Raw genomic sequence first — 55410 nt, forward strand, 5'->3', positions numbered from 1 at the left:
TGACGGTCACGGCGCCGATGCCGGGCGTCGACTACTACGCGGTCTTCGCGATCGACATGAAGCGATAAGGCCAGAACAATTGATGTCCCGGGCGCTGAGGCATCGCATCGTCAGGATACTTTAGTGGCCCTTGGCGATGCGGTCGAACGCCATCAGTCTTTCGAGCAAAGCCGGCATATCCTTCAGCGGCAGCATGTTGGGGCCATCGGAAGACGTCGAATTGTCGGGATCCTGGTGGGTCTCGATGAAGACACCGGCGACGCCGACGGCAACCGCCGCGCGGGCCAGTGTTTCGACAAAGCGGCGCTCGCCGCCGGAAGAACCGCCCTGCCCGCCCGGCTGCTGCACCGAATGAGTGGCATCGAAAATCACCGGCGCGCCGATCTCGGCCATCACGGGCAAAGCCCGCATGTCCGACACCAATGTGTTGTAGCCGAAGGAAGCGCCGCGCTCGGTGGTGAGCACATTGGCGTTGCCGGAGCCGGTGATCTTGGCGACGACGTTCTTCATGTCCCAGGGTGCGAGGAACTGGCCCTTCTTGACGTTGATCACCTTGCCGGTCCTGGCGGCGGCGACCAGCATGTCGGTCTGACGCGACAGGAAGGCAGGAATCTGCAGCACATCGACATGGGGTGCCACGATCGCACACTGCTCCTCGGTGTGGACGTCGGTCAGAATGGGAAGCGAAAATTCCTTGCGCAGTTCGTCGAAGACCGGAAGTGCTGCATCCATCCCGGCGCCGCGCGTCGCCGACAGCGAGGTGCGGTTGGCCTTGTCGTAGCTGGTCTTGTAGACGAGGCCGATGCCGAGCTTGCCAGTCAATTCCTTCAGCGCGCCGGCCATGTCGAAGGCATGCTGGCGCGATTCGAACTGGCATGGGCCGGCGATCAGCGCCAGGGCTGCATGGTTGTCGAAGACGACGTTGCCGACGGTTACCGACGAATTCGGTGACAGGGGCTTGTTCATTTGATCTCCCGGAAGATAAAAGCCGCGCCCTGCCCGGATGCCGGTTGCACGACAATTTCGTTGCCCGCTATATCGTGCTGGATGGCGTTGGCTGCAAGCAGCGTCGCCGTGGCATCGGCACTGCGGACCGAAAAGACGATTGCTGTGAAACGAAGTTCCGTCGGTGCGCCGGCGGAAATGCCAAAGCGCGCGACAAAGGCTGCAGGATCGAGAACGGTCAGACACGCATTCGGCAGGTCGAAGACCGCGCCGCTCTCCTGCTTCATGCCTGCCACAGTCGAGATCAGGCTGATTTGCGTGGAAGGCGCATCGCTGACCGCCACGATTTCGGCAATGCCGGACACGCCATTGGCATGGGCCTGCAGCGCCGAGCGGTCGATCTTTGGCGCATTGATCCGCTCGCAGGCAAACAGAAAAGCGTCCGTTGAGCCGGCGCTGGAAGCGAAAGCCAGCTTGAACGACGCCACATCGCTCTTTCCGGCCGTATCCGAGAAGGCTCGCGAAAAGCTCAAGCTATTTCCCGCCGACAGGCCGGCCGAGACATAGCGCGCATGATCGTCATCGGCATTGCCGGTGCCTACCACCACAGCGGAAAAGCCCTCATCGCCCAGGCTGACGCGATAGAGCTGGTCGCGCGCGACAAAGACATTGCCATCGGCAATCGCCCTTGCCGCTGCTTGCTCGTCGCCGACCGCGAGCGGTTCGAGATAGGTGCCGTCGGCGAAAAACACGCAGCAATTTTCGGTGCCGAAAGGGTGAATGCCGGTCGGCGCGACGATGAAGCCAAGCGATGCCAGTCGCGCCCGCGCCACGGCGAGGTTAGCCGTCGGCAGCACCAGATGGTCAAGCGGATGGGTTGCGCTGGTCATTCCGGCGCGGTGTGCATCATTCCGGAAATTGGTTCAAGCGTTTCTGCCGGCAGCGTTCGGATCGCGGCCGCGTCCGCTCATGATGAATCATGTGATTCCTGGACGGTTTCCTGGAGTTTTGCGCAAACCGGAAGCCAAGCTGGCGCCACGGCATCCCCCGCGCGGGAGATGTCAGCAGTCTCGCTTTGGGTGAAAAGGCGCTGAAGTGCGATTCGGTTTTCGAATGGCAACCGTTGCCCCGTTTGAATTTCTGGCCCGTTTGGACTTGTGGATTGAGCGATAGATGACGGGCAGCACGTTCAGGATCTTGCGGATCACGCCGCATTTCTATCGCCCCGGCAAATGGCCGGCGGCTTTCGACCCGGTCGGCGGGCTGCAGAACCAGACCTGGACCATCGCGCAAGGCATGGACCGGGCGGGCGTCTCCCAGACCGTTCTTACCACCTACATTCCGGGCAGCCCGAGGCAAGTGCAGCTGTCGCCAAGGATGCGCGTCACATGCGCCGGCTGCTGGCTGCCTGAGATGATGGCCGGCCCCTTGCTCTGCTTCACCTGGTTTATGGCGGCGCTGCCGGAGCTTTTTCGCGCCCGTAGCCGCTATGACGTCGTCCACATCCACTTCAACCATTCCATCTGGTGCAGAGCGATCGCTCTCCTCGTCAGCTGGTTGGACATCCCGCTTGTCGTGTCGATGAACACGCCGCTGTGGTCGGGTCTTCAGGAAGCGCTGCGGCTTAAGGGCAAGCCTTATGACGTGACACGCTGGGTGGAGCAAAAGGCCTTGCACGCCGCCGACCGAGTTATTGCCTTGACCGAACGATATGGCCGGGAGATCGCAGCCGAGATGGGGCTCGATCGCAGGAAGGTGCCGGTCATTGCCGACGCGGTCGACGCTGCAGCCTTTCAAAGCCCGATCGCTCACGAGGCGCTACAGGCGTTGCGCACCGAACATGCTATTCCCGCTGACCGGCCGGTCGTCAGCTTCATCGGCCGCATTAGTGCCGAAAAAGGCTGGCAGGATTTGCCGGCCTTTGTCGAGCCACTGTCCGAACAAGGCTTGTTCCTGCTGATCTGCGGCGACGGTCCCGACCGGCGCAAGCTTGAAACGGCGCTTACGGCGATCGCCCGGCCCGACGCCTGGGCCATCACCGGTTTCCTGGAGCCGGCGGAGGTAAAGAAGGCGCTCAGGATTTCCGACGTCATGATCCTGCCGTCGCGGCGCGAGGTGCTGGGCAGCGTCCTGCTCGAGGCGATGGCCGCCGGTGTCCCTGCCGTCGCTTATGCCGTGGGCGGCGTCGCCGATGTCGCCGGCTCGCCGCCGGCTTTGGCACTGGTGCCGGAAGGCCGATGCGCGGAGCTTGTCGAGCGAACGCTGGAACTCGTCGCCGACGAGGCGGCGCGGCAGATCTTAATCGAACGTGGTCTCCAGCGGGTCGGAGATTTCTCGATCGGTTCGGCGGTTGCACTCAACCTCGACCTGTACGCCTCGATATTCAGTGACGCCCCCCATGGATCGCACCGTCTGGCAACGAGGCTGGCTTTGCAGGAGGACGGCGGTTCGCCGGATGCGACTTGATCAACATCGTCACCACGCGCAGTCATGCCTATACCGTTCGGCATCTGGTGCGCCAGTTGGGCAATGCGCGCCACTGGAGCTACGAGCGCCTGTTCCGGCAGAAGGAACTGCGCTCCGGCACCTGGATATTCACCGACCACGAACGTCTCTCCAACTTCGAGATCGCGCTGGCCGCGAAGCTTGCCAACAAGCTCGAACAAGGCGGCGCCCAAGTGCTCAATCATCCGGCTCGCGTGCACAGCCGCTATGAGTTGCTGACGACCCTCAACAGGGCCGGGATCAACGGCTTTTCGGCCTGGCGCTGCGAAAGCCTGCCGCGGCCGAATTCGTTCCCCGTGTTTATCCGCAACGAATTCGATCACCTCTCGGGCGATCTCGAACTGATCGCCGATCAGGAGGCGCTCGATGCAACCCTCGACCGGATGAAACTGAACGGGATTCCGCTGACCGGCAAGTTGGTCATAGAGTACGCCGGCCAGGAGGTCAGCCCCGGTGTCTGGCAGCGTTTTGCCACTTATCGCGTCGGATACCGTATGATTGCCCATCACAATGTCGTCGACTTCAGCTGGGTGGCCAAAGATGTGGAGGACGAGCAGCGTGTGCTCGACCATCCGATGTTCGACAATTTCGTCGAAAATGAGCGCCGTTTCGTTGCCGACAACCTGTACGACGATGTCTTGCGGCAGGCTTTCGATCTCGCCGGCATCGACTATGGCCGCGCCGATTTCTCGCTGGTGGACGGGCGCCCGCAGATTTTCGAAATCAACACCAATCCGTACCATGCCTCCCATCGCACGCTCTATCGCGAGACGTATGCGGCCAGGATAGAGACGCAGCGGCTTGCCGAGGACAGGCTCTACGGGGCGCTGCGCGCCATCAACATGCCGAGCTACGACCGCATTGTGCTCGATGACCCTGCCCTTCAGCGGCAGCAGATGTTCAAGCGGCTTTTCACGGGGCTGAAGCGTGCTTGATCTTGCACGGCGCACCGGTCTGACAGCCTGCCGGTCACTCAAATTCGAGGTCACCGACCATTTCGATTTCGGTTCGGTGGAATATCACCGGCTGTTCAGCCAGGCGCGAATGTCAGCCTTCCAGCACCCGGACTGGCTTGCCGCCTTCTACCGTCACCTGGCGCCAGCGCATGGCGCAAAACCGCTCGTGGTGACAGGCCGCAATGCCCAAGGCGGCCTTCGCCTTGTCGTGCCGCTGGTCCGGCTCGCTGATCTGGATGGGTTGAGCCGCATCGAATACGCTTTTCTCGGCGTGACCGACTATGCCTGCCCGGTTATGGCCGACGGCACTTTGCCGGGGCCGGAAACGGCGCAGTGCTTTCGCGATGTCCTTGGCCCACATCACGGGCTGACGATCGGGCCGGTGCATCGCGACCATGTGCATCAATGGCGGTTGCTCCTGGGAGCCGAACCCTTGACGCTCGACTTCGGTGCGCACGCTGTGGATTACAGCTTTCCCTACGCCAAATGGCGGCGCTCCAATCTCGGCACGCTTCATGCTGCGACCCTCGACCGCAAGGCGCGCCGGCTGGCAGATAGAGGCGGGCTTCGGCTGGAGTTTGTGCAAGCGCAGGATGTTCGCTCGGCCATGGTTGCGGCACGCGACTTCCGCGCAGGGCGCTTTCGCGGTGACCCGTTGCAGACGACACACGGCCTGGAATTCTACATCGACGTCGCCACCAGGGGAGCACGCTCAGGACTGGCGCGAACCTACCGCCTCGCCAGTGAAGACGGCTGCATCGCGCTTGTCTTCGGGTTGGTCGACGGCGGATGCTTCCGCTACATTCTGCTCGCCTGCAACTACCCCCTCTACAGCCGACGTTCTCCCGGCCGTGTCGCACTCGACCGTGTCATGGCGGCGTGGGCGGTGGATGGCGGCACATCTTTCGATTTCACCATCGGCGACGAGCCGTTCAAGGCAGGCTTCGGCTGTTCGCGCAGCCCGATGTATGAATTCCGCTTGTGAAAAACGGACGAGGTTTCCTGCCTGCCCGATCAGACCACCGCCACGACATCGGCCGAATAGCGCAATTCGCGCAATGGTTTGACCCGGCTGGTCGTCTCGGCATAGAGCGGGTGCGCCTTGTAGGCGGCCAAGGCCGCATCGTCTTCGAACTCGGCATAGACGACCACATCGATCGCGTCCGACAGCGGATCGACCTTGGTGTTGAGCGTCACCTCGAAGAGGTTTGAATGCGGGATCTTGCCCAGGTTGAGCAAGCCCGTGCGCACGGCTTCGACATCGTCCTTGCGCCGCGCGCTGAAGAAAACGATATGCCGGATCACGCCTGCCTCCACATTCGATTTGCCGGCATGTTTTGTGTGAGCGGGACCGCTGCGTCAACCGCCACGATGTCGCGCCCGGCGGTACCGGAAGGACTTTGCAGAGGCGCAAAAAGCTACCCCCCGCCGGTGACGTAGCGAACGATGCGCGACATCTCTCTGACCGAAGTGTCGAGATAGCGGCCACTGTTGTAGAGGCCGTCCCAGATCAGGAAAAAGGCGATGGCCATGATGACGATGACGTAACGCATGGCTGAAACTAACGTATGTGGCGGTTCGTAACCATAGTGATTTCGCCGAGGGTCGCGCTCTCCCGCGAATTCTGGCCTCGAGCCGGCTGGTTTTGGCCCAGCCGCGTGCACAGCTTGCCTCTTGAAGTTCCGCTCGATGCGGTGGAAGATTGTGGCGAAAATTCACGCAGGGTGCGGCGTTCGCGCCTGGCGAATGAAATGTGGAGGATGTGGAGGCCGGCAGATGTTGCGCCGTCACCGCGAAAGTGCAGGGGGATGTGAGATGGCTGTCAAGGAATACAAAGGCATAGGCGACGCCATCAGGCTGGACGAACTCAACTTCGCCGAGATCGTCAAGGGCTTGCCGGCCAAGGCGCGCATGGTGCTGTCGGCAGCGATGAAACTGCCGCGCGGCTCGCTGAAGGTGAGGATGCCGGATGGCCGCGCCGTTCTTGTCGGCGGCAATGCGCCCGGTCCCGACGCCGAACTGGTGCTGAAGAACTGGCGCCTGCCCGGCCGTGCCTTTTCCGGCGGCACCATCGGCGTTGCCGAATCCTACATGGACGGCGACTGGGAAAGCCCTGATGTAACCAGCTTCCTCGAACTGTTTGTCGTCAACTCGGCCGTTGGCGAACGCATTGCCGGCGGCGCCAGCTGGCTCATCAACACCGTCCAGCGCATCCGCCACTGGTTCAACGAAAACACCCGCACCGGCTCGAAGCGCAACATTTCGGCGCACTACGACCTCGGCAACGCCTTCTACAGGCAATGGCTCGATCCGAGCATGACCTATTCGTCGGCGCTCTATGCCACCGGCGCCAACGACCTTGAAAGCGCGCAGGCCGCCAAATACCGCGCCTTGGCCAAGGACACCGGCATCGGCAAGAAGGACCATGTGCTGGAGATCGGTTGCGGCTGGGGCGGTTTTGCCGAATTTGCCGCGCGCGAGATCGGCTGCCGCGTCACTGGGCTGACCATCAGCCGCGAACAGCACGACTTCGCCAAGGAACGCATCCAGAAGGCCGGGCTTTCTGACAAAGTCGACATAAAGCTGCAGGATTATCGCGACGAAACAGGCACTTACGATCGCATTGCCTCGATTGAGATGTTCGAGGCGGTCGGCGAAAAATACTGGCCTGTGTTCTTCGGCAAGATGAAGGCCTGCCTGAGGCCCGGCGGCACCGCCGGCCTGCAGATCATCACCATCAACGAGGCCGCCTACGATACCTATCGGGCGCGGCCGGACTTCATCCAGCGCTATGTCTTTCCGGGCGGCATGCTGCCGACGCCGTCGATCCTGAAATCTCTGGGCAGCGACCACGGCCTTGCCCATCTGCGCGAGCGCGTCTTCCCGGACGACTATGCCCGCACGCTGGCCGAATGGCGTAACCGCTTCTGGCAGTCGTGGGAAAAGATCGTCCCGCTCGGCTTCGACGATCGCTTCAAGAAGCTCTGGGAGTTTTACCTCCACTATTGCGAAGCCGGCTTCAGAGCCAGCTACATCGACGTACGCCAGGTGGTCTACAAGGCGTAGAGTGTTTCACCGTTTCACGGAAACGGCGAAACACTCTATCGCTTTGTTTTGACGCAATTCCGGACAGAAAACCGCTCACACTTTTCCTGGAATTGCTCCAGTGTGAGCGGGCATTGCCCGCCCCTCAAAGCAGGATGCGGTACTTCGCAAATCCCGCTTCGCCCTCGCCCATCGGCTCGATCTTCAGCGATTTCACCGAGGCGATAAAATCCTTCGCCTTGGGACCGGTCTCGAACACCACGCTGGTTCCAGGCAGCGGCGTGAACGACCAATTGTCGTCGGCCGACGGATTGATCGTGCCCTCGCTGACGACGTAGCGCACGATCACGTCGCGGTTGGTGTCCGGCGCCTCGTAGATGATCTTCGAGGCATTGATATCAGGGAAATTGCCACCGCCGCCGGCGCGATAATTGTTGGTGGCGACGACGAATTTCGCTGAGGGATCAATAGGCTTGCCATCGAAGCTGAGGTCGATGATGCGGCTGGAGCCGGCATTGGCGACGCCACCCTTGGCATCGTATTTCGGCGGCTGCGACAGGTCTATCTTGTAGCTGACGCCGTCGATCACATCGAAATTGTAGGACGGGAATTCAGTGTCGATCAGCGCCTGGTCGGCTTTCCCGGCCTCGATCTTCCTGAAAATGCCGGCCGACATTTCCAGCCATTCCTTGACCTGCGCTCCGGTGATCTCAACCGCCCGTACTGTGTTCGGATAGAGATAGAGGTCGGCAACGTTCTTGATGGCGATGTCGCCCACCGGCACGTCGGTGTAGTAGTCGGCACCGTTGCGCCCGCCGGCCTTGAAGGGTGCGGCCGCCGAAAGCAGCGGCACATCCTTCCACTGCGTGCTCTTCAAAATGTCCTTGAGGTACCAGCTCTGCGCCTGGTTGACGATCTGCACTGAGGGATCGTCGGCCACCAGCGCGAAATAGGAATAAAGCGGCGCCGACGTCTTGCCGACCGGGCGGCGCACATAGGCAAGCGTCGCCTCGTGGTCCGCCTTCAGCGCATCGACGATGCGCGGGTCGTCCGCCACCGTCGGCTTGTTCGCCTTGTCGACGCGCTCGTAGATCGGCCGTGCCTCCGAAGTCGCCGAGACCACGCGCCATTTCGATCCATCGCGTTCCAGCAAAAGGTCGATCAGGCCCATATGCGAACCCCAAAAGCCGCCCATCACCGCCGGCTTGCCTTGCAGCGTGCCCTTCTCGGCGTCGACGCCGTCAAGCGCCTGAAAGTCCTTCTTGCCGGGGAAAACCAGATGCTGATGGCCGGTGAACACCGCATCGATGCCCTCGACGCCGGCGACGAAGAACGAGGCGTTCTCCATGCCATCGCCCTGTTTGATATCGATGCCGGAATGCGAGAGCGCAATGACGATGTCGGCGCCCGCCTCCTTGATCTCAGGCACCCAGGCCTTGGCCGCCTCGACGATGTCGCGCGTCCGGACATTGCCTTCGAGGTTCTTCAGGTCCCAGACCATGATCTGCGGCGGCACGAAGCCGATAATACCGATCTTGATCGGCTGCTCAGCGCCCGACCCGTCCTTGATCTTCTTGTCCAGGATGACGTAGGGCTTGAGATAGAGCTTGTCGTCGCGCGGGTTGGCGGCAAGCTCGGTGCCGCGGATCAGATTGGCGCAGACGAACGGAAAATTGGCCCCGGCCAGCACCTTGTCGAGAAACGACAGGCCGTAATTGAACTCGTGATTGCCGAGCGTCGAGCATTCATAGCCGAGCAGGTTCATGCCCTTCATGATCGGATGCAGGTCGCCATCCTTAAGGCCCCTTTCGTAAGCGATGTAGTCGCCCATCGGGTTGCCCTGCAGGAGATCGCCATTGTCGATCAGCATGGCATTGGTGGCTTCCTTGCGCACCGCCGCGATCAGTGACGCCGTACGCGACAGGCCCATCGTGTCGTTCGCTTTGTCGGCGTAGTAATCGTAAGGCAGCACATTCACGTGGATGTCGGTGGTCTCCATGATCCTGAGGTGCGCCTGGTTGGCCTCAGCGCGGGCGGAAAACGGATGCAGCATGATCAGCGCGCCTGTAGCGGCCGCACCGGCAAGAAAACCGCGACGGGAGACGGGGTGGAACAAAGGCGACATTGGTTTTCCTTCCCAGCGACGTGAACAGCCCAGCCCCGGCCGAAACCTTCGCGCCGAAAACTGGCCATGTCCATCGGGAGGTCAATCGATCAGCAAAAGGTGACGGCTGGATGAATATCCGTGGCCGACAGGAAGACCTCAGCCCTTGTCGTCATCGCCCTGGGTGATCAACCGGGCGCTGCGCTGGCCGGTGAGATAAATCCATAGCCAGCTAAGCGATACCGACAGCCGGTTGCGGAAGCCGATCAGGAAGTAGATGTGGGCCACGCCCCACAGCCACCAGGCGAGCCAGCCGGTGAGCTTGATCCAGCCGAAATCGATCGCGGCCGCCCACTTGCCGATCGTCGCGAGGTCGCCGGCATGTTTGTAGCGGAAGGGACGCGCAGCACTGTCCCCGGCCAGCCGCGCCCTGATCGTCGCGGCAACATGCTTGCCCTCCTGCTTGGCGGAAGGCGCCACGCCCGGCACCGGCTTGCCATCCGGCCGCAACACATGCGCCGTGTCGCCGATGACGAAGATTTCTGGACTGTTCAGCACGGTAAGATCGGGCTCGACCATCACCCTGCCCGCCCGGTCGACCGGTGCGCCCAGCCACTCGCCTGCGGGCGAGGCGGCAACGCCGGCGGCCCACAGGATAGTCCGCGCGGGAAGATGGGTATCGCCAAAGACGACGCCTTCGGCGTCCAGGCGCGTGACGGCGCGGCCAAGCTCCACCGTGACGCCCAGCCGTTCCAGCGCCGTGCGGGCATAGTCGGACAGTTGCGGCGCGAAATTGGCCAGGATTCGGTCACCGGCCTCGACCAGCACCACGCGCGCCTCACGCGTGTCGATGTTGCGGAATTCGCCGCGCAGCGTCTCATGCGCGAGCTCGACGATGGTGCCGGCAAGCTCGACGCCGGTCGGGCCGCCGCCGACAATGACCAGCGTCAGCAGCGCCTGGCGCTTGGCCGGATCGGTCTCGCGCTCGGCCTGCTCGAAGGCAAGCAGGATGCGGCGGCGGATGGTGGTGGCGTCCTCCAGCGTCTTCAGCCCGGGCGCAAAAGGCTCCCATTCGTCATGGCCGAAATAAGCGTGGCGCGCGCCGGTGGCGAGCACCAGCGTGTCGTAGGGAACTGAACTGCCGTCCTCGAGCAGTACGCGGTTGGCCTGGCGATCGACGCCGGTGACGTTGCCCAAAAGGGTCGTCACATCCTTGCGCTTGCGCAAGAGATGGCGGATCGGCCAGGCGACCTCCGAGGTTGCCAGCGACGTCGTCGCCACCTGGTAGAGCAGCGGCTGGAAAAGGTGGTGGTTGCGCTTGTCGATCATGGTGATGCGCACCGGTGCACCGGAGAGCGCCCGGGTCAGTTCAAGACCACCGAATCCCGCACCCACGACAACGACATGATGGCTGGTTTCGCTCATCGCACTCACCTCGTTTTCACTGTTCTTATCTAGTGATTTTTGTGCACCGCAACAATCTCGTAGAGCGCAAGACTGCCATGCATCAAGGCTGCCCAAGACTCGCCTTCCAATGTCGCGAATGCCTATGTCGGCAGGCTCGGACGGGTATAGCCTCGCCGGACAGGATTACGGGAGTGAGGCATGGCCAACGATCAACAGGACGCCAAAGATGGCGAAGGCCCGGCACAATATTCCTCGCCGCCTTGCTTCATGCACGAACTCGATCCGGAATTCCGCGCGCCTTTGTCCGACTGGACCGATGTGCGCCGTTGGCGCAAGGCCGAGCGCGAACGGCTGATCGCGGCGCGTCTTGCTGTTTCAGCCGATGCGCGCGCAGCCATGTCGCAGCGTATTGCCGACGGTCTCGACGCGGTGATCGGCGACATTGCCGGCCGCATGGTCAGTCTCTATTGGCCGTTTCGCGGCGAGCCGGACCTGCGGCCCTGGATGGCGTCGGTCAACGAGCGCGGCGGTCGTACCGCGCTCCCCATCGTTATCGAGAAGGGACAGCCACTGATCTTCCGCGCTTACGTCCCGGGCGACCGGCTGGAAAAAGGCGTCTGGAACATCCCCATTCCTGCCGAAGGCGACCCGGTGTTGCCCGACATTGTCATTGCACCGATCGTCGGCATCGATCCGCAAAACTACCGCCTGGGCTACGGCGGCGGCTTCTTCGATCGAACGTTGGCGGCGATGCCGTTCAAGCCCTTGGTCATCGGCGTCGGCTACGAGTTGCAGCGCATTCCCACCATCTACCCGCAACCGCACGACATCCCGATGGACCGGCTGGTGACCGAGGCCTAAGCGCCCATTCGGCAAATGAAACCGGCTGGATTTCGCTAATGCCAAAAATCCGACTTGGTCGACGAATAGCATGATCTTCAAGGTGGCCACGCTGCGGAGCACCATTTCGACAGGCGCTCCGGGCGGATTCAACCGTGTCCAGCCGCTCTTGGACTGGCTGCTCACAACGGATGAGAAGATGATCGGACGAACCATAGCAACTGCCCTTGCAATCGCGTTTTCCTTTTCGCCTCTGCATGCGCAACCACGGCATCGTTTGCCGAGCGGCTATAAATGGGGCCGCTGCCTGCTTGTTGCTGACGGTCAGACCCGCATATCCGGACGATGCTCCTATCAAATCGAGCAAGGCGGCGATTTCAACATCCAGGGGCCCCGGCAAGTTTTTGCTGGGATCGACTATGCCGACACGCATAGTGGCGCCGGTGAAATGTCCGAAGATTACTGGGCGGATGTCTACAAGGACGGCGATATCTGGGCGGGCTATGGCAACTCCGACATTCGCGCAACGCACGGCGATGAACGCTGGGAAGACCTTCGCCGCGAAGGCGCGTGCTATATCGGGCAGGACGTCCGGATCTGCCTTTGGCGATAGAGCGGTTCACCGTTTCACGGAAACGGCGAACCGCTCTATCTCTTTTGTTTTTACGCAATTCCCAAGGGAAAGCGCTTCGCGCTTTTCCCGGGAAAACCGCTCACACTTTTCCTGGAATTGCTCTAGGCCAGTTCCGGCTTCATGCCCATGGCGGTCCGATCGACGATCTCGCGCAGGGCAAACGACGAATTGATCTTGGTCACATGCGGCATCGCCGACAGCCATTCCTTGTGGATGCGCTCGTAGTCGACCAGGTCCTTGGCGGCGATGCGCAGGATGTAGTCGTATTCGCCCGACATCAGGTGGCAGGACAGCACATTCGGGCAGCGCTTGATCGCCGCCTCGAAATCAGACAGCGTCTTTTCGAATTGCCCCGACAGCGAGATGTGCACGATCGCCGTCATCTGGTGGCCGAGCGCAGCATTCGAAAGCCGGGCGTGATAGCCGCGAATGGTGCCGGATTTCTCCAGATTGTCGAGGCGACGCGAGCAGGCAGACTGCGACAGGCCAACTCTTTCGGCCAGCGCCGCATTGGGTATGCGCCCATCCTTCTGCAATGTCTCGAGAATGGCGATATCGATCCTATCGAGCGGCATTTTTCGTGATTCCTGCGAAAATCATGCTATTTGGCGCAACGATTATCGAAACGCATGATCCCGCGCAAGCGCATTCGCAAACACCTGCGCAACGATTCGTGGTTCACTGGGTTCATACAGGGAACGAGCCCAAAAGGGCCGGATCAGGAGAAGACAATGCGCGTCGGCTGCCCCAAGGAAATCAAGAACCATGAATACCGCGTCGGTCTGACGCCGGGCTCGGTCCGCGAATATGTCGCGCACGGCCATGAAGTGCTGGTCGAAACCGGCGCCGGCGCCGGCATCGGCGCCGATGACAATGCCTACCGCGCCGCCGGCGCCACCATCGCCAAGACCGCCGCCGACGTGTTTGCCAAGTCAGACATGATCGTCAAGGTCAAGGAGCCGCAGCCCAATGAATGGGTACAGCTACGCGACGGCCAGATCCTCTACACCTATCTGCACCTGGCGCCCGATCCGGAGCAGACCAAGGGCCTGCTCGCCTCAGGCGTCACCGCGATTGCCTATGAGACCGTGACCGACGACCGTGGCGGCTTACCGCTTTTGGCGCCGATGTCGGAAGTCGCCGGCCGCCTGTCGATCCAGGCCGGCGCCACCGCGCTGCAGAAGGCCAATGGCGGCCGCGGCGTGCTGCTCGGCGGCGTGCCCGGCGTGCTGCCCGGCAAGGTCACCGTGCTTGGCGGCGGCGTCGTCGGCCTGCATGCGGCCCGCATGGCCGCCGGCCTCGGCGCCGATGTCACCATCATCGACCGCTCGATCCCGCGCCTGCGCCAGCTCGACGACCTCTTTGCCGGCCGCGTCCACACCCGCTACTCCACTGTCGAGGCGCTGGAAGAAGAATGCTTCTCGGCCGACATCGTCGTCGGCGCAGTGCTCATCCCGGGTGCTGCTGCCCCCAAGCTGGTGACCCGCGAAATGCTGTCGGGTATGAAGAAGGGCTCGGTGCTGGTCGACGTCGCCATCGACCAGGGCGGCTGCTTCGAGACCTCGCATGCCACCACCCATGCCGACCCGACCTATGAGGTCGACGGCGTCATCCATTACTGCGTCGCCAACATGCCAGGCGCCGTGCCGGTCACCTCTGCGCACGCACTCAACAACGCGACGCTGCACTATGGCCTGCAACTGGCCGACAAGGGTCTGAAGGCGCTGGTCGACGACCATCATTTGCGCAACGGTCTCAATGTCCACAGAGGCAAGATCACCAATCGCGCCGTCGCCGAAGCGCTCGGCTACGAGTTGGTCGAACCGAAGGCGGTTTTGGCCGCCTGACCTGACTTAAACCAGCCTTTGCCTCCCACCCGCCGGTTGTACCGGCGGGTTTTTCTTTGTCCAAGATCCTGACATCGGAATTAAACAAGCTGACGGGCAACAAAAAAGCGGAGCCAAAGCCCCGCTTCCTCAGTCGTCGAGATTCCCGCCGGTTCATCCGCGGTCGGCAAATCCATCGACATGTCCCTTTTAGCGTATGAATACGACGGCAGTGCGACAGTTTCTCAGCCAGCCGCGCGCCGCCATGTTCGCGCCGATTGCTGGCGCTGTGTGAAGTGCTTCACATCAGATATTCGAAAAACCTGCGCAGACAGATACCGCCAACTTGACGGCCCCAGCCACCTCCCGAACGCCTGATGTCTCCCATGCAGGCCTCTTCGGCGGCAGCTTCCGTCACACGGTTCCCAACTGCCCGCCAGACGATCGGCGGGCATCTTTTTGTCACGCGCGCTCGATGCGGCACTGATAGCAATTGTTGCGCGCCGAGCGGACATGGACATAAGCGATGTCGTCGCGCTCGAACAATGTCTCGGCACGCGCCGCTATGTCATGCGTGGGAATGACGCCGCCGCTGCCATAGACGATGCGGTCATCCGCTCCATAGCCGCGCACAATGTAGTCGCTGCTTTCCAGCATGTCCGGAAGCGCTTCCGCCTCGGCTGCACGTTCGCATTCCTGCGCATGCAGAAAGATCGGTCCGGTCTCGGCGTAAGGCTGCAGTTCGGGAAACGGCCGGTAGGCAAGGATCAGATAGCCATCGCCTTCGGCGACGTTTCTCAGGCAATGCCGGCACGGAACGCCGTCACCGTCGGAAACCTTGCGCTCGGGCGTTTGGCCATAGGCATCCGGCCCGCCACGCTGCAGGGCTCTGACGTCTTCTGTCGGCAAGGCTTTGAACTGAACGGTCATGGCTGGATCTCCGGTGTCGTTGACCGGAAAATATGCCGCCACGCTGATGCCTCCCACCCGATTCCTGCCAAGGCTGCAAGGCCGCCAGCAGCCCGGCCATTTCAAGCCGGACCGCTGAAAAATTGCTTCAGAAACCTGTCGTCGTCAGCGGATGAAATCATCGAAGCGGCGCAGCGTCACCCGGCGGTTGCGCCAGTTCTCGTCCTGGGTCTGCACCAGGAGGAATTCCTCGCCATAGCCGACGGTCTCCAGCGCATAGCCCGGCACGCCAAACTCGCGCACCAGCGTGCGCTTCAGCGAGGCGGCGCGCTGCTCCGACAGGATCTGGTTCGACTGGAAGGAACCGACCGCATCGGTGTGGCCCTCGATCAGCACGCGGGCGCCGGGATCGCGGCGCAGAATGCGCTCCAGCGCGTCGGCGATGTTTTCGATCTTGCCGTATTGCGAGCTGGAAATGGCGGCCGAGCCGAAGGCGAAATTGATCGACTGGATGTCGATCGAGCGCGCCTGACGCCGCAGATCCGGCCGCCGTTTGAATTCGCGGATGGTGACGCGCTGGTTGGGGCGCAGTTTCACCCGGGGCGCGGCGTCGAGCTGTCGCTCGATCGTTGCCGCCGACGGGGTGGTCGCCTGTGCGGCGGCCAAGGTCGGCATGGCAAGGGCTGCAATCAGCGCTGCGGCAAATGTACGTCGGCTCAGCATATCCTTCTCCTCGGCAATGGTCGCGTCAGTGTTGACGCCACCATGGCAGAGGCAGTCTGAAGCACCGATGAATGGCAGGTTCAGCCTTCAGGCAGAAATCACGGCCGCATGACGCTGGCCGAGCGCTCGGCAAAAGGCAGCGGATGCACGGTCTCCTTCTTTTGCGCCACCGGCGCAAAGCCGAGCTTCTGGTAGAGCGGCAGGGCGGCCGGATGATCGAGCGTGCAGGTCTGCACCGTCACCCGCTTCGGCCCGTATGACCAGGCGGCGGCGATCGCGGCGCCCAGGAACCAGCGGCCGATGCCTTGCCCGGTCGCGTGCTCCATCATGCCGAAATAAGCGAGCTCGACTTCCTCAGGCAGATGCGGCTTGAGGTCGAAGAACCCTGCCGGCGCGCCGTCGAGATAAAGCACGCGGATGTCGCGGTCCTCGCGGTGGATCCCGGCCGCAAGCTCGTCATCGTCCAGCCGCAGCACATTGACCCAATGCCATTTGCGCCCCACCCGATCCATCAGATAGCGGTAGAAATGCAGCGGAATGTCCTTGGTCTTCAACAGCGCGATCTGCTTGTTGTAGGGCACCGGCGGCGAATAGGCCGGCGGCACATGCATTTCCAGAAACGTCACCGTAACCTCGATGTCGTCCAGCACGCCGTTTTCCATCGCCATCATTCCTTGCCCGTTGCAACGGGCGTGTCTGATAGTCCGCCCCATTCCGTCCATGAGCCGTCATAGAGCCTGTTGTCGGTGTGGCCGAGCGACTCCAGCGCCAGCGTGATGACAGCCGCGGTGATGCCGGAGCCACACGAGGTGACGACGGGCTTCGACAGGTCGATGCCGGCATCTTCGACAGCCTTGCGCAACTGGTCCTTCGACAACAGCGCGCCATCTTGCGACAGCGCTGAATAAGGCAGGTTGCGTGCGCCGGGCATGTGACCGGAGCGGACACCGGCACGAGGCTCCGGCTCGGCTCCGGTGAAGCGGCCGGCGCCGCGGGCGTCGGCAATCTGGCTCTCTTTGGTTTCGACGATGCGGCGCATGTCGGCGAGGCTGGCGACCCGGGCGGCATCGAAATCGGTATGAAACACGTTTGGCGCGATCTTGGTCGGTTCCGCCGTCACCGGCCGACCCGCCGCCTTCCAGCTGTCGAAGCCGCCGTCCAGAACATAGACCTGGAACACGCCCATGACGCGGAACATCCACCATGCGCGCGGCGCCGAGAAGAAACCTGGGCCGTCATAGACGACGATGGTGTCGTCGGCCGAGATGCCCATCGTGCCGACATATTGCGCGAAATGCTGCGGCGACGGCAGCGTGTGCGGCAGCTTGGCATCCGGGTCCGAGGCCGCATCGTGATCGAAGAAGCGCGCGCCCGGAATATGCGCCGCCTCATACTCGGCGCGCGCATCGCGCTTTTGCGCCGGCAGATACCAGGACGCATCGACGATCGTCAGGCCGGGCTCGCCAAGCCGGGTCTGCAACCAGTCCGCATCGACAGTGAAAGGGCTGTCATCGGCCATTCTTTTTCTCCTGCTTCGTCTTCGGCAAAACTTGTTTGGCTTGACAATATGGATGCGTTCCGAGCGCGCAACATTCGGTTTGGATACGCGACATAGTCAGCCGCCGCAGTCCCTTGATTCCGATTGTTTTCATGTTTCGTGGCGAGTACGGATGATCGTTATGATCTGGGGTGGGCGGGGTCAATAATCTCGGCATGAGCAATCTTCTGTTTTCTCGTATTCCCAGCAATCCGCTTTCGCTCGGACTTGTCTGCAACTTCATTGCGCACTATCCGCCTTTCGACGGCTATGAGTTCGGCCTGATGGTGAAGACGCTTCGTTACCAGCTGGATCAGCAGACACACATGATCGGCTCGATCGACGATGCCATCGTCGCTTATGTCGGCTGGATCCAGACCAGTCGCGAGATAGCCGAGGCCTGGGCAATAAATGGCGGCCCGCTTAATCCCTTCCCCGATGGCGATGCCACAGCGGTGACGGTGCTGGCGACGCGATCCTCGTCCCATATCCTGCCGCTGATCAAAAAAGCCAAACTCATCAACCTCGACAAATCAGTATTCTGGAAACGCGACTTCATCGACAACCGCGGCTCGGTCAAGCGAGCCGTCCGCAAGCGCGACGTCTGATGCAATCAGTCGAATCCGCCGAGGCGCTGACGCAAGAGATACTCATCCGGCTGGATGACCGCTATGCCGCAATGTTTGTGCGCATCTGGCGGCCTGCCGGCACGCCGCGTGCGACAGTCTTCTGCCTGCACGGCTTCACCGGCAACGGCGCCGACTTTGACTACCTCGCCACTTTCCTGTGCCGCAACGGCTTCCTGGTGATCTGCCCGGACCTGTTGGGACGCGGACGCAGCGCCTATCTGGGTTCAGGATACGACATCAACCTCTACTCCAAATGCCTGCGTGCACTCGGTGAGTTCGCTGGTACGGAGAACCACTTCATCAGTACTTCGTGGGGCGGCACGATTTTGCTTCTGTTTCTGCACATGACACGCTCCAAGGCCGCGAAAATCGTTCTCAACGACGTGCCAATGCTCGGCGGGCCGAAGGTCGACGCGATGAGAAACGAAGTCATGAAGGAAAGTACGCTTGCGTTCGAGACCCGCGCAGCGGCGAAGAATTATCTGAGCGCCACCAGGGCCGTCATGGGCCCGGTCGAGGAAGCGGTATTTAACCGCTATGTCGAGAACAGGATCGCGGCCAGTCAGGATGGTTTCCGGTTGGCCTACGACCCGGCCACGACTGGGAATTTCGGAGCCATGATCGGACGCGAATATGATCTTTTTCCGATCGCGGCAAAGATCGACGCCCGCATTCTGCTGATGTACGGCCGTGACAGCCATTTCATCGACAGGCAGGCCATTGACCGCACGCGGGTGATCCGGCCAGATCTGGGACTTGTCGACAATATCGATGCGGGCAATCCGCCGTCGCTGATGACGTTGGACCAGGCCCTGCTCATCCTGGGTTTCCTGTCTGCCGTCTGAAACTGGATCTGTCGTGGCGGGGGTGATTCCGGAGATGCAATTCGACGATTTATACAGCAAGTTTATCGCCGAGACCTATGACCGGCAAAGCTTGGTCGAAGATCCCGCCAAAATCCTGGTTTGCACGACGCCGCGAACGGCCGGGCATTCCTATTGTCGGGTCCTGCAGCAACTCGGTCTGGGAATACCCACCGAGTATTTTCAGTGGCAGTATGCCTTGCCGTTGATGAGACGGTGGTCGATCGACGGCACAATGGACGTCGAAAAACTCAATCAGCAGGCGCCGGCCTACGGTCGCCATCTCTTGGAGAAACGGACCGAGAACGGCGTTTTCAGCGCCAAGATCTTCTATGAGAACCTGCCCTTCGCACGCAGTTCAATCGGCGATGACGACGACAACTCGTTCTACGTTTTCCTCTCGAGGCGAAACAAGGTAGATCAGACCATCAGCCTGCTTTCGATGCTCCACACGGGCCAGCCGTTCGACAGTCAGGAGAAGCTGCCTGGGATTCCCACGGTGACAATTTTGAGCGAGAAAGTTGTCCGAGACACCGCGCAGTATATTTTCGATAGAGAAATCAGGTGGAAAAATTACCTGAACACTGTTGATCGCCGCAGAGTGGCTCATGTGTTCTACGAGGACTTTATCGCGGACCAGCAGGAAAACGCATCCGCCACAATGAGCACCTGGTTCCCAGGCTTCGCGCTGAAGTCAAAAGCCATATCGACAAGCAAGCGCTATGCGCATGATGTCGAGTTCAAGACCATGATCGGAAGGCAATTCGGGAGTTATATCCGGCGGTTCTGGCAGGAACATGCCTGACCTTGAGTCATCTACGCGAAACACTGATCGAAGCCCCCTCCGCCGGCCGTAGCGCCAACCCATAGTCGAACCTGATCACATCGTCAGCACGGCTGAAGGCGAACTGGCGGATTACCGCGAGAACAGCCTCTTTGACTTCCAGCCGGCCGAGACGCGCGCCACCACACATGCGCGGTCCGGTTAGGAACGGAATAAAAGCCCGTCGGTCGAAGCTGTTCTCGATGAATTCCTTCCTGCTGGCGTCGAAGGTACGCGGGTTTTCCCAGAAGGCTGGATGCTGGTGCACGCCGATGATCGACACCATGATCAGCTGCCCGGCGCGTAAATCGCGGCCGTCGAGTGTCGTGTCAGCGCCCACTTCGCGGGTCAGAAACGGTATCGGAGGGAAATAGCGCATCGTCTCGTTGATCAAGCAATCGGTGTACGGCGTATGCGCGTCGCCTGAGAGGACCTCGGAATGGATGCGCTCCTGCACCTGCTGGTTGGCCCCCAGCCGATCGATCACCCAAAGTGCGGTCGTTACCGTTGTCTCGACGCCGGCGAAGAAATTCATGACGAACTCTTCCACCGGCGAAAAGCCTTCAACGTCGCGGGCCTCGCTTCTAAAGCGGTCCATCTCGGCCGCCGCCCGGGAATCCGCCATCAGCAGCGCTGCGAAATCGGCAATCACCGCGCGGGCATCCTGGATAGCATTCGCGCGTTCGGCGGTCGTCGGAGTCACCCAGGAATAGTATTGGAGACGCCTCAACACATCGCGCACCCTGTCGAGCAGCAAGAGTGTAGCCGCCATATCGGGAACAAGGCCGAAAGCCCGGTAAAATATCGTCATCGACGCAGCGAACAGGGCATGCTGAATCGCAGTTAGCGTAGCCTCGGTGCCGGAAAGACCTGTAGCATAGATTTCCGCCACTGGATGCTGCTGCGCCGGCCTGGCGGCCGCCAGGTAAATATCCTGGGTGATGGCGCGCCGGACAGACCAGTCCTCGTCATTGGTGTTGAAGCGGCTAAACCCGAGGGCCGAGATCAGGGAGAAGTTCTTTCGGAAGAGCTCCGGCGCCTTGACGATGACGTCGACGGCCTCGGGATCGTCGAAGACAGTCAGATTGCCGAGATCTCGGGCTCTTCCGTTCGGCCCCACCTGCCCGCTCTGGGCGAAAAGCGCATAGACAAGGTTGTTGAGCACGCTTTCGATTTGCGCTGGATTGTCCACCAAACCCCCTGTCAGCCGCGGCTCGGTCAGCCCCAGCGCGACGCTTACCACATCTGTCCACCGGCGCTACCAGGCACCGTGGCAAGACCGCAACACCGTCCTATAAAATTGCTGGCCGGACTTGCTGCAATATGCCGTTAGGTTATGTCTGTAATGCTGGGTTTTAGGGCAAGATTCTGGGCGGGGTTAAGTAAATGCGGGCTAGGGCACCGGGTAAACTATTGGCGACTGTTGCGGCATCCGCCGCTTCGATGACTTCGGTGGGCGTGATTGCCGCGCATGCAGAGGATGCGAAGGCCACAGACCAGTCGGTCATCGATTCACGCGTCAAAATCGCCTTCGAGGGCGCGTTCTTTCAAAACAACGTCCATGAGGACGACAAGACCGGCGGCACCGACAAGCTCGGAAATAGCAACGGTGACTTCTCAGGTTCGATCGCGCTGACCAAGCAGATTTCGTCGGACATGGACTGGCGCCTTGCAGGTGCGTTTCACTTGGGCAAGAAACGTTCCTGGGAAGAGAGTGGCCAGATACCACAAGGCTTTTTGACCATAGGCTACGGCGACGACTACAGTTTCCAGGCATTCGATTTCGACGTCGGTAAGCACGTCAAGGTTCAGGCCGCCGATATCCGCTTCTTTGGCGGTCTGCGCCTGGTGCATTCGGATGAAAGAGTTGTTGCCTCCGAAGGCTTCAACCCGGACGATCCAGCCGACAAGGGCGGCACCGTCGACAAGATAGGATCGTCGGAATATTGGGGCATTGGCCCGCGTGTCGGCGCCGAGGCATACTACCCGCTGAACGAAACCTGGGGGCTGACAGGCGCTGTTTCCGGCTCCGTCATGTGGGGCCGCCGTGAAAACCGGGCCGGAATCAACTACGACTTCACAACGGGTGTACAGGGCTCTGTCCCGTTGGGGAGCGAGTCCGAGAACCAGACAGTGACAAATCTCGACGCCTCGGCCGGCCTGAGCTGGATGCCCCTCGAAGGCGCGACCTTTACGGCCGGCTACAAGATCGAGCAGTGGCACAATCTGCTAGTCAATGCGGACAGCACCACCCAGACCTTCCACGGCCCGTTCCTTCGTCTCGAAGTCAAAATGTGACGGTATTAGCCGGCACGCGGTGGGCTTGGGCGCGATGTTCGAATCCAGGATCGCGGTCAACGGCAACGTCAAATTGCACTACACGGCGGCGGGCTCTGGCCCGCCGATCGTCTTCCTGCATGGCTTTCCCGATCACGGAATGGGTTGGCGCCGGCAGATGCAAGCGCTTTGCGGCCGCTATCGCGTGATCGCGCCGGACCTGCGGGGCTTCGGACAAAGCGATGCGCCACAGGGCTACGGCAACTATGTGCTGACGCATTTGGTCAACGACGTGCTGGCCGTTCTTGCGGCGGAAAAGCTGACCCAGGCCGCGATTGTCGGCCATGACTGGGGCGGCATCATCGCATGGTGGCTGGCTATACGCGTGCCGCAGGTCGTGCGCCATCTCGTCCTGCTGTCGACGCCGCACCCGCGTAATCATCTGCGCGCCATTGCTGATCCGGCCAATGCCGAGATCACCGGATACATACGCCGCTTCCAGGTCCCAGGCGCGGCCCAGATGCTGGTCATCGATGAACTCGCCACCTGGGTCACCGATCCGCAGGACAAGCAAGCGTTGATTGATTCGCTCAGGCAATCCGATCCGGAAGCGATGCTGGGCTACTACAGGGCCAACATACCGCTTGGCAGAGTGCCGGATCTGGGCCAACTGCCTTTGGTCAAGGCACCGACCCTGGTCCTATTCGGCACCGACGATCCCTATGTTCCGGCCAGTGCTTTTGACGGCACCTTCCGAGAAGTCGACAACGTCACCGCCGTGATTGCGTTGCCCGGGGCGGGCCACTTCATCCATCATCAGGCAGCCAGGTTCGTCACCGAGCAGATCGAAGCGTGGGTGGAGCGACCGCCTTCCAGTTTCCGATACCTTGGCTAAGCCAAGGTATCTTAGGACCGCCTGAGCAATATAGAGGCCAGGTGCTGTTTGACCCTAATTCGCCGGCATCGGTCCGAAGCGAATGCGAAAACGCCGGTTCTCGCGGCCCTTCTTTTCGATCTTGCCGATGTGGATCTCGCCGATCTCGCCGGTGCTTTTGACGTGGGTGCCACCGCAGGGCTGGCTGTCGACCGAAGCGTTGTCGCCGATGCAGACCAGGCGGATCTTGCCGGTGCCGACCGGCGGGCGGACATTCTTGGATTTCACCAGGCCCGGATTGGCCGCCAGTTCCTCGTCGGTGATCAGTCTGATGAAGATCGGGTGATCGGCGCGCACCAGCGCCATAAGCCCGGCGGTGACATCTTCCTTGGTGAAGCCGGCATCCGGAGCGTCGAAGTCGACACGGCTGTCATCCTCGGAAACCGCAGCACCGGTGATCGGAAACGGACAAACGACGGTGAGCAAATGACAGGCGGCGTGCATGCGCATCAGGAGATGCCGCCGCTCCCAGTCGATGGCGAGTTTCACCCGCTCGCCAATTTCGGGCACCGGCTGCTCGGGCGCCGGCACATGGATGATCTCGTCCTTGGTCTCGCCGGTGATGGTGGCGGCAATGGCGATGCGGCTGCCGTCGGCGCGCTCCAGCATGCCGGTGTCGCCGGGCTGGCCACCCGATGTCGCGTAGAAGATCGTCCGGTCGAGAATGATGCCGCCACGCTCATTGATCGCGACCACGGTGGCATCAGTCGTCTTCAAATAGGCGTCGTCGCGAAACAGCGCTTCGGTATTGTGCGCCATCAGGCAACCTTCTCGTATGGCACTGATATTGTGCTGCGCTCGTCCATCCAGCCCGGCACCGGCAAGTTCTTCTCGCGTAGGAAGTCCGGGTTGAACAGCTTCGACTGGTAGCGCGTGCCGTAGTCGGCAAGGATGGTCACAATGGTGTGGCCGGGGCCTAGCTCGCGCGCCAGCCGGATCGCGCCGGCAATGTTGATCCCGGTTGAGCCGCCGACGCACAGGCCCTCTTCCTGGATCAGGTCGAAGACGATCGGCAGCGCTTCCTCATCCGGCACCTGGAATGAGAAGTCGGGCGTAAACCCTTCGAGATTGGCCGTGATGCGCCCCTGCCCGATCCCCTCGGTGATCGAGCTGCCGTCGGACTTCAATTCGCCGCTGGTGTAGAAGGAATAGAGCGCCGCGCCCAAGGGATCGGCGAGCGCGATCTTGACGTTCTTGCTTTTGGCCTTCAGCCCGAAGGCGACGCCGGCCAGCGTGCCGCCCGAACCCACCGCCGAGACGAAGCCGTCGACCTTGCCGCCGGTCTGCGCCCAGATTTCTTCCGCCGTGGTGCGGATATGGCCGTCGCGGTTGGCGACATTGTCGAACTGGTTGGCCCAGATCGCGCCGTTCGGCTCGGAACGCGCCATCTGCTCGGCCAGCCGCCCCGACAGTTTCACATAATTGTTGGGGTTCTTGTAAGGCACCGCAGGCACCTCGATCAGCTCGGCGCCGAGCAGCTTGATCGTGTCTTTCTTTTCCTGGCTCTGTGTCTCGGGAATGACGATCACGGTGCGATAGCCCAGCGCCTTGGCGACCAGGGTCAGGCCAATGCCGGTATTGCCGGCCGTACCTTCGACGATGACGCCGCCCGGCTTCAACAGCCCGCGCTGTTCGGCGTCCCGGATGATGAACAGGCCGGCGCGATCCTTGACCGATTGCCCCGGATTCATGAACTCGGCCTTGCCCAGGATCTCACAGCCGGTTGCTTCCGAGGCCTTGTTGAGGCGGATCAGGGGCGTGTTGCCGATCGCTTCGATCACAGAACGGGGCATCCAGGATTCCTTATGTAGCTGCGCGAGACCCTAGAAACCCGAAGCTTGCGTTTCAAGGCAAGAATTCGCCTGGTCCAGTCGCATTTCGGGTACTGCAATCTCCTGTCGCCGGATGACTCGCGATGACGATCATTTCATCCTTGTTCGGAAAAGCGCTCTTTTCATTCGATTTTTTCACCGCTAGAGCACTATTGACAGATCGGCAGGGCGCAGAATGACACTTTACCGGGCCAACCCGAAGCACGGCGTCGCCTGGATCACCGGCGGCAGCAGCGGCATCGGCCGTGCTCTGGCCAAGGACCTTGCGGCAAAGGGCTTTGTCGTCGCAGTGAGCGCGCTTGACGAGCATCCGATCGACGCGCTCATCGTCGAAACGGCACAGATGCCGGGACGCGTGGTTGCCTACCCTTGCGACGTCACCGACGAGCCGCGCATGGCAAGCACTGTGGCGGCGATCGAAAAGGATCTCGGGCCTATCGTGCTCGCCGTCTTCAACGCCGGCAACTATATCGCCACCCCCGGCGAAGACCTCAAGGTCCGCGACTTTCGCCAGTCCTTCGAGGTCAACTATTTCGGCATCATCAATGGTCTCGTCCCGCTCATGGAGCGCATGCGCATCCGCGCGCGCGGCCATATCGTGCTTGTCGGCTCGGTGACCGCCTATTTCGGCTGGCCGACCACGGCCGCCTATGGCGGCTCGAAAGCGGCGATCAACATCCTGGCCGAGTCGCTCAAATACGATTTCGACAAGATGAATGTCCGCGTCCAGGTGATGAATCCGGGCTTCATCGACACACCGCTGACCGAAAAGAACATGCTGCCGATGCCGGGCCTGATGCCGGTCAACCGCGCCTCGCGCCGTATGCTGCGCGGCATCGAAAAGGGCGGCTTCGAGGTCACCTTCCCGCGCCGGCTGAGCTGGGGGCTGAAGCTGCTGGCACTGCTGCCGAGGCCCTTCTGCCGCTGGTTCATCAGCACGGCGACCCGCTGGACGGGGCGGCCATTGAATTTCGATCGCAAGCCGCCGAACGAATAACTGTCCACAGGCCGGCTGTTGCTTGGGCGAAATTGCCGCCATAGGTTGAGATTTGTTGCGTGGAGTCTGCAATGGGGCGACGGATCGTGTTTGCGGTGCTGGGCGTCGTCGTCATCCTTGTTCTGGCCTTCCTGCTCGGTCCGCGCGTTCCCGTCGACACCACGATCCGCTTCGATCCCAAAGTGATCGGCGACGATCCGCAGGCCTATCTGGCGCGTGAGGAAGCAGCCGTCCCCAACATCCGTGACGGGCTCGAGAAAGAAATCATCTGGGCCGATCCGATGGTCCACGCCAAGACGCCGCTGGCGATCGTCTATATCCACGGCTTTTCGGCATCGAAAGGCGAGGTTCGCCCTCTGGCCGACGAGGTCGCCGACCAGCTCGACGCCAACCTTTTCTACACCCGCCTCACCGGCCATGGGCAGGACGGCGCGGCGATGACACAAGGCAGCGTCAATGCCTGGATCAACGACTATGAGGAGGCGCTCGCCATCGGCCGGGCCATCGGCGACAAGGTGATCGTCATTGGCACCTCGACCGGCGGCTCGCTGGCGACATGGGCGGCGACAGAGCCTGGCGCGTCGGATGGCGTTGCCGCAATCGCGTTCATCTCGCCGAACTTCGGCGTCAGGGCTTCAGGCGCCGAGCTGCTGACCATGCCCTGGGGCAAGCAGATCGCCGAACTCGTCGGTGGCAAGGAGCGCAGCTTTCCGACCCGCAACGCGCTGCACGAGAAACTCTGGACGCACACCTATCCGATGGCGGCCGTACTGCCGATGGCAGCACTGACCGAGCTCGCCTACGCGGCACCTGTGGAGAAAGCGACGATACCGGCTCTGTTCACCTTCTCGGATTCGGACAGTGTGGTCCGCGAAGACCGCACCCGCGAAATTGCCGGCCGCTGGGGCGCACCGCACGAACTGGTGCCGGTCGACGACAATGGCGATCCCGACAACCACGTCATTGCCGGCGATGCGCTGTCGCCCTCGACCACGGCCTTCCTGGCGCAGCGGATTGTGGTGTGGGTCAAGGCAATTACCGAGTAGCCGCAAAACAAAAAGGACGGCCGGAGCATTGCTCGGGCCGTCCTCATTTCTACAGTCAGCAATCAAGCCAGGCGCGACGCGCCTGGTCGATGTGTCCGATCAGGCAGCCCGCGCCGCTGGCCGCTTGCCACCGAAGCGGCGCTTGTTGTTGCCCTTGAAGGGCTTGGCGCCTTCCGGCTTGCGCTCGCCTGCACCAGCAAAGGCCGGCTTGTCACCAAAACGCTTCTTGCCAAAGCCGTTGTTCTGGCCACCGGGGCGCCTGCCGTCGCGGCGGCCATTGCGGTCGTTGCGATCGTTGGCCGGCTCGAAGCGCTCGTTCTTTTCAGCCGGATTGCGCACCGGATCCGGGCTGCCGAGATGGTCGGCAACGATCGGCAGCTTGCTGCGGATAATGCGCTCGACCTGGCGCAGCTTGCTGTTTTCGGAAGGATCGCAAAGCGTAATCGCAATGCCATCCATGCCGTTGCGGCCGGTGCGGCCGATGCGGTGGACATAGCTTTCCGCCTCGTCCGGCAGGTCGAAATTCACCACGTGGCTGATGCCGGGCACGTCGATGCCGCGCGCCGCAATGTCGGTCGCCACGAGAATGCGCACCGAACCCTCGCGGAAATCGTTGAGCGCCTTCTGGCGGGCGTTCTGCGACTTGTTGCCGTGGATGACGGCAGCCTTGAAGCCGTCGCGCTCGAGGTCCTTGGTCACCCGGTCGGCGCCATGCTTGGTGCGCGAAAAGATGATGACGGACTTCATCGCTTCGTCGGCGAGCATCGTCGACAGCACCTGGCGCTTCTGCTTGGTGCGGGCAAAGACGACGCCTTGCACGATTTCGGCGGCAGCGGTGCTTTGCGGCGCGACTTCGACGCGGATCGGGTTCTTCAGCAGGCCCTTCGCCAGTTCGGCGATTTCATTGGGCATGGTGGCCGAGAACAGCACCGTCTGACGGTCAGGCGCGGTCGCCTTGGCAATGCGCTTGACGTCGTTGATGAAGCCCATGTCGAGCATGCGGTCGCCCTCGTCCAGCACCAGCCACTTCGTGTCGGAGAGGGTCAGATCACCCTCACGCACCAGGTCGGTCAGGCGGCCGGGCGTGGCGATCAGGATGTCGACGCCGGGAGCAACCTTCTTCACCTGGCTGAAGCGCGAGACGCCGCCAAGCACGAGAGCGGTCGAGACATGCGCGCCCTTGGCGAGGATCTTGATGGTGTCCTCGATCTGCACGGCGAGTTCGCGCGTCGGCGCCAGGATAAGCGCACGGGTGGTCTTGGCCCGGCGCTTGGTGCCGAGCGCGATGATCTTCGACAGGATCGGCAGCGCGAAGGCAGCGGTCTTGCCGGAGCCGGTCTGGGCGATGCCGAAGATGTCACGGCCTTCCATCTGCGGCGGGATCGCCTGCGTCTGGATCGGCTTCGGCTCAGTGAAGCCGGCGCCATGGGTCGCCTTGAGCAGCGCGCCCGTAATTCCAAGTGCTGCGAAACCGGTGAGTTCCGCAGTGTTGCCGGTCACAGTGTTGCTACCGGTTGATGTGTTTTCGTTGGTCAAAATAGTCTTCTTTCACGCGGCCTTAGCCGCAAACATCGATGGCGGCAGGGCGCAACCTGCCGTCGAAAAATTTGATATGAAACGACAAGGCGGGCGGACGGAAACGTCCACTCGGCTGCGCTGTCGTGCCCGCAGGCATCATGCCACGGGGCTTTTCCGCCACCTTGCCGATCAACCGGAAAGAGGGAAAACAGACGCAACCAGTCTCATTTGTCGAGAAGGCCGGAATCTCCCGGCCCAAGCGCCTATGGGCTGCATATGGCTGAGTTCGCCCCGGAATGCAAGGGGTGTCATGTTGCAGCGCAGCAAAATGACGGCGAAAGCGGCGCTTGCGCACGCCTGCGGGCATCATTACCACAAAGAGAGCTTCCATTTCTGGGGACCGAGCGATGAAGGACGTGCTGAAGGAACTCGAGCGTCGCCGCGACATCGCCCGCATGGGCGGCGGCCAGGCCCGCATCGACGCCCAGCACAAGAAGGGCAAGCTCACGGCGCGCGAACGCATCGAGGTGTTCCTCGACGAAGGTTCGTTCGAGGAGTTCGACATGTATGTCGAGCACCGCTCGACCGATTTCGGCATGGAGAAGACCAAGATCGCCGGCGACGGTGTCGTCACGGGTTGGGGCACCGTCAACGGCCGCCCGGTCTACCTCTTCGCCAAGGACTTTACGGTGTTCGGCGGCTCGCTGTCGGAAGCGCATGCCGAGAAGGTCATCAAGGTGCAGGAGATGGCGCTGCGCAACCGCGCGCCGATCATCGGCCTCTACGATGCCGGCGGCGCCCGCATCCAGGAAGGCGTGGCGGCGCTTGGCGGCTATGCCGAGATTTTTCAGCGCAACGTGCTGGCGTCCGGCGTCATTCCGCAGATTTCCGTGATCATGGGTCCCTGTGCCGGCGGCGACGTCTATTCGCCGGCCATGACCGACTTCATCTTCATGGTGCGCGACACCTCCTACATGTTCGTCACCGGGCCGGATGTGGTGAAGACCGTGACCAACGAGACGGTGACGGCCGAGAGCCTCGGCGGCGCGTCCGTGCACACGACAAAGTCCTCGATCGCCGACGGCGCTTACGACAATGACGTCGAGGCGCTCCTGCAGATGCGCCGGCTGGTCGACCTTTTGCCGGCCTCCAACACGTCGGACCTTCCCGAGATCGAATGCTACCAGTCGGTCACCGACCACGACCTATCACTCGACCGGTTGATCCCCGACAATGCCAACAAACCCTATGATATCAAGGAGCTGATCCTGAAGGTCGCCGACGAAGGCGATTTCTTCGAGATCCAGCAGAACTTTGCCAAGAACATCGTCACCGGTTTCGGCCGTGTCGAAGGCCGCACGGTCGGCTTCGTCGCCAACCAGCCGATGGTGCTGGCCGGCGTGCTCGATTCCGACGCCAGTCGCAAGGCGGCGCGCTTCGTCCGCTTCTGCGACTGTTTCTCGATCCCGATCGTCACGTTCGTCGATGTCCCGGGCTTCCTGCCCGGTACCGCGCAGGAATATGGCGGCCTTATCAAGCATGGCGCCAAACTGCTGTTTGCCTATGCCGAGGCGACCGTGCCGAAGATCACCGTCATCACCCGAAAAGCCTATGGCGGCGCCTATGACGTGATGGCGTCAAAACACCTGCGCGGCGACATGAATTATGCCTGGCCAACGGCGCAGATCGCGGTGATGGGCGCTCGTGGCGCGGTCGAGATCATCTATCGCAAGGATATCGGCGACGCGGAGAAGATCGCAGCCCATACAAAGGCATACGAGGATCGCTTCCTGTCGCCCTTCGTCGCCGCCGAGCGCGGCTATGTCGACGAGGTGATCATGCCGCATTCGACCCGCCGCCGCATCGCCCGCGCACTCAGAATGCTGCGCAACAAGGACATGCAAAACCCCTGGAAGAAGCACGACAACATCCCGTTGTAGCCTCCAATGTCGCGACTGATCATCAGCGCCGGGCGGCGGTTCGGCAGGTTCGCGGTGCTGTTCTTCGTCGTTCCCGCTCTCATCATCTTCTGCGTCTGGATGTCCCTGCTCGACAGCCATCCGATCTGGTTCATTGCCAGCGGTTTTGTCGCCATGCCGATCGCGACCACCGCATTGGCGCTCCTGTTCGGCACATTGTTTGCCGGCTTTCGGCGCAGCAAGGTCAAGGGCATCAGTGAGGCGGAGGCGCCTGGCCGGTGGGCGCTCTGGCGGAGCGTCGCCGGGCCGCGCCGGGCAGCACGTACGGTTGTCGTACTAGAGGACGACCTGAATGCCAGCGTGCACGAAGAGCGCACGCTTTTCGGCCTTCTCGGCAACCGGCTGTTCCTGACCGTCGGCATTCCCATGCTGGCCGTGACCGATGAGACAGCCTTTGCCGCGATCCTCGCCCATGAGGACGCGCATGTGCGCAACAAGGACACCAATGGCAGCCTCAATCTGGCCGAGTTCGAAAACGGTTTCGGATTTGTCTTCGAGTATGCCCCGCCGGGCGAAACGATTACCGGCAGTCTGCTCCATTCCGCCATCGGCTGGCTGTCGCAATCGCTGGAACGGGAAAATATCCGGCTGTCGCGCGATGCTGAAATCAAGGCGGACCGGCACTCGGCATCCTCCGGCGATGCGGCTCAAGCTGCCCGCGCTCTGTTGCTCATCGGCGCCGCGGACATGCATTTCCAGGAAAAGGTCTATGATCCGCTGGACCATGAGTTGCGGGGCGCGCTGCGTGCGCCACGACCGCCGCTTGATCGGCTCCTGAGCACCGCCGAAGCGTTGCGGGAGCCCGCTTGCCTGAATGCCTTTGCCCGCAAGGCTTGGGAAAGCCCGCAGCGCGAAAAATCCACCCATCCATCATGGGCACAAAGGCTGGCCGCACTTGGCTATGCGCAGCCGCCCGATCTGGAACCGATAGCGGCAACCGCTCTGTCGACGCTGGTGGCTTCGAGCGCCGCCGAACGGCATATCGCGGAATTCAACGCCAAATGGACTGCGCGAATGGAAGACTATCTTCAGCGCTGAACCGTCGGCCTACTCTTCCTCCGCGGCGCCGAAGCCAGCATCCCTGGTGGCAGCAGTGGCGCTCGCCCAGGGTGTCGCGTGGTTGTCGATGCGCATCTGGAAGATGAAATAGGTCGGCGAGCAGTAGCCGATGCCTTTCACCTTGGCCGCGCCCGGCGTGTCCGGCGGCAGCGACTGGCACATGTAATCCTCGCGGCAGAAACGATCGGCCGAGCAGGCGGGACGGTTGCCGCGATTGACCGCGCCGCCGAGACACTGGTCGAAATTGTTGGTCGCCACGCAAGTGTCGAACTTCTTGCCGCCGACCATCCCGCAGATTTCATCGGGCATCGGCTTGCCCTTCTTGAAGGCGGCGAAGGTGCGGTCCTTGTCGTCGCAGGCGCGGTAGGCGATGCCCGCCGGCACGCCGATCTTCGGCGGCCGGCAGGTGTAGGCGGTCCGCGAAAAGGTCGGTGCGAAAGCGGCGAACTGGCCGGTGATCTTGTAGCGGTCGTTGAAAGGCTGCGACGGGTTGCTGGCGATCGACCCGGTCAGGCAGGGATGGCCGGAAAACATCTTTGGGCTGTCCTTGGGCAGCAGACATTGCGCCAGCGTGGTGCGAACGCCTGACGCGGTCGCCAGCGGCGTGCAGACGGTGCCGCCGCCGCATTGCCATGTCGCGCCGAAACGTTTTTCGTCGTCGGGCATCAGACACGGCATAGCCATTTCGGCCGGCGCGTAATCGACATCGCCGGCATCGGTCCACGTCGCCGGCGGCGCAAAGGACAGCGGCCGGTAGCGGTTCGGCTCCTTGCCTTCCGCTGCTGCGTGCAGCCAGGCCTGGCGTCGCGGAATCTCGGCATGGAGATGCGGCGAGATGCCGACCTCGATGCGGTTGAGCGGCGACGTCGTCTTGTCGTCAAGGCCGATGAAATGAAAGCCGGCGGTCGAACCCGCCTGGTGACAGCCCTGGCAGGCGCCATTGTCCAGCCGCTCGACCAGCGCCTCCGGCGTGCGCACCAGTTTCAGCGCTGCATAGTCGAGGCCGGCGAAATCCGTGGGCGCAAACAGCGGCGTGAACGGATGGTTGGCTTGCCTCGCGCTGCCGAAAGTCGACCACGAGATCACCTTCTTCGCCAGAAACTCGTCGGGGATCTCATAGACGCCGAGGTCGACCGCCGCGACATTGGCGCTGACATAGTCGGCGAGCCTTTTCTTCAGCGCCGCATCGCCCGAAAGCCGCGCAGTGTCAGGCGTGTTCTCCAACGGCTTCTCGCTGACCGCAGCGCCATCGACGCCAAAAATCCGCATGAGGTAGGCCGCCTGCCCGCCGAACTCGGTCTCCTGTCCCGAGGGGAACCGCACCACCTGCGCGTTGAGCTCGAGCTGCTTGAACGTCAGTTCCTCCGGTGCCAGCGGCCCGCCGGCGAGCCAGCCGGCATCGACATTTTCGTCGAGCTGCGGTGTCCAGCGCCCGGCAACGCCGACGCAGCCGCCATCGGCATCGGGCGCCACGCTGTAGACGGCGTTGAAGTTGAACGGCAGGCGCGAGGCAAGGACCTTGCCGTTCTTGCGGAAACTGTAGGCCAGGCGATAGATGAAGCGCACCTCGCCGCAGCTCTTGTCGCCTTGCAGCGCAGTGAAATCGCGCCGGTCGAGCCGGTTGACGACGCCGACCAGGCGGAAGCGCGCCGCCTCGGTCTTCAGCCAGCGCATGTCCATGATGCGGCCGACATTGCCGTCGGTCACCTCATAGAGCGTGCGCCCGCCGGCCTTCATCTCGGCCCGCAGTGCAGCGATATCGGCCGCCACCATGTCGACGACAGCATGATAGGCCGGCGCCTCGCTGTAGAGTGTCTTCAGATCGTCTTCGCCATCAACGGCGAAAAGACCGGCGAAGCCAAACCCCTTGGCATCGAGGGCGGCAAGCACCGACGGGTCATCGACGATGGTCACCGGCCCTTGCGCATGCACGCCTTGTGACGCAAACAGCGCTACGATGGCCGCGACGACGAGCACGAAATGCTTCATCCGATCGGCACCTTCTGCCGGGCTTCGACCAGTTCACGCAGCACTGGCACCAGCGCCAACGGCAGATCCTCGGCGATCAACCCCGGACCGAAGCGGCTACCGGCTTCGGCATGGATCCAGACCGCTGCGCAAGCGGCCTCGAATTCCTGCATGCCTTGCGCCAGCAGCGCAGCTAAAATGCCCGCCAGCACATCGCCCGACCCGGCGGTGGCGAGCCAGGGGGCACCATTGGGGTTGATCACGGCGCGGCCGTCGCGGGTTGCGATAACGGTATCGGCGCCCTTGTAGACAATCACGGCGTTGGCGCGCGCAGCGGCAGCCCGCGCCTTGGTGAGTTTCGACTGTTTCTTCTCACCGGCAATGTCGGGAAAAAGCCTGGCGAATTCGCCCTCATGCGGCGTCAACACCAATTCCGGCGCCAATGGCATGCGTGCGGTGTCAAACAGCGCCTGGGGCCGATGCGCCAATGACGTGATGGCGTCAGCGTCCAAAACAATGGCCGGGCGATGAGTTCCAAATGAACTCGCCCGACTCAAGTCAGCGACCGTCGCGATCAATTGCAACGCAAAATCCCCCACCTTGGGTTTCGGCCCGAGCCCTGGTCCGAACACCAACGCTCTGGGCCACCGCGTCGACAGGAATTCCTGCACTTCCTCCATCGAACCGGCCTCGCGCAGCATGATCGAGGTCAAATGCGCGGCGTTCACTTGCATGGCATTTTCAGGCGAGAGTACGGTCACCGCCCCTGCCCCAGCTCTGGCCGCTGCCATCGCCGACAGCCGCGCGGCACCCGTCGCGCTCGGCCCGCCGGAAAACACGCCGACATGGCCGCGCTTGTACTTATGCGTGTCGACCGCCGTTTTCGGGAAACTGCGCAGCCAGAAATCCGGCGTGTTCTCGAACGTCTTGATCTTCAGCTCATCGACGATCGAATCCGGAATGCCGATATCGGCAACGACGATCTCGCCGCACAGGCTGCGCCCCGGCATCAACAGATGGCCGGGCTTTTTCCGCACGAAGGTCACCGTCACATCGGCCTTGAAATAAGCGTTGGTCAAGCCGGTCTCGCCCGACACGCCGGAAGGCAGATCGATTGACACCACGGGCACGCGCTCCACGGCGGTCAGGCCTGAGACGGCAGAAGCATGCATCGATATGCTCTTCGACAGCCCCGCGCCATAGAGCGCATCCACGACGAGTTCACCTGCTTCGGGATAGCAGTGGCCAATGTGCTCCACCGGCAGATTGCAGGCCTCCGACGCCCGCGCCGCATCGCTCCCCGCTTTCTGCTTGCCTTCAGCCCAGACGGCGACGTTCACACCAGCCTCGGCCAGCAGTCGCGCCACGACATAGCCGTCGCCGCCATTGTTGCCGGGGCCGCACAGCACATGCACAAGGCTTGCGGCGGGATAGCGCGCCAGCACCACGGCAGCGACCGCTTCGCCTGCACGCTGCATCAGGCCGTAGCCGTCGAGCGGACCGGCTGCGATTGCCAGCCGGTCGGCCTCGCCCATCTCAGCCGGCGACAAGACTTCATTGCTCATGGATTGCCGATCCGCATTCGCCTCTTTGTCCCGGTCAAGCATTGTCCAGTTTCGGGTTCGAAGCAAACGGCCAGCCGCCGAGATGGCGTGCGGCCAATCCTTTCGCAGACTGGTGCCGCGGATCGGCGCGTGCCCGCAAAATGCGCGATCTGCCTAATTATCGTGCAGACGTCAGGAGCGGCAATGTGTAGGCTCCGAACACCCGCGCCGCTTCCGAAGCAGTGGATGACGCGAATGTGCATCCCCGCCCGGCGCGGCATTGGAATTGCGCGAAACCGCTTCTCGTGGGCTGAAATTGGCACAGTTCGTGCTTGATGGAGGCGCAAGCGGGGCGCACAACCCGTCTTTTTGGCAGTGGAGGCCACTTTTTACATGAAAAAGATCGAAGCGATCATCAAGCCGTTCAAGCTAGACGAAGTGAAGGAAGCGCTTCAGGAGGCCGGGCTGCAAGGCATCACCGTTACCGAAGCCAAGGGTTTCGGCCGCCAGAAAGGCCACACCGAACTCTATCGCGGCGCCGAATATGTCGTCGACTTCCTGCCCAAGGTGAAGATCGAAGTCGTGCTTGGCGACGATGCGGTTGAAGGCGCGATCGAAGCCATCCGCAAGGCGGCCCAGACCGGGCGCATCGGCGACGGCAAGATCTTCGTCTCCAACATCGAGGAAGTCGTTCGCATCCGTACTGGCGAAACGGGGATGGACGCCGTCTGAGGTTTCTGATTTCAGATATCTCGGTATCTGATTTCCGACAACTCCTCGAAACGTCATCAGACAGGGAAGAAATGACATGACGACAGCCAAAGACATCATGAAGCAGATCAAGGACAACGACGTGAAATTCGTCGACCTGCGCTTCACCGATCCGAAGGGCAAGCTGCAGCACGTGACGATGGATGTCATCGAGGTCGAGGAAGACATGTTCGCCGACGGCGTCATGTTCGACGGCTCCTCGATCGCCGGCTGGAAGGCGATCAACGAGTCCGACATGGTGCTGATGCCCGATCCCGACACCGTCCACATGGATCCGTTCTTCGCCCAGTCGACCATGGTCATCCTGTGCGACATCCTCGATCCGGTTTCGGGCGAATCCTACAACCGCGACCCGCGCGGCACCGCCAAGAAGGCCGAGGCCTACATGAAGGCTGAAGGCATCGGCGACACCATCTATGTCGGCCCGGAAGCCGAGTTCTTCGTGTTCGACGACGTCAAGTACAAGGCCGATCCCTACAACACCGGCTTCAAGCTCGACTCCACCGAATTGCCGTCGAACGACGACACCGATTACGAGACCGGCAACCTCGGCCACCGTCCGCGCATCAAGGGCGGCTATTTCCCGGTGCCGCCGATCGACAGCGCGCAGGACATGCGCTCCGAAATGCTGACCGTGCTGGCCGAAATGGGCGTGCGCGTCGAAAAGCACCACCATGAGGTGGCTGCCGCCCAGCACGAGCTCGGCATCAAGTTCGACACGCTGGTCCGCAACGCCGACAAGATGCTGATCTACAAGTACGTCGTGCACCAGGTTGCCAATGCCTATGGCAAGACGGCCACCTTCATGCCGAAGCCGATCTTCGGCGACAACGGCTCGGGCATGCATGTCCACCAGTCGATCTGGAAGAACGGCAAGCCGACCTTCGCCGGCAACGAATATGCCGGGCTGTCGGAAAGCTGCCTGTTCTACATCGGCGGCATCATCAAGCACGCCAAGGCGATCAACGCCTTCACCAACCCGCTGACCAACTCCTACAAGCGCCTGGTTCCTGGCTATGAAGCCCCCGTGCTGCTCGCCTACTCCGCGCGCAACCGCTCGGCCTCCTGCCGCATCCCGTTCGGCTCGTCGCCGAAGGCCAAGCGCGTCGAAGTCCGCTTCCCCGATCCGGGCGCGAACCCCTACCTCGCCTTCGCCGCCATGCTGATGGCCGGCCTCGACGGCATCAAGAACAAGATCCATCCGGGCCAGCCGATGGACAAGGACCTTTACGACCTGCCGCCGAAGGAATTGAAGAAGATCCCGACCGTCTGCGGCTCGCTGCGCGAAGCGCTGCAGAGCCTCGACAAAGACCGCGGTTTCCTGAAAGCCGGCGGCGTCTTCGACGACGACCAGATCGACAGCTATATCGAGCTCAAGATGGCCGAAGTGATGCGCTTCGAAATGACCCCGCATCCGGTCGAATACGACATGTACTATTCGGTCTGATCGGCCGTCTCCGCGACAAAGAAAAACCCCGGCGGAAACGCCGGGGTTTTTGTTTCAGGAGGCTATGACCCGCCCGGCCTTTCGTCGTGCGTGGTCCGCGCCGACAAGGTCGCGGCGGTTTCTTGCAATGACGTCCTCGGCAACCGGAACAGGTTCGAGACCGGCAAACTTGCGATAGAGGACAGCACCCACAACCGTCGGCAAAGTGGCGAGAAGCACCAGCGGCCCCGCGGCGCCGAATGTAACAAGAGCCATTACCGGAGCCGCCAGCAATCCGCCAACACCATACGCCAGATATCCGGTCTTGCTCATCGATCGCAGCGCAAAATGGGCGATGGCAATGAGGATCAGAACCGGCATCCCGGTGAACAGCGCAATGGCGCCCCTTGCCACCAGGTCACTCACCAGCACATCAATCAGATTTCGGGGGTGTATTGATTTACCGAGGCGCTCCAGATCATGCATGTAAGACCTGAGATCCAGGATCCCCTGAAGTATGGTGCTTAGCACGCCACCCAGGATGGATGCGCCAACCAGAGACAGCAGCGAGGTCCGCACACGCAAAGGCCCGGCAAAGTACTCCGTTCCCTCGTGCACGAATGCGCCGTCGGCGGTAACCGGCGTCTTTGTAGTCGCAGCTTGTGCACGACCAGGCCGACCATGCGATCCGGTCTCTGTTTCGCCGGCACCAGCGGTGGCGAGGCGGCGATAGGCGGCATTCATTCCGTCGAGATCTTCGACAGCACCGTCCACTCCGGCTGACTTGCGGTATGCCAGGCCGATAGCCGCACCGATGCAGGCGGGCATGAACAAACCCGTCGACAGGTTTCCCGTCGCCGCCAGTTGTTCGAACGTGCCGGACGCAAGATGCAATACGAACAGCGGCAAGGCGCAAACGGTCCCGAGCGCGGCATAGGCCCAAGGCTTGATTATGCCGAGATGGCGCAACGCCAGATGTCCCGCCGTGAATATCACGGCGAACACGATACCGCCCTTGAGTATCGTCAGAAGAACGGCATCGTTGCTGAAATCGCGGAGCGGTTCCGTGCCCCAGCCGCGTATGCTCGCCGCGACCAGATAGAAACCAAACGCCAGCCCCGCCACAAATAGTTTCGGATAATGCGTACCAATACGGTTCATGCACAGGCCCCCTTGGAAGCGACCCCTATAGGAGGCTCCTTAAAATTGCACAAAGCAGCCAAGTAAAATGCCGATTGTTCCAGAAATTGTACATGACCAAGCTCAATAGAGCCGGCAGGTAGCTGTTGATTGCATTTGAACAAAAAGAACCCCGGCTTTCGCCGGGGTTCTCGCATGGACAGACAGGCCGGAGGGCTGGCGTCTATCCAGCAAGCTCGTCGGGACCGTGCAGCGTCCAGTCGGCTCGCCGCGCCAGCACCAGCACGTAGTAGATTGCGGCCACCGCCATGATCAGCACCGTGGCAATCAGGCTCGGCCGCCCGAAAGCGGCGTCAAGCAGGTTCTGGTAGGCGACATAGATCAGCGCCACGAAGGCAAGGATCGCCGGCACCGGAAACAGCGGCATGCGATAGTGCCCGCCTGAAGTCGTGCCGTTCCGGCGGCCGGCAAACGCCGCCACGCAAAGCAGCGCGTAGATCACCACCAGCGAGGTTCCGCTGACCACCAGCAACAGATTGATGTCGATGAAGCAGGCAATCGCCCCCAGCACCGACACCACGATGGTGGCGACCCAGGGCGAAGCGTAGCTGCCATGCACCGAGGCGACGGCAGCGTTGATCGGACCGAACCAGGTCTTGTCGCGGCCCGAGCTGAACAGCAGCCGCGCCGCCTGCAGGATGATGGCGATGACCGCGTTGAAGATGGCGACCGCTATCGCCAGGCTGATCAGCACCGTCAGCGCGTGTCCGCCGCGCGCCTCGAGAAAGTACTCGATCTTCTGCGGGGCCGCGAGCAACCCGGCAAGGTCGGGCGAACCGAGCAGCACCGCCGTGAGCGGAATGAGTTCGGCCGCCACCGTGATCAGCAGCGCCCAGACGACGATCTTGCCAATGTTGCGCTTGGCGTCGTGCGTCTCCTCGCCGAAATAGGCGGCGGCACCATAGCCATTGTAGGCAAAGAGCGAGACTGCGGTGGCCGCCAGGATGAGGCCGGCCGATGCCGGCACCAGCGTGTTGGTCGTGGCGTCGAGCAATTGCGGCGTCGTAAACAGGCTGGAAAGCGGTCGCTCGACATGGGCGAAGCCAAGCCCTGTCAGGACCAGCAGCGCCAGCATCTCGATGCCCAGGAAGATGCCGGTGACGAAGGCGTTGAGCTTGATGCGCATGGCCGCAACCGTGCCGGCCAGCGCAATCGTCAACACGCCCACCCATTGCGGGCTGAGATTGGGGATGAGCACACCGAGATAGGTGCCGACGCCGAGCGCGATGACGGCAACGATCAGCACGATCGACACGAACACCAGCACCAGCGTGACAAACCCCCAGAAACGGCCGAGCGTGCGGCCGATCATGGTGTATTCGCCGCCCGCCATCGGATAGGCCGATGACAGTTCGGCATAAACGAAGGCCATGAACAGGCCGATGATTGCGGCGATGACGAAACTCAGGAATGAGCCGGTGCCGGCGAGCGCAATGACACCCGGCACGATGATGAAGACCGAGGATGCCGGTGTCACCGCCGACAGCACGATCATCAGCGTGCCCAGTGCGTTGAGCGCCCGGTCAAGCCCCTTGGCGCATGGTGCAGCCTTGTCGACGGCCGCGTTTGTGGCTTCGTGTGTGGACATTATCCTCCCCTTTTTTTTAATTGGATAAAAATTATTATCCGCAGCGGAACCTATCCACGTCGCTACAAACCGTCAACAAATATGCGATATGCCGGCTTGCAAAAATCCAAAGGCCAGTTTTAATTGAATTGAATTCAGGGAACGAACCATGGGCAGACCCAAGACACAGACCGATCGCCGCCTGACGCTGGTCGCAGCAGCCGAATCGATGATCGCCAGGCGCGGCCTCGCCGGCGTCACCTTGCGCGATGTCGCCAACGAAGCAGGCATGAGCTCGAGCGCCCTGCTCTATTACTATCCCGGCCTCAAGGAACTGCTCGACGACGTGCAGAAAAAGGCGGTCGAGCGCTTCTGCACCCAGCGCGCCGCGTCGGTCGCCACGATTGCCGATCCGCGCCTGCGGCTGAAGACAATGATCGAAAGCGGACTGCCGACCGACCAGGACGACCAGCTCTGCCGGCTGCTGCTCGAGCTTGGCGCCTATTCGCGCTCGGACGCCAGCTATGCCGCCCGCCACATCACTTTGTTCGAGCGCCAGGTGGCGATCTATATCGGCATTCTTGAAGCGGGTGCAGCCACAGGCGCCTTCAAGCTGAAGGGCGTCAGCGAGATCATCGCCCGCAGCCTGGTCGTGCTGGAAGACGGCCTTGGTCTCCACCTCGTCAATGTCGTGCCGGCCGTCGACCAGGCTTCGGCGCTGGCGATCCTCACCAGTTACGCCGAACTCGCGACCGGCTGCAGCCTTCGCTGAGCCGGCTATCAACGGAGCATCTCTTCAGCATGGACCAGCGGATCGCCTCGACCGTCACGCCTTCCGGCAAGCAACGCGCCCGTGGCTTGGGAATCCCTCTGCCGGGCACGCCAGGCCCTGCCAACGCCATCACCGATGTCGATGGCGTGCTGGTCGGCTATTCCACCATCATCAAGGGGGAAGGCAAGCTCAGCCTTGGGCATGGACCGGTCCGCACCGGCGTCACCGCCATCCTGCCGCTGGGCCGCGACGGCGTTGGAGCCGCCTGTGCTGCCGCCTATCATTCCTTCAACGGCAATGGCGAGATGACCGGCGCTTCATGGCTGGAGGAAGCCGGCAGCCTCAACATGCCGATCCTGATCACCAACACGCACGCTGTCGGCCCCTGCCATCGTGGCGTCATCGACTGGGTGGCGCGCAACAAGCCCGATGTCGCCAAGCAATGGCTGCTGCCGGTGGTGGCAGAAACCTGGGACGGCTATCTCAACGACATTAACGGCTCGCATGTCGGCGTCGACCATGCCATCGCGGCGATCGACAGCGCCGCCGGCGGCGCCATCGAGGAAGGCTCGGTCGGCGGCGGCACCGGCATGAACTGCTACGCCTTCAAGGGCGGCTCCGGCAGCGCGTCGCGGATTGTCGATTACGGCTACCGCTCCTACACGGTCGGCGTCTTCCTGCAGGCCAATTTCGGCTCGCGCCATGAACTCAGCATCGCCGGCGCGCCGCTGGGCGCCGCACTGGCCGACGACAATCCGATGGAAGCCTATTTCAGCGGTGGGCCGACCGGCGCCGGCTCCTGCATCGGCATCGTCGCCACCGACGCGCCGCTGTTGCCCGGCCAGTGCAAGGCATTGGCCCGCCGCGTACCGCTCGGGCTGGCGCGTACCGGCACCGCCGGCTCGCATTTCTCCGGCGATATCTTCCTCGCCCTCTCGACCGCCAATCCGGATGCGCTCAACGGCCGCTTCCCGAAGGGCGCGCCGACCCGTGAGAGCTACAGCCATATGGACTTCATTCCCTGGGGCAGGATGGACGATTTCTACACGGCCGTGGTGCAAGCGACCGAAGAGGCCGTGCTCAACGCGCTGATCGCCAACACCGAAATGACCGGCCGCGACGGCAATCGCACCCCTGCTCTGCCGCACGACAAAGTGGTGGCGGCGCTGAAAGCGCGCGGCGTCATCGCCGGCTGACGGGCACTCGCACAAACTGCCATACGAAAAGAGCCACGGCATTTTCTGCCGGGGCTCTTTCTCGTCATGCGCTTGGAGCGGTCCTTTTCGGACCGCCACAGAATCAGGCAGCGGCTGAAACCTGGCCGGCGGTCGAAACCTCCGCGATGGTCTTCAGGATCTGCGAAGCGATCTGGTAGGGGTCGCCCTGCGAGTTCGGGCGGCGATCTTCCAGGTAGCCCTTGTAGTCATTGTTGACGAAGGAATGCGGCACGCGGATCGAGGCGCCGCGGTCGGCGATGCCGTAGCTGAACCGGTTCCACGGCGCGGTCTCGTGCTTGCCGGTCAGGCGCTTGTCGTTGTCCGGGCCGTAGACGGCGATGTGGTCCATCAGGTTCTTGTCGAATTGAGCCATCAGCGCTTCGAAATAGGCCTTGCCGCCGACTTCGCGCATATAGGCGGTCGAGAAGTTGGCATGCATGCCCGAGCCGTTCCAGTCGGTGTCGCCGAGCGGCTTGCAGTGATACTCGATGTCGATCTCGTACTTCTCGGTCAGGCGCTGCAAGAGATAGCGGGCCATCCACATCTGGTCGGCGGCTTTTTTCGAGCCCTTGCCGAAGATCTGGAATTCCCACTGGCCCTTGGCCACTTCGGCGTTGATGCCTTCATGGTTGATGCCGGCGGCGAGGCACTGGTCGAGATGCTCCTCGACGATCTGGCGCGCGACCGGGCCGACATTGGAATAGCCGACGCCGGTGTAGTACGGACCCTGCGGCGCCGGATAGCCGCTCTCGGGGAAGCCGAGCGGACGGCCGTCCTTGTAGAAGAAATACTCCTGCTCGAAGCCGAACCAGGCGCCCTCGTCGTCGAGGATGGTGGCGCGCTTGTTGGAAGCATGCGGCGTCACGCCATCGGGCATCATCACTTCGCACATCACCAGCACACCATTGGTGCGGGCCGGATCCGGGAACACGGCGACCGGCTTCAGCACGCAGTCGGAGCTGTGGCCCTCGGCCTGCTGCGTCGAGGAACCGTCGAAGCCCCACAGCGGCAGCTGCTCGAGCGTCGGGAACTCGGCGAACTCCTTGATCTGGGTCTTGCCGCGCAGATTAGGGACCGGGGTGTATCCATCGAGCCAGATGTACTCGAGCTTGTATTTCGTCATTCTAGAGCCTCTCGTTGCTTGATCACCGAAGCTGGATAGTGCGGGCGCATGCCGAACCATCCGGCAGACCGGCTGCCGGGTCATAAAATGCAAGTCATGTGCCATTTCCACTGCGCGGGGTGCGTCAAAAGTGCCCTTTCATCCCGGTGATCCGGCCAAGCCGCCTAAGCAATGTGCCGGGATCGATGAAAGGCCAAATCTGCTTAAATAACAGGCAAATGCTGATCTTTCTTTAGGCATCTTGCCTAACTGTGTTGCAGGACTTACTTTCATGGAAGATGAATCGACCAGCCTCTCCAGAAGAAAGGAGACCGACCATGGAAATCACGTCAGCCCGTCCGTCGGCAAAAATCCTGATGTTCCCGCTGGCAGCGCGCACGGCTGCCTCAAATTTAGGCGTCAAGGCCAAGTTTGCGGCAGAGCTTGCTTTGCTGCGCGATCACCCGTTGGACTATGGCGAGGCCTGGTACCATGAGGCCGCCATCGCGGAAGCCGGCCAGCCTCGCAAGAGCTAGGCACTTGCAGGGCAACAGCTGAAAGCAGGCCTGAACAATTGAAAAACCCGGCGCGATCGCTCGCGCCGGGTTTTTCTTTTGCACGTAGCGCTCCGCCTAGTCCTTGGCGTGCAGGTCGGTGCCGAGCGTATCCCTGACGAAGATCATGCCGATGATCAGCGACATCGCCGCGATCACCACCGGATACCAAAGGCCGTAGTAGATATCGCCCTTGAAGGCACTGAACGCGAACACGATCGCCGGCAGGAAGCCGCCGAACCAGCCATTGCCGATGTGGTAGGGCAGCGACATGCCGGTGTAGCGGATGCGGGTCGGGAACATCTCGACCAGGATCGCCGCGATCGGCCCGTAGACCATGGTCACGTAGAGGACCAGGATGAACAGGATGCCGATGACCTTTGCCCAGTTGACCTGGGCCGGGTCGGCAAACATCGAGAACGCACCCGAAGCCGGAATGCTGTAGACGGTCACCTCGGTGGCGCCGGCAGCTTCATCCTTGGTCAGGATCTTGTCCTTGATCGCCTGATCGGTCGGAACCGCGGCCTTCTCGCCGGCCCGGATGGCTGCCGCGTCGAGCTTCAGCTCGGGATTGGCCGCAACAAAGGCGTCGAGCTTCTGGTCGGCAACCTTCGATGCCGCACGCTTCAGCGGATAACCACCATCCTGCAAGGCAATATTGATTGCCTTGCCGAAGGCTGCCTCTTTGGCCTTCACCTGGTCACCAGCCGCGACCGCGTCATAGGATTCAGCTGTCTCGTTGCCGATCTTGACTGTAGCAGGCGTTCCGGGTGCTGCCGTCGTTACGACATCATAAGGCACCGAGTTCCTGGTGAGAAACGCGGTCGCGATATCACATGACGTCGTGTATTTGATGGTGCCCGTGGGGTTGAACTGGAACTTGCAGTCCCCCGGTGCCGCGGTCACCGTCGCACGTGTTGCCTGTTGTGCCGTTGCCAGGGCAGGATTAGCCGCCCAAGTCAGCGCCTTGAACAGCGGGAAAGTGGTGACGATCGCCAGCGCAAGACCCGCCATGATGATCGGCTTGCGGCCGATCTTGTCGGACAGCCAGCCGAACACGACGAAGAAGATCGCGCCGATGGCCAGCGCGATGGCGACCATGATGTTGACCGACTGCGCGTCCACCTTGAGCACGTTGGTGAGGAAGAACAGTGCGTAGAATTGGCCGTTGTACCAGACCACGGCCTGGCCGGCGGTGAGGCCGAAAAGCGCCAGCAGCGCAATTTTTGCATTCTTCCATTGGCCGAAGGCTTCCGACAAAGGCGCCTTGGAGCCCTTGCCCTCTTCCTTCATACGGACGAAGGCTGGCGATTCCGAAAGCGTCAGGCGAATCCAGACCGATATTGCGAGCAGGATGGCCGAGAGCAGGAATGGAATGCGCCAGCCCCAGGCCGCGAAATCCTCCTTGCTCAACGAATTCTGCACGGCCAGGATGATGATCAGCGACAGGAACAGGCCAAGCGTCGCTGTCGTCTGAATCCACGACGTATAGAAGCCACGGCGATCGTCGGGTGCATGTTCGGCGACATAGGTCGCGGCACCGCCATACTCACCGCCGAGCGCCAGGCCCTGCAGCATGCGCAGCCCAACCAGGATGATGGGCGCCGCAATGCCCCAGCTCGCCGAACCGGGAAGCAGGCCGACCAGGAAGGTCGACAGGCCCATGATCGTGATGGTGACGAGGAATGTGTATTTGCGGCCGACGAGATCGCCGATGCGGCCGAACACCAGCGCGCCGAACGGGCGTACGAGGAAGCCGGCGGCGAAAACCAGCAGCGTGAAGATGTTGCGCGTCCCCTCCGGATAAGAGGCGAAGAAGGTGGTGCCGATCGCGGCCGCCAATGCGCCATAGAGATAGAAATCGTACCATTCGAAAACCGTGCCGAGCGAGGAAGCGAAGATGACTTTCTTCTCCTCCCGCGTCATGCCGCGGCTGCTTCCGCCGGCGGTCGATGCCATTGCCATGAGAAATGTCCTCCCGTGAGATCCCGTCTGTCTTCGATGCCGGGCGTCACGGTCGGCGTTCCCTCTGAACGCGACTCAGCCCAGCCATCGGCGTAAAAAATGACAGAAAGCGGCAGGCGGAGGCAGAGAGACCTTGGGTTTATGACTTTCGTATTAGGTGCAGTGCGGCAAAGACCGGAGATCAGGCCTTGAGCGCGTCCAGCAGGCTGACGGCGGCCATCATGTCGCGTTTGCGGGCAGCGCGACGCGACACCGCTTCGGCATCCTGGCCCCAATGCTCGACCTGCCAGTCTTCGTCGACATGGCCGGCCGCCCAGGCCGCTTCGCCGTCAAGCGCGCCGTAGTCGACCGCAAGCGCAAGCAGCGCCGAACCGGTCAGCGAGGTCATGACATGGATGGCGGCCAGCCGCAGCGGCTCGGCGCGCTGGGCAAGATGGGCGCCGAGCACGGCGATGCTTTCGCGCGGCTGCTCGACATGGATGATGCCCTCGGCAAGGTTGAAGCGAGCGCCGAGCACGCTGCGCGCCCAGTCGATGACCGGGTCCCAATGCTGGTTCTGGCGCTCGATCAGGCCTTGTGGCGCGTCGGCGCGGTAGCAGGTGAGATCGGACGAGGCGAACCGCAACACGTCCTCAAGCACCGCTTGCGGGTCGCTGGCGACACCATCGATGGCGGTGTTGACCAGGCGCAGCACCGGCATCGTGACAGGATCGATGGTCTCGCCTTGCGCGTCGAATTCCCTGGCTACCAACTGTGCCGCCTGCTCGGTCGGCAGCGCAAGCAACGCCTTGCCCGGCGTGCGCACCGGTTTGCCGTCGAGATGGACAGCAAAACCCTCCTCGACGGCCGCAACCGAAACGTCCTTGTAGAAGCGCTTCGGTAGATGCGTCTTCATCTGGATCTGCGCGCGGCGCACTGGATCCGGATCGGAGAGCTGCTGCTTGCCTGCTTCGAGGTCGTTGAGGATATCGCGCATGTTGAACTCCTTAGCCCAAAACCTGCTTGCGCGCCGGCCGGTTGACGATGATCAGGCCGACTGCGATCAGCCCGAGCGCCACAAAAATCCTGACCGTCGGCGCCTCGCCCAGAATAATAGCGCCGCACAAGACGCCGAACACCGGCGATAGGAAGGCGAAGCTCGACAGGCCCGATGCCGGATAGCGCCGAAGCAGCCAGAACCACAACACATAGGTGAAGGCAACGACATAGATGGACTGGAACAGCAGCGCCCATGTCGACAGGGCAGTGACGTCACGGATCGGCGGGCCAGCAAACGGCATCACCAGGAAGCCGACGATGGCGGCGCCCGCCAGCTGGTAGAGCAGCAGCTTTTCGGCGCTGGTCTCGACCAGTTTCGAGCGCTTGATGACGATGCTGGTCGCCGCCCACAGAATGCCGGATTCGAGGCTGAGCAGATCGCCCGTCAGCGTCACTTTGTTGCCGCCGACAATCCCGTCGGAAAACACCGCCACCACGCCGCAAAAGGCAAGGACGAGCCCACCAAGCTTGCGCGCGTTGATGCGCTTGCCAAGCAGGAAATGGCCGCCGATCAGGACCCAGAACGGCATGGTGTTGACCAGCAGCGTGTTGCGGGCAACGGTCGTGTATTCCAGCCCGATATAGAGGCACAGGAACTCGACGCCGAACAGCACGCCGACAACGATGCCGGCGACCAGCGACCCGTCGGCCTCGAACAGTTTTATGCCGCGCAGCCGGCACCAGCCGAGGACGCAAAGCCCGCCAACGATCGAGCGTGCGATCGAGACGAAAACGGGGTCGTAGCCGGCATAGGAGATCTTGGCGGCGACATAGTTCAGCCCCCAGGAAAAGGTCAGCCCGACCATGATCGAGGCTGCCGCCAGATCGACCGCGTCGCGGCGATCCAATGCCGAGGCAACCGCCAATGTCAGTCCTCCGCGCTGGCGTCGTCGAAGCCGATCAGGTTCCAGCTCTGGCGCATATGCGGCGGCATCGGCGCGGTGACGTCGATGACGCCCTTGTCCGGATGCGGAATGACGATGCGGCGCGCATGCAGATGCAGGCGGTTTTGAATGCCGCCCGGGAAGTCCCAGTTGGTATCGGCCTCGAAATATTTGGGATCGCCGATGATCGGGCAGCCAATGTACGCGGCATGGACGCGAAGCTGGTGGGTGCGGCCGGTGTATGGCTCCATTTCGAGCCAGGTCATGGTCTGCGCCGCCTGCTCGATGATGCGGTAGTAGGACACGGCGTGGTCGGCGCCCTTTTCACCGTGGGCGGCGACGCGCACGCGGTCGCCGTCCTCGGTCGGTTCCTTGATCAGCCAGGTCGAGATCTTGTCCTCACGCTTGGGTGGCACGCCCTTGACCAGCGCCCAATAGGTCTTCTTGGTCTCGCGTGCGCGAAAGGACTCGGAGAGCTTCATCGCCGCAAGCCTGGTGCGGGCAACCACCAGCACACCCGACGTGTCGCGGTCGAGCCGGTGCACCAGGCGCGGCTTCTCGCCCTTCTGGCTGCGCCAGGCCTCCAGCATGTCGTCGACATTGCGGGTGACACCCGAGCCGCCCTGCACGGCCAGACCCGCCGGCTTGTTGAAGACGAAGACCTTCGGGTCTTCGTGGATCAGCATCTTGGCCAGCACATCGGCGTCGCCCTGGTTGCGGATCGAGTGACCCGTAAGCGCACTCTCGCCCTTCTTGTCGACCTCGAGCGGCGGCACGCGCACCACCTGGCCCGGCTCGACACGGCTGTCGGCCTTGACCCGGCCGCCATCGACGCGGATCTGGCCGGAGCGTAAGAGCTTCTGCAAATGGCCGAAGCCGAGGCCGGGGAAATGGGTCTTGAACCAGCGATCGAGCCGCATGCCCGCCTCGCCGGCCTCCACCGTGATCTGTTCAACGCCTGCCATGTTTTCGTTTATCCGTTTCCCGAACAGGCCTCAGCCTGCTCTTTGGCGCGGCAATAGCACTATCGGCTCGAAAATCGGAATCGATTTTCGGAAAGCTTAGATTCAAAGACGTTTGTGTGGGGCTAAACGGTCCTCGCTAGCCAAAGTCCCGCAAACAGCGCGACAATGGCGCCAATGACGCTGGCAAGCGCATATCCGAGTGCCGGGATCGTCGCTCCCCGCTCCCACAGCGTGGCGAAGTCGAGCGAAAAGGCCGAGAAGGTGGTGAAGCCACCGAAGATGCCGGTGGCGACGAACAGCCTCAATTCATTGGAACCACCTCGTCGCATCAAGGTCGCGATGAACAGCCCCATGGCAAAGGAGCCGACGATGTTGATGACCATCGTGCCCCAGGGGTAGTTCGGGCCGACGAGGCGCAAGGCGCCGATGTTGGTCAGGTGGCGAATGCCGGCGCCAATGCCACCGCCGACCACAACGAGAAGCAGATTGAACATGCCTGTTTACTGCCCTGGTGACGCCCTCAGGTCGTTTCGACCTTCTTTGCCTTGCTCGAACCGAGCATCTTCCAGTTCTTGTAGAACATGGCATTGATGCGCTCGACGCTGACCGAGACGATGGCGAGAAGGCCGGCGATGAGGCCAGGGAATGGCGACGGGCGGATGATGTCCATGAACACGCAGTAACGGCGCCCGTCATACTCGTTGACCGAGCGATGCAGCAGGGTGTCATCGAATATATAGAGCGGATTGTCGTACCAGTAGTTCCTGGCGCCGTTGCACTCGACGAAAATCTCGGCCTTCACCGGCAAGAGATTGTAGAGAATGCGCAGGCTGAGCCGCAGCGGTCCGAAATGCCAGGAGGTCGATTCCTTGCTTCTGAAGACAGAGACGGCGATGGTCTTGATGTATTTGAAATCCTTGTTGAATTCGGCGACGTTGTCGATCTTGTGCTTGCCGTACCACTGATAGACATACATGCCGCGCCGGGCGGTGCCGAAATTGGCGTCGATATCGGCGATGATCTCGTCCTTGCGCGCCTTGAAGACGTCGAGAACCTCATTGACCTCGCGCTGATAGTCCGGCGGAAACTGCTCCAGCTTCCATACGCCCGGGTTCCGGTAGCTAAGCAGATCGACCAGAAGGTTGAAGGGTGACAGCAGCCAGGTGAAAATGCCGTTGCCGAGGAAATAGCCGCGCAACAGCGACAGATCCTTGTTGGCATTGCGCAGCACGTCGATCAGTCCGCAGACGATCCAGATCGTCGTCAGGATCGGGATGAAATAGAAGCCGAGGGCGAGCAGCGGAACTGCAATCACAGCCTGGCGAAGCGATTTACGAAGGGATTTTTTCATTTTTTTCTCGCGCCGTCGGGCGCGATTCCTGTTGCGAACGACAATCGCCAAGCATCTTGGCGACGGCCACCCCCGAGGCCGTGCGCCTTGATAGGGTCTTTTGTCCCCACGCACAATGCCATCGAACGGCGCCCGGGTGGCTCTCGGTGGCTGGTGAGCAAAATATTTGGAGGTTTGTACTCCACTTTAGTTGGGTTTCGTCCTGGGGCGATCAAACCACGGTGGGCGCAAGCCTATTTTTCCCGCTCGCTGCGCAGCTTCGCCCAATAGTCCAGTCGTTTGCGGATATCACGCTCGAAGCCGCGTTCGGGCGGATCGTAAAATGTCTGCCGGCCCATCTTTTCGGGAAAATAGTCCTGGCCGGAAAATGCATCGGGCTGGTCATGATCGTAGCGATAGCCGGCGCCGTAATCCTCCTCCTTCATCAGCTTGGTCGGCGCGTTGAGAATGTGCTTGGGCGGCAGCAGCGAACCGAACTCCTTTGCCGCTCGCGTGGCCGCCTTGAAGGCGGTGTAGACGGCATTGGATTTGGGCGCGGTGGCGAGATAGACGGTGGCCTCGGCGAAGGCGAGTTCGCCCTCGGGCGAACCCAGATAGTCGTAGGCGTCCTTGGCGGCGTTGGCCACGACCAGCGCCTGCGGGTCAGCCAGCCCGATATCCTCCATCGCCATGCGCACCAGCCGACGGCCGAGATAGAGCGGATCCTCGCCGGCGTCGAACATCCGGGCGAGATAATAGAGGGCCGCATCCGGATCGGAACCGCGCACCGATTTGTGCAGCGCCGAGATCAGATTGTAATGGCCGTCCTGGCCCTTGTCGTAGATCGGCGCGCGACGCTGGACGATGCGCTGCAGCCCTTCTGGATCGAAAACCTCGCCAGGCTTGGCGGCACGCCAGACCTCTTCGGCCAGCGTCAGCGAGGCGCGGCCGTCGCCATCGCTCATACGGATGAGCATAGCACGCGCCTCGTCGTCGAGCGGCAGCGCCCTGCCCTCCGTCTCCTCCGCCCGCACCATCAGCTTTGCGATGCTCTCCTCGCCAAGCGAATGAAAGACCATAACCCGCGCGCGCGACAACAGAGCGGCGTTGAGTTCGAAGGACGGATTTTCCGTCGTGGCGCCGACCAGCACGACCGTGCCATCCTCCATCACCGGGAGAAACGAATCCTGCTGGGCACGGTTGAAGCGATGGATCTCATCGACGAACAGCAGAGTCTGGCGGCCATTGGCGCGGCGCAGCTTTGCCGCCTCGAACACTTTCTTCAGATCGGCTACACCGGAAAACACCGCCGATATCTGCTCGAAGGCCAAGCTTGTTTCGCCGGCCAGCAGCCGCGCCACCGTCGTCTTGCCGGTTCCTGGCGGCCCCCAAAAGATCATCGAGCCGAGCGAACCGGAACTGATCAGCCGCGTCAGCGCGCCGTCCGGCCCGGTCAGATGCTCCTGGCCGACGACCTCACCAAGGTTTTTCGGGCGCAGCCGGTCGGCGAGCGGCCGCCCGGGCGGCGCTCTTTCCGGTTCATCGACGCTGAACAGATCGGCCATGCAAGTCTTTTTGTTGGACGACGATTCCGCTCTTTTGGAGCATGATCTTATCCGAAAACCGGCTCCCACTTTTCGGGATCATGCTCAAGATGGGAAGATCGCCTCAGTAGCGCAACACCTGGCGCAGTATCTGCCCGCCGCGTTCGACGGTAAAGCGCCACCAGCGCGTATCCTGCTGCGAGAGCTGCGCCAGTGTGGCAGCCGTATCGACGGTGGTGCCGTTCACTTCGCGCACGATGTCGCCTGGCTGGAAGCCGAAATCGGCGGCCGGAGAATCGCGGTTGATGTCGACCACGGTGACGCCTTTGAGGTCGGTGCGCAGGCCAAGCCGCTGGGCGAGCCTGGGCGACAGTTCCGCCACCTTGGCGCCGGAGAACGGACTGCGGCCATGCAGCGTCAGTTCCGAAGCCTTAGCGCCTTCCGGCGCACGTTCCAGCGGAATCTCCATCGTCGCCTGCTGGCCCTTGCTCAGGATGGCGAAGGTTGCCTTGGTGCCGATCGACAGCGTCGCCATACGGTAATCCAGCGCCTCGATGCCTTCGACCGTCGTGCCGTTGAGCTGCAGCACGACGTCACCAGGCTTCAGCCCTGCCTTGGCTGCCGGTCCCGCGTCCTCGACCGAAGACACCAGCGCGCCGGTCGGCTTCTCCATGCCAAGCGATTCGGCGATCTGCGGTGTGACCGCTTCGAACTCCGCGCCGATATAGGGCCGCTCGAAGAAATCGAGCCCGGCCTTGGCCGCGTCGGCGAAGGCGCGCACCATGTTGGCGGGGATGGCGAAGCCGATGCCGATCGAGCCGCCGCTGCGGCTGTAGATGGCCGTGTTGATGCCGACCAGCTGGCCGCCCATGTTGATCAGCGCGCCGCCGGAATTGCCGGGATTGATGGCGGCGTCGGTCTGGATGAAATAGCCCGAATCCGAGACGCCGATATGGCTGCGGGCAAGTGCCGAGACGATGCCGCTGGTTGTGGTCTGGCCGACGCCGAACGGATTGCCGATCGCCAGCACCAGGTCGCCGACCTCGAGCGCGTCGGAATCGCCAATCGCGATCACCGGGAACGGCTTGTCGGAGGTGATCTTGAGCACGGCAAGATCGAGCGTCTCGTCCTTGAGCATGACCTTCGAGGTGAATTCGCGCCCATCCGCGGTTGCCACCTTGACCTCGTCGGCATCCTTGATGACGTGAAAATTGGTGACGACCACGCCGCTCGGATCGACAAGCACGCCCGAGCCGAGCGAGGATTGCGCGCGCGGCTGTGCGCGACCGAAGAATTCCTCGAAGAAAGGATCGCCGTCGAAGGGCGACGTGACCTTGGCGGTCTGCGAGGCATAGACATTGACCACCGCCGGCGCCGTCTGCTTGACCAGCGGCGCAAACGACAGCTGCACCTCTTCGCGGCCGAACGGCACGCGCTTGTCGGGACCGGAAGTGCCGTTCTCGCCCTCGACGCCATGCAACAGATCGGTCAGCACATCGGAGAGGCCGGGATCCGCGGGCTTGGCAGCGTCCTCTGCCAGCGCCTGCCTCACGGCCGGTGCCGCGGCAAAGGCGGCCAGCGCGCAAAGGGCGACAAGAAACAGCCGTTTGAAGTGCATTCCGAATCCTCCAGATCGGGCGTCATTGTCCCGACGATTGTGCAGAATGAAAGGCTAATGCACTGAAATGCGGCGATTGTCGTGCAAAAGCCCTCAGCCGGCAGGCAAAAAAACGCCGGTCTAAGCATGGCATCGAGACGAAACGAAAAGGGGCCCGAAGGCCCCTTGAAGTCATTGCTGGAAAACCGAGCCTTATGCGGCCGCGGTTTCCTCATTGGCGCCTTCGGCCTCGAGGCGAGCACGGTCGCCGGCGCCCTTGGCGTCGGTGTCGCGGTCGACGAACTCGATGACCGCCATGGCGGCATTGTCGCCGTGGCGGAAGCCCGCCTTCATGATGCGCAGGTAGCCGCCGTTGCGGTCGGCGTAGCGCGGCGCGATCGTGTCGAACAGGCGCTTGACGACGCCTTCATTGCCGATCTGGGCAATGACCTGGCGGCGCGCGTGCAGGTCGCCGCGCTTGCCGAGCGTAACCAGCTTCTCGACGATCGGACGCAGGTCCTTCGCCTTCGGCAAGGTGGTGACGATCTGCTCGTGTTCGAGCAGCGACACGGCGAGGTTGGCGAACATTGACTTGCGGTGGCTAATGCTTCGGGCGAAGCGGCGGCCTTTGAAACCGTGGCGCATGGCTCTTTTCCTTCTTCAGTTGTTCAAGAGGCCACGGCCTCTGATGGTTTTCCGCATGACCGTCGGATCGAGCGGCCCAAGCCGCCGATCCTTGGAATTCATGCTCAATATTGGTCTTCGTAACGCTTGGCGAGGTCTTCGATGTTTTCCGGCGGCCAGTCCGGCACTTCCATGCCGAGGTGCAGGCCCATCGCCGCCAAGACTTCCTTGATCTCGTTCAGCGACTTGCGGCCGAAGTTCGGGGTGCGCAGCATCTCGGCTTCGGTCTTCTGGATGAGATCGCCGATGTAGACGATGTTGTCGTTCTTCAGGCAGTTGGCCGAACGCACCGAAAGCTCGAGTTCGTCGACCTTCTTGAGCAGCGCCGGGTTGAAGGCGAGCTCGGTGACGGCTTCGGTGGCAACTTCCTTCTGCGGCTCGTCGAAGTTGACGAACAGGCCAAGCTGGTCCTGCAGGATGCGGGCGGCGAAAGCCACCGCGTCCTCACCCGAGATCGAACCGTCGGTCTCGATGGTCATGGTCAGTTTGTCATAGTCGAGAACCTGGCCCTCGCGGGTGTTTTCGACCTTGTAGGAGACCTTCTTGACCGGCGAATACAGGCTGTCGACCGGGATCAGGCCGATCGGCGCGTCTTCGCCGCGGTTGCGCTCTGCCGGCACGTAGCCCTTGCCGGTGTCGACGGTGAATTCCATGCGGATTTCAGCGCCTTCGTCGAGCGTGCAGATGACGTGGTCGGGGTTGAGGATCTCGACGTCGCCAACCGTCTGGATGTCGCCAGCCAGAACCGCACCCGGGCCCTGCTTGCGAACGACCATGCGCTTGGGACCATCGCCTTCCATGCGGATGGCGATTTCCTTGATGTTGAGCACGATGTCGGTCACGTCTTCACGCACACCGGCGATCGACGAGAATTCATGCAGAACGCCGTCGATCTGCACGGCGGTCACAGCCGCACCGCGCAGCGAAGACAGAAGCACGCGGCGCAGCGCGTTGCCGAGCGTCAGGCCGAAGCCACGCTCGAGCGGCTCGGCGACCAGCGTGGTCAGCGTCTTCTTCTTCGACGAGAACTCGATCTTGTTCGGCTTGATCAGTTCCTGCCAATTTTTCTGGATCATGATGCTTTCCTTCCGTTGACCCGCCACCATCCAATCGTGGCGGGCGACCTGGAGTGCCGTGGAGGAGCGCCAGAGGCGCTCGCGCGGCGTTCGGTAATGTCTTAGACGCGGCGCTTCTTGCGCGGGCGGCAGCCATTGTGCGGGATCGGCGTCACATCACGGATCGAGGTGATGGTGAAGCCGGCCGCCTGCAGGGCGCGAAGCGCCGATTCACGACCGGAGCCGGGTCCGCAGACCTCGACTTCGAGCATGCGCATGCCGTGTTCCTGGGCCTTCTTGGCGACGTCTTCGGCAGCCATCTGGGCGGCGAACGGGGTCGACTTGCGCGAACCCTTGAAGCCCTGGGCACCGGCCGACGACCAGGCAATGGAATTGCCCTGCGCGTCGGTGATGGTGATCATCGTGTTGTTGAAGGTCGAATTGACGTGGGCAACGCCCGACGAGATGTTCTTGCGTTCGCGACGGCGAACACGAGCGGCTTCCTTGGCCATGATAGTCCTTTCAGTTGATCTCTACACCGCCGTAATGCCAGCGGCTCCACCTTACAAAGGGAGTAGGGGAATAGGGCAGTAAGGGAGTAGGGAAAAATGCGCCCCGATCGACGGGCATTCCCTACTGCCTTACTCCCCTACTCCCTTATTCCCCTAAATTACTTCTTCTTGCCGGCGATCGACTTGGCCGGGCCCTTGCGGGTGCGTGCATTGGTGTGCGTGCGCTGGCCGCGAACCGGCAGCGAGCGGCGGTGACGCAGGCCGCGGTAGCAGCCGAGGTCCATGAGACGCTTGATGTTCATCGACACTTCGCGGCGCAGGTCGCCT

At 62.1% G+C, this 55410-nt stretch carries 54 protein-coding genes (2 of these 54 cut by a window edge); 22 read left to right on the forward strand and 32 right to left on the reverse strand.

Annotated features, from left to right (window positions below):
- Window positions 1–68: the 3' portion of a hypothetical protein gene (locus AC1DZ8_RS29765; RefSeq protein ID WP_477402106.1), read on the forward strand. It extends 601 nt beyond the left edge of the window; the window shows 68 of its 669 coding nt (coding positions 602–669); its start codon lies beyond the left edge, outside the window; its stop codon occupies window positions 66–68.
- A 52-nt stretch (window positions 69–120) separates the two neighbouring features.
- Here AC1DZ8_RS29765 and kdsA read toward each other — a convergent pair whose 3' ends face one another.
- Together kdsA and AC1DZ8_RS29775 are read right to left on the reverse strand one after the other, a co-directional pair.
- Complete coding sequence (kdsA, locus tag AC1DZ8_RS29770; protein ID WP_477305478.1) at window positions 121–966, reverse strand: 3-deoxy-8-phosphooctulonate synthase; 846 nt, start codon at window positions 964–966, stop codon at window positions 121–123.
- Window positions 963–1835, reverse strand: coding sequence for a VOC family protein (locus tag AC1DZ8_RS29775; protein ID WP_477305480.1), 873 nt, complete (start codon window positions 1833–1835; stop codon window positions 963–965). The genes kdsA and AC1DZ8_RS29775 overlap by 4 nt, the downstream gene beginning before the upstream one ends.
- Window positions 1836–2118: 283 nt before the next feature.
- On the opposite strand from AC1DZ8_RS29775, the gene AC1DZ8_RS29780 reads away from it, so the two are divergent.
- Genes AC1DZ8_RS29780 through AC1DZ8_RS29790 form a run of 3 tightly spaced genes read left to right on the forward strand, consistent with a single transcriptional unit; the run spans window position 2119 to window position 5391 of the window.
- Window positions 2119–3411, forward strand: coding sequence for a glycosyltransferase family 4 protein (locus AC1DZ8_RS29780; RefSeq protein ID WP_477305482.1), 1293 nt, complete (start codon window positions 2119–2121; stop codon window positions 3409–3411).
- Window positions 3408–4385, forward strand: a complete 978-nt coding sequence (locus AC1DZ8_RS29785) for a hypothetical protein (protein ID WP_477305484.1) — start codon at window positions 3408–3410, stop codon at window positions 4383–4385. Before AC1DZ8_RS29780 ends, AC1DZ8_RS29785 begins: the two co-directional genes overlap by 4 nt.
- On the forward strand, window positions 4378–5391 hold the full coding sequence (locus tag AC1DZ8_RS29790) for a GNAT family N-acetyltransferase (protein WP_477305486.1): 1014 nt from the start codon (window positions 4378–4380) through the stop codon (window positions 5389–5391). Before AC1DZ8_RS29785 ends, AC1DZ8_RS29790 begins: the two co-directional genes overlap by 8 nt.
- Window positions 5392–5420: 29 nt before the next feature.
- Here the strand turns inward: AC1DZ8_RS29790 and AC1DZ8_RS29795 are convergent, their stop codons facing one another.
- Complete coding sequence (locus tag AC1DZ8_RS29795) at window positions 5421–5711, reverse strand: Dabb family protein (protein WP_477305488.1); 291 nt, start codon at window positions 5709–5711, stop codon at window positions 5421–5423.
- Between the two features lie 113 nt (window positions 5712–5824).
- Window positions 5825–5959: a hypothetical protein gene (locus AC1DZ8_RS29800; protein WP_477305490.1), complete on the reverse strand. Its 135-nt coding sequence runs from the start codon at window positions 5957–5959 to the stop codon at window positions 5825–5827.
- A 262-nt stretch (window positions 5960–6221) separates the two neighbouring features.
- On the opposite strand from AC1DZ8_RS29800, the gene AC1DZ8_RS29805 reads away from it, so the two are divergent.
- The gene (locus AC1DZ8_RS29805; protein WP_477305492.1) at window positions 6222–7472 is read left to right on the forward strand and encodes a class I SAM-dependent methyltransferase; all 1251 of its coding nucleotides are present in this window, start codon (window positions 6222–6224) and stop codon (window positions 7470–7472) included.
- Window positions 7473–7596: 124 nt separating this feature from the next.
- Here the strand turns inward: AC1DZ8_RS29805 and AC1DZ8_RS29810 are convergent, their stop codons facing one another.
- The gene (locus AC1DZ8_RS29810; RefSeq protein ID WP_477402110.1) at window positions 7597–9576 is read right to left on the reverse strand and encodes a bifunctional 2',3'-cyclic-nucleotide 2'-phosphodiesterase/3'-nucleotidase; all 1980 of its coding nucleotides are present in this window, start codon (window positions 9574–9576) and stop codon (window positions 7597–7599) included.
- A 138-nt stretch (window positions 9577–9714) separates the two neighbouring features.
- Window positions 9715–10980, reverse strand: coding sequence for an NAD(P)/FAD-dependent oxidoreductase (locus AC1DZ8_RS29815; RefSeq protein WP_477305495.1), 1266 nt, complete (start codon window positions 10978–10980; stop codon window positions 9715–9717).
- Between the two features lie 249 nt (window positions 10981–11229).
- Here AC1DZ8_RS29815 and AC1DZ8_RS29820 point away from each other — a divergent pair, with 249 nt between their 5' ends.
- Window positions 11230–11823, forward strand: a complete 594-nt coding sequence (locus AC1DZ8_RS29820; RefSeq protein WP_477305573.1) for a 5-formyltetrahydrofolate cyclo-ligase — start codon at window positions 11230–11232, stop codon at window positions 11821–11823.
- A 70-nt stretch (window positions 11824–11893) separates the two neighbouring features.
- A complete protein-coding gene (locus tag AC1DZ8_RS29825; protein ID WP_477305497.1) occupies window positions 11894–12415 on the forward strand; it encodes a hypothetical protein in 522 nt (173 codons plus the stop codon).
- 122 nt (window positions 12416–12537) lie between these two features.
- Here the strand turns inward: AC1DZ8_RS29825 and AC1DZ8_RS29830 are convergent, their stop codons facing one another.
- Window positions 12538–13011 carry an Lrp/AsnC family transcriptional regulator gene (locus AC1DZ8_RS29830; RefSeq protein ID WP_112395099.1) on the reverse strand — a complete coding sequence of 158 codons (474 nt, stop codon included), beginning with the start codon at window positions 13009–13011 and terminating at the stop codon, window positions 12538–12540.
- A gap of 156 nt (window positions 13012–13167) precedes the next feature.
- Between AC1DZ8_RS29830 and ald the strand changes: the two genes are divergently transcribed.
- Window positions 13168–14283 (forward strand): alanine dehydrogenase, encoded by a 1116-nt coding sequence (gene ald / locus AC1DZ8_RS29835; RefSeq protein WP_436260054.1) that lies wholly within the window; start codon window positions 13168–13170, stop codon window positions 14281–14283.
- A 441-nt stretch (window positions 14284–14724) separates the two neighbouring features.
- Here the strand turns inward: ald and AC1DZ8_RS29840 are convergent, their stop codons facing one another.
- From AC1DZ8_RS29840 to sseA, 4 genes are all read right to left on the reverse strand, one after another.
- On the reverse strand, window positions 14725–15192 hold the full coding sequence (locus tag AC1DZ8_RS29840; RefSeq protein ID WP_477305500.1) for a DUF1203 domain-containing protein: 468 nt from the start codon (window positions 15190–15192) through the stop codon (window positions 14725–14727).
- 144 nt (window positions 15193–15336) lie between these two features.
- Complete coding sequence (locus AC1DZ8_RS29845; protein WP_477305502.1) at window positions 15337–15894, reverse strand: OmpA family protein; 558 nt, start codon at window positions 15892–15894, stop codon at window positions 15337–15339.
- 98 nt (window positions 15895–15992) lie between these two features.
- A complete protein-coding gene (locus AC1DZ8_RS29850; protein WP_352558829.1) occupies window positions 15993–16556 on the reverse strand; it encodes a GNAT family N-acetyltransferase in 564 nt (187 codons plus the stop codon).
- A 5-nt stretch (window positions 16557–16561) separates the two neighbouring features.
- On the reverse strand, window positions 16562–17413 hold the full coding sequence (sseA, locus tag AC1DZ8_RS29855) for a 3-mercaptopyruvate sulfurtransferase (protein ID WP_477305504.1): 852 nt from the start codon (window positions 17411–17413) through the stop codon (window positions 16562–16564).
- A gap of 194 nt (window positions 17414–17607) precedes the next feature.
- Between sseA and AC1DZ8_RS29860 the strand changes: the two genes are divergently transcribed.
- Genes AC1DZ8_RS29860 through AC1DZ8_RS29870 form a run of 3 tightly spaced genes read left to right on the forward strand, consistent with a single transcriptional unit; the run spans window position 17608 to window position 19728 of the window.
- On the forward strand, window positions 17608–18039 hold the full coding sequence (locus tag AC1DZ8_RS29860) for a hypothetical protein (protein ID WP_477402113.1): 432 nt from the start codon (window positions 17608–17610) through the stop codon (window positions 18037–18039).
- Window positions 18039–18905: an alpha/beta hydrolase gene (locus AC1DZ8_RS29865; RefSeq protein ID WP_477305508.1), complete on the forward strand. Its 867-nt coding sequence runs from the start codon at window positions 18039–18041 to the stop codon at window positions 18903–18905. The genes AC1DZ8_RS29860 and AC1DZ8_RS29865 overlap by 1 nt, the downstream gene beginning before the upstream one ends.
- 34 nt (window positions 18906–18939) lie before the next feature.
- The gene (locus tag AC1DZ8_RS29870; protein ID WP_477305510.1) at window positions 18940–19728 is read left to right on the forward strand and encodes a Stf0 family sulfotransferase; all 789 of its coding nucleotides are present in this window, start codon (window positions 18940–18942) and stop codon (window positions 19726–19728) included.
- A 7-nt stretch (window positions 19729–19735) separates the two neighbouring features.
- Here the strand turns inward: AC1DZ8_RS29870 and AC1DZ8_RS29875 are convergent, their stop codons facing one another.
- Entirely contained in the window at window positions 19736–20989 is a 1254-nt protein-coding gene (locus tag AC1DZ8_RS29875) for a cytochrome P450 (RefSeq protein ID WP_477402116.1), read from the reverse strand.
- Between the two features lie 170 nt (window positions 20990–21159).
- On the opposite strand from AC1DZ8_RS29875, the gene AC1DZ8_RS29880 reads away from it, so the two are divergent.
- On the forward strand, window positions 21160–22044 hold the full coding sequence (locus AC1DZ8_RS29880; RefSeq protein ID WP_477305514.1) for an Lpg1974 family pore-forming outer membrane protein: 885 nt from the start codon (window positions 21160–21162) through the stop codon (window positions 22042–22044).
- Between the two features lie 34 nt (window positions 22045–22078).
- Window positions 22079–22918, forward strand: coding sequence for an alpha/beta fold hydrolase (locus AC1DZ8_RS29885; RefSeq protein WP_477305574.1), 840 nt, complete (start codon window positions 22079–22081; stop codon window positions 22916–22918).
- Between the two features lie 54 nt (window positions 22919–22972).
- Here AC1DZ8_RS29885 and AC1DZ8_RS29890 read toward each other — a convergent pair whose 3' ends face one another.
- A complete protein-coding gene (locus AC1DZ8_RS29890) occupies window positions 22973–23716 on the reverse strand; it encodes an alanyl-tRNA editing protein (protein ID WP_477305516.1) in 744 nt (247 codons plus the stop codon).
- Window positions 23716–24750 carry a cysteine synthase A gene (locus tag AC1DZ8_RS29895; protein WP_477305518.1) on the reverse strand — a complete coding sequence of 345 codons (1035 nt, stop codon included), beginning with the start codon at window positions 24748–24750 and terminating at the stop codon, window positions 23716–23718. Before AC1DZ8_RS29895 ends, AC1DZ8_RS29890 begins: the two co-directional genes overlap by 1 nt.
- 214 nt (window positions 24751–24964) lie before the next feature.
- Between AC1DZ8_RS29895 and AC1DZ8_RS29900 the strand changes: the two genes are divergently transcribed.
- Together AC1DZ8_RS29900 and AC1DZ8_RS29905 are read left to right on the forward strand one after the other, a co-directional pair.
- A complete protein-coding gene (locus tag AC1DZ8_RS29900) occupies window positions 24965–25786 on the forward strand; it encodes an SDR family oxidoreductase (protein WP_477305520.1) in 822 nt (273 codons plus the stop codon).
- A 71-nt stretch (window positions 25787–25857) separates the two neighbouring features.
- Entirely contained in the window at window positions 25858–26832 is a 975-nt protein-coding gene (locus AC1DZ8_RS29905) for an alpha/beta hydrolase (protein WP_477305522.1), read from the forward strand.
- 99 nt (window positions 26833–26931) lie between these two features.
- Here the strand turns inward: AC1DZ8_RS29905 and AC1DZ8_RS29910 are convergent, their stop codons facing one another.
- Window positions 26932–28368 (reverse strand): DEAD/DEAH box helicase, encoded by a 1437-nt coding sequence (locus tag AC1DZ8_RS29910; RefSeq protein WP_477402119.1) that lies wholly within the window; start codon window positions 28366–28368, stop codon window positions 26932–26934.
- Window positions 28369–28757: 389 nt separating this feature from the next.
- Here AC1DZ8_RS29910 and AC1DZ8_RS29915 point away from each other — a divergent pair, with 389 nt between their 5' ends.
- Both AC1DZ8_RS29915 and AC1DZ8_RS29920 read left to right on the forward strand, forming a co-directional pair.
- On the forward strand, window positions 28758–30290 hold the full coding sequence (locus tag AC1DZ8_RS29915) for an acyl-CoA carboxylase subunit beta (protein ID WP_477305526.1): 1533 nt from the start codon (window positions 28758–28760) through the stop codon (window positions 30288–30290).
- A gap of 6 nt (window positions 30291–30296) precedes the next feature.
- A complete protein-coding gene (locus AC1DZ8_RS29920; RefSeq protein ID WP_477305528.1) occupies window positions 30297–31367 on the forward strand; it encodes a M48 family metallopeptidase in 1071 nt (356 codons plus the stop codon).
- A gap of 9 nt (window positions 31368–31376) precedes the next feature.
- On the opposite strand, the gene AC1DZ8_RS29925 is transcribed toward AC1DZ8_RS29920, so the two are convergent.
- Together AC1DZ8_RS29925 and AC1DZ8_RS29930 are read right to left on the reverse strand one after the other, a co-directional pair.
- Window positions 31377–33377, reverse strand: a complete 2001-nt coding sequence (locus AC1DZ8_RS29925) for a hypothetical protein (RefSeq protein WP_477305530.1) — start codon at window positions 33375–33377, stop codon at window positions 31377–31379.
- Window positions 33374–34921, reverse strand: a complete 1548-nt coding sequence (locus AC1DZ8_RS29930) for an NAD(P)H-hydrate dehydratase (RefSeq protein ID WP_477305532.1) — start codon at window positions 34919–34921, stop codon at window positions 33374–33376. The genes AC1DZ8_RS29925 and AC1DZ8_RS29930 overlap by 4 nt, the downstream gene beginning before the upstream one ends.
- A gap of 372 nt (window positions 34922–35293) precedes the next feature.
- On the opposite strand from AC1DZ8_RS29930, the gene AC1DZ8_RS29935 reads away from it, so the two are divergent.
- A complete protein-coding gene (locus tag AC1DZ8_RS29935) occupies window positions 35294–35632 on the forward strand; it encodes a P-II family nitrogen regulator (protein ID WP_006205430.1) in 339 nt (112 codons plus the stop codon).
- Between the two features lie 76 nt (window positions 35633–35708).
- Window positions 35709–37118 carry a type I glutamate--ammonia ligase gene (gene glnA, locus AC1DZ8_RS29940; protein WP_258601625.1) on the forward strand — a complete coding sequence of 470 codons (1410 nt, stop codon included), beginning with the start codon at window positions 35709–35711 and terminating at the stop codon, window positions 37116–37118.
- Between the two features lie 54 nt (window positions 37119–37172).
- Here the strand turns inward: glnA and AC1DZ8_RS29945 are convergent, their stop codons facing one another.
- Together AC1DZ8_RS29945 and AC1DZ8_RS29950 are read right to left on the reverse strand one after the other, a co-directional pair.
- A complete protein-coding gene (locus tag AC1DZ8_RS29945; protein ID WP_477305536.1) occupies window positions 37173–38258 on the reverse strand; it encodes a hypothetical protein in 1086 nt (361 codons plus the stop codon).
- Between the two features lie 202 nt (window positions 38259–38460).
- On the reverse strand, window positions 38461–39885 hold the full coding sequence (locus tag AC1DZ8_RS29950; protein WP_477305538.1) for an APC family permease: 1425 nt from the start codon (window positions 39883–39885) through the stop codon (window positions 38461–38463).
- A gap of 148 nt (window positions 39886–40033) precedes the next feature.
- On the opposite strand from AC1DZ8_RS29950, the gene AC1DZ8_RS29955 reads away from it, so the two are divergent.
- Window positions 40034–40636: a TetR/AcrR family transcriptional regulator gene (locus tag AC1DZ8_RS29955; RefSeq protein ID WP_477305540.1), complete on the forward strand. Its 603-nt coding sequence runs from the start codon at window positions 40034–40036 to the stop codon at window positions 40634–40636.
- 29 nt (window positions 40637–40665) lie between these two features.
- Entirely contained in the window at window positions 40666–41832 is a 1167-nt protein-coding gene (locus AC1DZ8_RS29960) for a DmpA family aminopeptidase (protein WP_477305542.1), read from the forward strand.
- A 103-nt stretch (window positions 41833–41935) separates the two neighbouring features.
- Here AC1DZ8_RS29960 and AC1DZ8_RS29965 read toward each other — a convergent pair whose 3' ends face one another.
- A complete protein-coding gene (locus AC1DZ8_RS29965) occupies window positions 41936–42976 on the reverse strand; it encodes a glutamine synthetase beta-grasp domain-containing protein (protein WP_477305544.1) in 1041 nt (346 codons plus the stop codon).
- Between the two features lie 317 nt (window positions 42977–43293).
- Between AC1DZ8_RS29965 and AC1DZ8_RS29970 the strand changes: the two genes are divergently transcribed.
- Window positions 43294–43491, forward strand: a complete 198-nt coding sequence (locus tag AC1DZ8_RS29970) for a DUF2735 domain-containing protein (RefSeq protein WP_477305546.1) — start codon at window positions 43294–43296, stop codon at window positions 43489–43491.
- A 96-nt stretch (window positions 43492–43587) separates the two neighbouring features.
- Here AC1DZ8_RS29970 and AC1DZ8_RS29975 read toward each other — a convergent pair whose 3' ends face one another.
- From AC1DZ8_RS29975 to rpsM, 12 genes are all read right to left on the reverse strand, one after another.
- Window positions 43588–45474 (reverse strand): MFS transporter, encoded by a 1887-nt coding sequence (locus AC1DZ8_RS29975; RefSeq protein ID WP_477305548.1) that lies wholly within the window; start codon window positions 45472–45474, stop codon window positions 43588–43590.
- 181 nt (window positions 45475–45655) lie between these two features.
- Window positions 45656–46450 (reverse strand): ATP12 family chaperone protein, encoded by a 795-nt coding sequence (locus AC1DZ8_RS29980; RefSeq protein WP_477305550.1) that lies wholly within the window; start codon window positions 46448–46450, stop codon window positions 45656–45658.
- Window positions 46451–46460: 10 nt separating this feature from the next.
- Window positions 46461–47318, reverse strand: coding sequence for a DMT family transporter (locus AC1DZ8_RS29985; protein WP_477305576.1), 858 nt, complete (start codon window positions 47316–47318; stop codon window positions 46461–46463).
- Window positions 47319–47380: 62 nt separating this feature from the next.
- A complete protein-coding gene (locus AC1DZ8_RS29990) occupies window positions 47381–48361 on the reverse strand; it encodes an RluA family pseudouridine synthase (protein ID WP_142865539.1) in 981 nt (326 codons plus the stop codon).
- Window positions 48362–48483: 122 nt separating this feature from the next.
- Window positions 48484–48855, reverse strand: a complete 372-nt coding sequence (crcB, locus tag AC1DZ8_RS29995; RefSeq protein WP_477305552.1) for a fluoride efflux transporter CrcB — start codon at window positions 48853–48855, stop codon at window positions 48484–48486.
- A gap of 26 nt (window positions 48856–48881) precedes the next feature.
- Window positions 48882–49712, reverse strand: coding sequence for an aspartyl/asparaginyl beta-hydroxylase domain-containing protein (locus tag AC1DZ8_RS30000; protein ID WP_477305554.1), 831 nt, complete (start codon window positions 49710–49712; stop codon window positions 48882–48884).
- A 233-nt stretch (window positions 49713–49945) separates the two neighbouring features.
- Window positions 49946–51256 carry a replication-associated recombination protein A gene (locus AC1DZ8_RS30005; protein ID WP_477305556.1) on the reverse strand — a complete coding sequence of 437 codons (1311 nt, stop codon included), beginning with the start codon at window positions 51254–51256 and terminating at the stop codon, window positions 49946–49948.
- 103 nt (window positions 51257–51359) lie between these two features.
- Window positions 51360–52853, reverse strand: coding sequence for a DegQ family serine endoprotease (locus AC1DZ8_RS30010; protein ID WP_477305558.1), 1494 nt, complete (start codon window positions 52851–52853; stop codon window positions 51360–51362).
- Between the two features lie 192 nt (window positions 52854–53045).
- On the reverse strand, window positions 53046–53477 hold the full coding sequence (rplQ, locus tag AC1DZ8_RS30015) for a 50S ribosomal protein L17 (RefSeq protein WP_477267127.1): 432 nt from the start codon (window positions 53475–53477) through the stop codon (window positions 53046–53048).
- A 104-nt stretch (window positions 53478–53581) separates the two neighbouring features.
- Window positions 53582–54592, reverse strand: coding sequence for a DNA-directed RNA polymerase subunit alpha (locus AC1DZ8_RS30020; protein WP_477305561.1), 1011 nt, complete (start codon window positions 54590–54592; stop codon window positions 53582–53584).
- 101 nt (window positions 54593–54693) lie between these two features.
- Entirely contained in the window at window positions 54694–55083 is a 390-nt protein-coding gene (rpsK, locus tag AC1DZ8_RS30025) for a 30S ribosomal protein S11 (RefSeq protein WP_006205444.1), read from the reverse strand.
- Between the two features lie 158 nt (window positions 55084–55241).
- Window positions 55242–55410 carry the 3' portion of a 30S ribosomal protein S13 gene (gene rpsM, locus AC1DZ8_RS30030; protein ID WP_006205445.1) on the reverse strand. The gene runs 200 nt beyond the window's last position, so 169 of the gene's 369 nt are visible here — the last part of the coding sequence; its start codon lies beyond the right edge, outside the window; the stop codon is at window positions 55242–55244.

This window comes from Mesorhizobium sp. P2_F7, assembly GCF_056403695.1.

What these genes read in the sequence shown, in the direction of transcription:
- AC1DZ8_RS29925 (WP_477305530.1), bottom strand. Translation starts at nt 33,377, where the DNA reads ATGAAGCATTTCGTGCTCGTCGTCGCGGCCATCGTAGCGCTGTTTGCG.
- AC1DZ8_RS30020 (WP_477305561.1), bottom strand. Translation starts at nt 54,592, where the DNA reads ATGATCCAGAAAAATTGGCAGGAACTGATCAAGCCGAACAAGATCGAG.
- AC1DZ8_RS29945 (WP_477305536.1), bottom strand. Translation starts at nt 38,258, where the DNA reads ATGAACCGTATTGGTACGCATTATCCGAAACTATTTGTGGCGGGGCTG.
- AC1DZ8_RS29950 (WP_477305538.1), bottom strand. Translation starts at nt 39,885, where the DNA reads ATGTCCACACACGAAGCCACAAACGCGGCCGTCGACAAGGCTGCACCA.
- AC1DZ8_RS29775 (WP_477305480.1), bottom strand. Translation starts at nt 1,835, where the DNA reads ATGACCAGCGCAACCCATCCGCTTGACCATCTGGTGCTGCCGACGGCT.
- AC1DZ8_RS30010 (WP_477305558.1), bottom strand. Translation starts at nt 52,853, where the DNA reads ATGCACTTCAAACGGCTGTTTCTTGTCGCCCTTTGCGCGCTGGCCGCC.
- rpsK (WP_006205444.1), bottom strand. Translation starts at nt 55,083, where the DNA reads ATGGCCAAGGAAGCCGCTCGTGTTCGCCGTCGCGAACGCAAGAACATC.
- glnA (WP_258601625.1), top strand. Translation starts at nt 35,709, where the DNA reads ATGACGACAGCCAAAGACATCATGAAGCAGATCAAGGACAACGACGTG.
- crcB (WP_477305552.1), bottom strand. Translation starts at nt 48,855, where the DNA reads ATGTTCAATCTGCTTCTCGTTGTGGTCGGCGGTGGCATTGGCGCCGGC.
- AC1DZ8_RS29920 (WP_477305528.1), top strand. Translation starts at nt 30,297, where the DNA reads ATGTCGCGACTGATCATCAGCGCCGGGCGGCGGTTCGGCAGGTTCGCG.
- AC1DZ8_RS29955 (WP_477305540.1), top strand. Translation starts at nt 40,034, where the DNA reads ATGGGCAGACCCAAGACACAGACCGATCGCCGCCTGACGCTGGTCGCA.
- AC1DZ8_RS29780 (WP_477305482.1), top strand. Translation starts at nt 2,119, where the DNA reads ATGACGGGCAGCACGTTCAGGATCTTGCGGATCACGCCGCATTTCTAT.
- rplQ (WP_477267127.1), bottom strand. Translation starts at nt 53,477, where the DNA reads ATGCGCCACGGTTTCAAAGGCCGCCGCTTCGCCCGAAGCATTAGCCAC.
- AC1DZ8_RS29900 (WP_477305520.1), top strand. Translation starts at nt 24,965, where the DNA reads ATGACACTTTACCGGGCCAACCCGAAGCACGGCGTCGCCTGGATCACC.
- AC1DZ8_RS29985 (WP_477305576.1), bottom strand. Translation starts at nt 47,318, where the DNA reads ATGGTCGGGCTGACCTTTTCCTGGGGGCTGAACTATGTCGCCGCCAAG.
- AC1DZ8_RS29870 (WP_477305510.1), top strand. Translation starts at nt 18,940, where the DNA reads ATGCAATTCGACGATTTATACAGCAAGTTTATCGCCGAGACCTATGAC.
- AC1DZ8_RS30000 (WP_477305554.1), bottom strand. Translation starts at nt 49,712, where the DNA reads ATGAAAAAATCCCTTCGTAAATCGCTTCGCCAGGCTGTGATTGCAGTT.
- AC1DZ8_RS29970 (WP_477305546.1), top strand. Translation starts at nt 43,294, where the DNA reads ATGGAAATCACGTCAGCCCGTCCGTCGGCAAAAATCCTGATGTTCCCG.
- AC1DZ8_RS29825 (WP_477305497.1), top strand. Translation starts at nt 11,894, where the DNA reads ATGATCTTCAAGGTGGCCACGCTGCGGAGCACCATTTCGACAGGCGCT.
- AC1DZ8_RS29800 (WP_477305490.1), bottom strand. Translation starts at nt 5,959, where the DNA reads ATGCGTTACGTCATCGTCATCATGGCCATCGCCTTTTTCCTGATCTGG.
- AC1DZ8_RS29810 (WP_477402110.1), bottom strand. Translation starts at nt 9,576, where the DNA reads ATGTCGCCTTTGTTCCACCCCGTCTCCCGTCGCGGTTTTCTTGCCGGT.
- AC1DZ8_RS29805 (WP_477305492.1), top strand. Translation starts at nt 6,222, where the DNA reads ATGGCTGTCAAGGAATACAAAGGCATAGGCGACGCCATCAGGCTGGAC.
- AC1DZ8_RS29895 (WP_477305518.1), bottom strand. Translation starts at nt 24,750, where the DNA reads ATGCCCCGTTCTGTGATCGAAGCGATCGGCAACACGCCCCTGATCCGC.
- AC1DZ8_RS29980 (WP_477305550.1), bottom strand. Translation starts at nt 46,450, where the DNA reads ATGCGCGATATCCTCAACGACCTCGAAGCAGGCAAGCAGCAGCTCTCC.
- AC1DZ8_RS29905 (WP_477305522.1), top strand. Translation starts at nt 25,858, where the DNA reads ATGGGGCGACGGATCGTGTTTGCGGTGCTGGGCGTCGTCGTCATCCTT.
- AC1DZ8_RS29930 (WP_477305532.1), bottom strand. Translation starts at nt 34,921, where the DNA reads ATGAGCAATGAAGTCTTGTCGCCGGCTGAGATGGGCGAGGCCGACCGG.
- AC1DZ8_RS29965 (WP_477305544.1), bottom strand. Translation starts at nt 42,976, where the DNA reads ATGACGAAATACAAGCTCGAGTACATCTGGCTCGATGGATACACCCCG.
- AC1DZ8_RS29915 (WP_477305526.1), top strand. Translation starts at nt 28,758, where the DNA reads ATGAAGGACGTGCTGAAGGAACTCGAGCGTCGCCGCGACATCGCCCGC.
- AC1DZ8_RS29830 (WP_112395099.1), bottom strand. Translation starts at nt 13,011, where the DNA reads ATGCCGCTCGATAGGATCGATATCGCCATTCTCGAGACATTGCAGAAG.
- AC1DZ8_RS29960 (WP_477305542.1), top strand. Translation starts at nt 40,666, where the DNA reads ATGGACCAGCGGATCGCCTCGACCGTCACGCCTTCCGGCAAGCAACGC.
- AC1DZ8_RS29890 (WP_477305516.1), bottom strand. Translation starts at nt 23,716, where the DNA reads ATGGCGCACAATACCGAAGCGCTGTTTCGCGACGACGCCTATTTGAAG.
- AC1DZ8_RS29885 (WP_477305574.1), top strand. Translation starts at nt 22,079, where the DNA reads ATGTTCGAATCCAGGATCGCGGTCAACGGCAACGTCAAATTGCACTAC.
- AC1DZ8_RS29935 (WP_006205430.1), top strand. Translation starts at nt 35,294, where the DNA reads ATGAAAAAGATCGAAGCGATCATCAAGCCGTTCAAGCTAGACGAAGTG.
- AC1DZ8_RS29840 (WP_477305500.1), bottom strand. Translation starts at nt 15,192, where the DNA reads ATGACCGTTCAGTTCAAAGCCTTGCCGACAGAAGACGTCAGAGCCCTG.
- AC1DZ8_RS29860 (WP_477402113.1), top strand. Translation starts at nt 17,608, where the DNA reads ATGAGCAATCTTCTGTTTTCTCGTATTCCCAGCAATCCGCTTTCGCTC.
- kdsA (WP_477305478.1), bottom strand. Translation starts at nt 966, where the DNA reads ATGAACAAGCCCCTGTCACCGAATTCGTCGGTAACCGTCGGCAACGTC.
- AC1DZ8_RS29990 (WP_142865539.1), bottom strand. Translation starts at nt 48,361, where the DNA reads ATGGCAGGCGTTGAACAGATCACGGTGGAGGCCGGCGAGGCGGGCATG.
- sseA (WP_477305504.1), bottom strand. Translation starts at nt 17,413, where the DNA reads ATGGCCGATGACAGCCCTTTCACTGTCGATGCGGACTGGTTGCAGACC.
- AC1DZ8_RS29865 (WP_477305508.1), top strand. Translation starts at nt 18,039, where the DNA reads ATGCAATCAGTCGAATCCGCCGAGGCGCTGACGCAAGAGATACTCATC.
- AC1DZ8_RS29850 (WP_352558829.1), bottom strand. Translation starts at nt 16,556, where the DNA reads ATGGAAAACGGCGTGCTGGACGACATCGAGGTTACGGTGACGTTTCTG.
- AC1DZ8_RS29815 (WP_477305495.1), bottom strand. Translation starts at nt 10,980, where the DNA reads ATGAGCGAAACCAGCCATCATGTCGTTGTCGTGGGTGCGGGATTCGGT.
- AC1DZ8_RS30005 (WP_477305556.1), bottom strand. Translation starts at nt 51,256, where the DNA reads ATGGCCGATCTGTTCAGCGTCGATGAACCGGAAAGAGCGCCGCCCGGG.
- ald (WP_436260054.1), top strand. Translation starts at nt 13,168, where the DNA reads ATGCGCGTCGGCTGCCCCAAGGAAATCAAGAACCATGAATACCGCGTC.
- AC1DZ8_RS29845 (WP_477305502.1), bottom strand. Translation starts at nt 15,894, where the DNA reads ATGCTGAGCCGACGTACATTTGCCGCAGCGCTGATTGCAGCCCTTGCC.
- AC1DZ8_RS29975 (WP_477305548.1), bottom strand. Translation starts at nt 45,474, where the DNA reads ATGGCAATGGCATCGACCGCCGGCGGAAGCAGCCGCGGCATGACGCGG.
- AC1DZ8_RS29820 (WP_477305573.1), top strand. Translation starts at nt 11,230, where the DNA reads ATGCACGAACTCGATCCGGAATTCCGCGCGCCTTTGTCCGACTGGACC.